The sequence below is a fragment of the Bradyrhizobium sp. SOJA106 genome (assembly GCF_059448745.1).
In genome coordinates, this window is record NZ_CM182549.1 from 5,376,230 (window position 1) to 5,430,965 (window position 54,736).

Genomic DNA, 54,736 nt, shown 5'->3' on the forward strand with positions numbered 1-54,736 from the left:
CGACGGCAGCGAGGCAAGCGCCTTCACGCCGTCGACATTCAGGACGGTCTTGCCCATCGATCCGCCGACGATGACGAACTTTTCGTTCGCCTTGGCGAAGTCGATGGCGACCTTCGGCGCCGCTACCGGATCGTTCGAAGTCGCGATCACGGTCGGTCCCTTCAGCATGGGGCCGATGGCAACGACGTCAGTGCCTTCAAGAGCAATTTTGGCGAGACGGTTCTTCGAGACCTTCACCGATGCGCCAGCCTGCCGCATCTGCTTGCGCAGAGTCTGCATCTGGGCGACGGTGAGGCCGGAATATTGAGCAACGATCGCGACGCCCGTGGTCTTGAAGACCTCATGGAGCTGTTCGACCGCTTCCTTTTTTGCCGCTCGTTCCACAGCAAGCTCTCTCCGGTTGGCGGTCATCGCGACAGCGGGACCGCCGGGTTGCACCCATCGTCCCGCCCAAACCTGAACCTCGGGGCCAAATCCCCCAGGACACGCCGGGCAAGACGACAATTCAAAGCCTGCCCTCCGGGAACCCCTTAGAGGTCCACGGCGTGTCGAGGTCCGAACCAGACCCGTTTCGCAAAGCCAGCCCTTAAAGCTGGGTGCGAAGTGAAATCCGGTCTTCACCCGTCTATGCAGGCCATGCGATTAAGCCGTTGAGAAATCGAAATTCCCCGCAGGCGCCTGCAGTCTTGGACAGGACAAGGTCAGCCGGCGAACCGCCCGACCTCTGCCCGCATCCCTACCGGCCGACAGCTTTTCCTTCCTCTTCGGGCAAATCCTGACGGACGTCCTGAAAAGGAATGATCTCCTGCCGTGTCGGGTTTTCGGAATGCATGCACGAACGCGCCAGCCGAGGCCGGCACGTCCGGAGGCGGTTCTTTAACCGCTCTCTGCCGGCTTGCCAAGGCCAAATTCACACCAGTTGCGATCCGATGCCGGCGAGGCTTGATCCGGGCCGACAAGGGCCGATTCAGGCCGATTTGACCGCATAAGGCAGCGGCTTGCCCGCGAAGAATGCGGTGAGGTTCGCGAGCACGCAGTTCTGCATGGCAACGTGCGAGTCCAGGGTGTGGCCGCCGATATGCGGGGCGAGCACCACGTTGGGCAGCGCGGTCAGCGCGTCGGGTGCGTGCGGCTCCTCCTCGAAGACGTCGAGGCCGGCGCCGGCGATGGTCTTGTCGGTGAGCGCCGCGACCAGGGCCTTCTCGTCAATGACAGAGCCGCGGGAGACGTTGACGACATAGCCGTCCGCGCCGAGGCGCTTCAGGATATCCGCGCCCACGACGTGCTGCGTCTCCGCCCCTGCCCGGACTGCGATCATCAGCACGCTGCACCAGTCGGCGAGCGCCTGCAGCGAGGGGAAATAATGATAGGGCAGATCGTATTGGGTCCGGCTGAAATAGCCGATTTCGCTCTCGAAGGCGGCGCAGCGCGCGGCGATCTTGCGGCCGATCTCGCCCATGCCGTAGACGCCGATCCGGCGGCCGGGCATGCCGGCCTGGGGCCGCATCATCGGCGACTGCTTTGACGCCGCCCAGTCGCCGCTACGGACATATTGGTCGGCGACCAGGATCCTGCGCGTCGTCGCCAGCATCAGGGTCATCGCGATGTCGGCAACCGAGGCGGCGTTGGCGCCCGGGCTGTGGCCGACCGCGATGTTGCGGCTAGCCGCCGCCTTCAGGTCGACGCCATCATAGCCGGTGCCGTAGCAGATGATGGCGCCGAGCTTCGGAAACCGGTCCATCGCCTTCGCGCCGAGCGGCGAGCCGCCAGCGGTCAGCATCGCGCGGACGTCGCCGAGCTCGTCGGCGGGAAACACCTCGTGCGCGGGCCTGCCACCGGTGTCGAGCAGCTCGAACTGTTCAGCGAAGCGCGCCATCATCGTCTTGGGAAAGCGCGAGTAGATCAGGACCTTGTCAGCCATTGTTGTTGTTTCCGGTCAGCGCCGCCACAAACGACGAGGGGCGGAATCGGTCGCCCGATTCCGCCCCTCGCCTCATACAATTTCCAAACCTCAGCCGAGAATGGTGGCCGGCTCGACCTTCACGCCCGGACCCATCGTCGAGGACACCGCAACGCGCTGGATGTAGGTGCCCTTCGAGCCGGCCGGCTTCGCCTTCGAGACGGCATCGGCCAGAGCCTTGATGTTCTCGACCAGCTTCTCCTCGGAGAACGAGGCCTTGCCGACGCCGGCCTGCAGGATGCCGGCCTTCTCGACGCGGAACTCGACCGAGCCGCCCTTGGCACCCTTCACCGCACCGGTGACGTCCATGGTCACGGTACCGATCTTCGGGTTCGGCATCAGGCCGCGCGGGCCCAGCACCTTACCGAGACGGCCGACCAGCGGCATCATGTCGGGGGTGGCGATGCAGCGGTCGAAATCGATCGTGCCGTTCTGCACCTTCTCGACCAGATCCTCGGCGCCGACGACGTCGGCACCGGCGGCTTTGGCTTCATCGGCCTTGGCGCCGCGGGCGAACACGCCGACGCGGAGCGTACGGCCGGTGCCGTTCGGCAGGGTCACGACGCCGCGGACCATCTGGTCGGCGTGACGCGGATCGACGCCGAGATTGATCGCGACCTCGATGGTCTCGTCGAACTTCGCTTTCGCGCGCTCCTTGACCATCTTGATGGCGTCCGCGAGCGGGTAAAGCTTTTCGCGGTCAATGCCTTCGCGGGCTTTGTTCAAACGCTTTCCGATTGCCATGACCGCTTACCCCGCAACTTCCAGACCCATCGAACGGGCGGAGCCCTCGACCATCTTCATGGCCGATTCGATGGTGTCGCAATTCAAGTCCTTCATCTTCTTCTCGGCGATCTCGCGCACCTGCGCCTTGGTCACCTTGCCGGCCTTGTCACGGCCCGGCGCCTTCGAGCCGGACTGGATCTTGGCGGCCTGCTTGAGGAAGTAGGACATCGGCGGCGTCTTCATCTCGAAGGTGAAGGAACGGTCCGCATAGATGGTGATGATCACCGGGATCGGGGTGTTCTTCTCTTCCTTCTGGGTCTGGGCGTTGAACGCCTTGCAGAACTCCATGATGTTGAGACCGCGCTGACCGAGCGCGGGACCGATCGGGGGCGAGGGATTCGCCGCACCGGCCGGGACCTGAAGCTTCAGGTATCCGGTCACTTTCTTTGCCATGTATCACTCCTGTTGTGCCGGCCGTGGCCGGCGGTTTCAGGTTCGTGGTCTGGGTCGGATGCGGCTGGCAACCGCTCTCTCCCTCCCACGGCCTCTCTTCGCGCGAAGCTCTTCAGTCTCGCGCGTTACTCGATCAGACCTTCTCGACCTGACCGAATTCCAGCTCGACGGGCGTTGCGCGGCCGAAGATCGACACTGCGACCTTCACGCGCGAGCGCGCCTCGTCGATTTCCTCGACCACGCCCGAGAACGAGGCGAACGGGCCGTCGGCCACGCGGACGTTCTCGCCGATCTCGAACGACACCGACGCCTTCGGCCGTTCCACGCCCTCCTGCACCTGGTGCAGAATGCGCATCGCCTCGGCTTCCGAAATCGGCATCGGCTTGTTTTCCGCGCCGAGGAAGCCCGTCACCTTCGGCGTGTTCTTGATCAGATGAAACGCCTCGTCGGTCAGCTTCATCTTCACCAGCACGTAGCCCGGGAAGAACTTGCGTTCGGCGTCGATCTTGCGGCCGCGGCGCACTTCCGTGACCTTCTCCGTCGGAACCAGCACCAGCTCGAACAAATCCTCAAGCCCGCGCTGCTTGGCCTGCTCGCGGATCGATTCGGCGACCTTCTTCTCGAAATTCGAATAGGCGTGGACGATGTACCAGCGCTTGTCGGACGATTGGGTTGCGGCTGCTGTTGCCATCAGTGAATGCCCAAGAGGAAGGTGATGAGGTAGCGGATGATCTGGTCGGCGGCGAAGAAGAAGACGGCGGCCACGGCGACCATCACGAACACCATGATGGTGGTGATCGTGGTCTCACGACGGGTCGGCCAGGTGACCTTGGCAGTCTCCGAGCGCACTTCCTGCAAGAACTTGAACGGGCTGACTGCCATCGTTTGAATGTCCAACGTCCGTCGCCAGACGCGCATGAATTTCGGGGACCCGAACAGCCGCCGTTGACCCAGCCCTCTGTCGCGAAGGATGAGCCGGAAACCGGGCTCGATTGTTCGGGGATTTAAAGCCGCGCCGGATATCCGCATCTCAACGGGCCGGCTGCGAGTGCCGGGTAGATACTGCGGATGGGGCCAAAGGTCAAGGTGTGGCCGAACCCGATGACCGCGGCAACCGTGCGCGGACCTGATCGGGATCAATGGGTTACCCGACCTGGCTTTATCCTGATTGGCTGCCTAAGCTGGCAGGAGTGGCAGGGCTCGAACCTGCGACCCGCGGTTTTGGAGACCGAGCGGCATCGCACCATCCGGTGCCGCCCTGTTACTTTGCGTAACAGGCCACCCTGCCCGACCCACAATCCGCCCTGTCCGTCTGGTTCGGTCCTGTACTTTCGGCTTCGGGTCCGGGTTCGGGTCCCCAGAATCTTCCCCTCGCCCTGAGCAGCCTCGGCCCGGTAGTTGCCGGCATCTCGACTAGAGCGGCGCGCTCCAGCGGTAAGGTGCTGTCGTCGGCCAGCGCAAGGCAAAGCCGCTCCATGCGCGCGAGCTCGTCGATGTCGTGCTGGTGCTGCCCCATGGCGCCGATCAGACTCTGACGATGAGTCCGCCGTCAAGGTCATTGAGATGGCCTCATGGGTTACTCCCGGAGTGCATCTCACTTTGCCGCTCCTTCCCTATACAGTGGCTTTGCGCGCGGCGGAGCGCACGGGGACGAACGGCTCCGGCGTGTCCGCCAGCCTCGCGCGCCGGGGCCGTTATCGCGTGCAGTATCGAAGCGGCCTGGCGGCTCAAATGGGGCGGGAGCGTATGATTAACCTGGTGGTCGCAATTTGAGGGCGCCTTTTGAAACCAAGAGGAAACAAAATGCGCGCCGTTTTGGTGGCATTCTTAGCATTGGCTTCGCTATTCCAGGCTCATGCACAAGAGGCAGCTCAAGGCAGAGCCGAGACGTCCGGAAGGGCAGATCCTAGCCTCCGCGAGGTGTGCACCTACACGATACGCGGGTATCCGCAAGAGGTTCCGGCGGGCGTCAATCTCTGTTGGCGCGCACCATACCCGTATTTGTCGGAGTATGGGCTCTTGCACTGTGAACTAAAATACAACCTCCAGGAGATCACTCTGGTGAAGCGCGGCGATCCTCGCTGCGACCGATACGAGATCCGTCAATGACGCATAACTCGTAGCCGTGTCTGTCATCGTAGCCTTAATTGTCATGGCCTCGATTGGCTTCGCCCAAAAGCGCCATGAGTGTTGGAACGGGCACGTGCTCAAAAATTGGCGGCACGGGCACGCGCTCATAACCCCGTGAGCCCTGCGGATCCGTTAGCCCCTCTATATGGACCGCCGCCCTCGGAGCTTTTCCACACCCACGAGGCGCAGTGGCTCGCGCGCGTTCGGAGCCCCAGCCAATTCGGATGCGCAATAGCGACTAAATGCTTGGGTCCATCTTGGGTCCCGTTCAGCCTCTGTTCGAGACAAATAGCCGCTTAAGCCATTGAATTATCTGGCAGGAGTGGCAGGGCTCGAACCTGCGACCCCCGGTTTTGGAGACCGGTGCTCTACCAATTGAGCTACACTCCTACGGACCCTCGCGTCGCCACGCGGATCAGGGGCGCTTTCAAGCACAGGGGGCGGCTGGTTTGCAAGGGTGAAGCGCGCTGGCTTCGCTTGTTTGTGCCGCGCCTTCTGGGTCACAGTCCATTCCCGACAATAATGTGCCCCCGGGAGTGAACATGACCGCGACTGCCGCCGCCCGCCCCTCGACCGCGCCGACAACCCCGCCTCTGCCCGAAGCCAAGCCCGAGACGCTGGGCCTGTCGCGGCCCCGCCTCCAGGCGATGTCGGATGCTTTCAAGCGCGAGATCGACAAGGGAACCGTGCCCGGCGTGACCGTGCTGGTGGCCCGGCGCGGTCAGGTCGGATGGTTCGAGGCGCTCGGCAAGCAGAGCCCGGCGGGGTCCGCGCCGATGGCGCGTGATTCGATCTTCCGGATTTTTTCGATGACAAAGCCGATCGTCTCGGTCGGCATCATGGCGCTGGTCGAGGACGGCCATCTGCTGCTCGGCGATCCCGTGGCAAAATTCATCCCGGAGTTCGCCGACCAGAAGGTCGCCGTGGTCAGCGGCGGTAAATTGGAGCTGGTTCCGCCGAAGCGGGCGATGACCGTACAGGACTTGCTGCGGCACACCTCTGGACTGACCTACGAGCACCAGGGCGATGGCCCCGTGCACAAGCTCTATCAGGAGTCCCGCGTCCGCAGCCGCAAGATCAGCAATGCCGAGCACGCCGCGCTGGTGGCGAGCTTCCCGCTGGTCTGCCATCCCGGCGACGAGTTCAACTACAGCCGCTCCACCGACATTCTCGGCCGCATCATCGAAATCATCAGCGGCAAATCGCTCGGCGCGTACCTCGCCGAGCGCATCCTCGTGCCGCTTCAGATGGCCGAGACCGGCTTCTCGACCGCTGAGAGCAATGCTGGCCGGCTCGCCGAGGCGTTCGCAACCGATCCCTGGACCGGCGACAAGGTCGCGCTGTTCAACATGCTCGAGCAGCCGGTGATGGAATCCGGCGGCGGCGGCCTGGTCTCGACCACGATGGACTATGCCCGCTTCGCGCTGATGCTGCGCAATGGCGGCACGCTCGAGGGCAACAGGATCATCGGCCGCAAAACTCTGGAGCTGATGGCATCGGATCATCTCGGGCCGCACGTCGTCACCAATGGCACGCTGCTGTCGCCCGGCCACGGCTTCGGTCTCGGCTTCGCCGTCCGCCGCGAGGCCGGCATCGCGCCCTTCCCCGGCAGCGTCGGCACTTACTTCTGGAGCGGCATTGCGGGGACGTTCTTCTGGATCGATCCGAAGGAGGATCTGTTCGCGGTGTTCATGAGCCAGGGCCCGGGACAGCGTGATTTCACGCGGACCTTGGTGCGCGATCTGGTTTACGCGGCAGTGGATTGACCCGAAGGGTCATTCCGGGGCGGTCCGGCAGGACCGAGCCCGGAATCTCGAGATCCCGGGTTCGCGCTAAGCGCGCCCCGGGATGACGCTCTATCGCGTCAACTGATCGTCGCGCCGCCATCGATCACCATGGTCTGACCGGTCATGAAGTCGCCGGCCTTGGAGCCGAGGAACACCGCGGCGCCCGCGATCTCGTCGGGGATGCCGATGCGCAAGAGCGGCGAGCGCGAGGTCGAGGCTTTCAGGTTCTCGGGATTGTCCCACAACGCCTTGGCGAAGTCGGTTTTGATCAGGCCCGGTGCGATGCAGTTCACGCGGATGTTGTGCTTGCCGTACTCGCAAGCGAGGTTGCGCGCGAGCTGCATGTCGGCGGCTTTCGAGATCGCGTAAGCGCCGAGGATGGTCGAGCCCTTGAGGCCCCCAATCGAGGACACGATGATCACCGAGCCGTCCTTGCGCTCGATCATCTGCGGCACCACCATCGAGATCAGCCAGTTGTTGGCGACGATGTTGTTGTCGAGAATCTTCCTGAACTGATCGTCGGAGATGCCGGCGAGCGGACCGTAATACGGGTTCGACGCGGCGTTGCAGACCAGCACGTCGATCTTGCCGAATGCGCGGTTGCTCTCATCGACGAGGTTTTGCAGATTTTCCTTTGACGAGATGTTGGCGGCGATCGCGACCGCGGTGCCCTTGCCGAACTTGTCGTTGATGCCTTTGGCAACCTGGTCGCAGACATCGGCCTTGCGCGAGGAGATCACGACCTTGGCGCCGTGCTCGGCCATGCGCTCGGCGATCGCAAGCCCGATGCCGCGCGTCGATCCGGTGATGACGGCGACTTTCCCCTTCATGTCGAACAAGGTCATGTTTCTCTCCCAAGATTGATCTTCGTATCGAACGTCATTCCGGGTCCGGTCCTGTGGACCGTCCCGGAATGACAGCGTACTCACGCGAGCTTCTTGACTTCCGGTCCGGCCGGCTGATGCATCGCCGCATGCGCATCGTCCGCGATCCAGGGCTGCTGGTTCACCATCGGCAAGCGCCAGACGCTTCGCTCGGGGCTGGCGAAATGATCGAGCCGCGTCACCGAGACGTTGTCGATGTCGAACGCGAGCCCCTGCTCCGGCAGATCGCCGAGCGCGAGGCCGACTGCTGCCTTGATGGTGCCGCCATGCGCGACCACGATGATGTCCTGGCCAGCCGCCTCATTGTTGATCCGCTCGATGGTGCGGCGCGTGCGGTTGTAGAGGTCCATGAAGCTTTCGCCGCCAGGCGCCGGCTCGTTGATGTCGGCGAACCAGCTCGCGCCGACCGGGCGGCTGGCGACAAACTCGGCGCGGTTCATGCCCTGCCATTTTCCGAGATTCTGCTCGGCGAGATCCGCCTCCCATTTCATCGACGCCGGCTTCGGGAAGCCCGCCGCCCAGATCGCTTCGGCGGTCTGATGCGTCCGCATCAGATTGCTCGAATACCAGACCGCCTTGCGTGGCAGCACCTTGGCAACAGCGTTGAACACATAGGTGTCGCTGGTGTCGCAGGCGATATCGCTCTGCCCGTAGATGTTGCCGCCGTCATTGCGCACCGGCGCGTGGCGAACCCACCACCAGCGTGTCGTGACCACTTTCGGCTTGTCTGCGGCTGCCATCGAAACCCTTCCATCCCGTGTGATGTCGCTGTACGTGAGTAGCGAACGTGTCTCAAGACACTTTACTGTTTCAAATTCTGTTTGAAATTCCGTCGCGCGGCAAGCGTCGCGCACGAACCAAAAGGAGAAGCGCATGGGCCGCCTGCAAGGCAAATCCGTCATCATCACCGGCGCCGGCAGCGGCATCGGCCGCGCGGCTGCACTCCTCTTCACCAAGGAAGGCGCCAAGCTGATCGCGGTCGATCGTACCGAGGCGGTGAAGGAGACGGTCGACGAGGTGAAGAAGGCCGGCGGCGTCGCTGAAGCCATGGTCGCGGACGCGGGCTCCGAAAAGGACGTCATCGCGGTCATCGACAAGGCGGTGAAGACGCATGGCCGCCTCGACGTGATCTGGGCCAATGCCGGCGTCTCGGGCGGGCTCGTCCCGCTTGCCGAGCAGACGGTGGAACACTGGCAAGAGATCCTGCGCGTCAACCTGATCGGACCGTTCCTCGCGGTGAAATACGCAATGCCGCACATGGTGAAGCAGCAGTCCGGCGCGATCGTGCTGACGGCATCCGTCGCAGGCCTCAAGGCCGGTGCCAGCGGGCATCCGTACGCGGCCAGCAAGGCCGGCGTGATCTCTCTGGTGCAGACCACCGCCTACTCGCTCACCGGCACCGGCGTGCGCATCAACGCGGTGTGCCCCGGCCTGATCGAAACCGGCATGACCAAGCCCATCTTCGACCGCGCCAAGGAGCGCGGCACCCAGGACAAGATCGGCCAGCTCAATCCGCTGAAGCGCGCCGGCCAGCCGCATGAGCTCGCCGCGATGGGGCTGTTTTTGGCGAGCGACGAAGCCTCGTATGTGAATGGACAGGCATTCCCGGTGGACGGCGGCCTCACGGCATCGATGCCGTACACGGGGAAGCCGATTTAGTTCATACGCTCTCGTGTCCCGGACGCGACGCAGCGCGCAAGCGTTGCGGCGCAGAGCCGGGACCAAAGTGCCACAAGCATAGGCCCCGGCTCTGCAGCGCACCGCTGAAGAAGCGCTGCGCTGCGTCCGGGGCACGGGACTGTTGCTGAATTGCAGGCACACTTTCGCATCCCCGCGGCGCATTTCGCCCGAGCTTTGCCTCGTCACTCGACCCTCAATTGAGAAGAGGGCGCAGGGAAGACCGCATAGGCGTTAAGGTAGCGCAAGCATTGATTGATATTGACGTTTTCGGGGAGGCTCGCGCAGGTGCCGCCCAAGCGCTCGCTTACTGCGGCGCAAGCGGCGGATGGTTGGTTGTGGAATGATTGCTTGCAGCAAGGATGCAACGAGTTGTTGCAAGATACGCCAACCGCCAGGTGTCGTCAGGCGGCCTGCTTCCAGTGGGGAGAGTCCTCGAAGTCGCGGACAAGCGGCTCGAGCAGCAGGATAATCAAGAGGTGAGCCAGCAGGTAGGGCTTCGCCGAACGCTGATCAGTTCCAGGCGGTGTCTTGAGACCAATCAGGCTTTTCAGTCGCTTGAAGCCAAGTTCGATCCGCCATCGCAGTCGATAGAGTGCAAGCACATCCTTGGCGGAGAACTCGTCCCGTGCGAGCGACGTGACCAGAATGACCCAATCCGCGGCTTCCAGAGTCCCTTTGGAGATGATGCGGTTTTCGTCTCGTGCGTCTCGCCGAGCTTTACGACGCGAAGCCGCGGCCGCACCGGTGGGCTTCTTGACCGCAACCAGACGCATAGCCAGAGGCGCCCCGTCCTTGCGTTTGATCCAAATCCTCCGATCGATCAGTCCGCGTGCCTTTGCCGCACGCAATTGGGCCATCAGATCGAATGGAAGGCCTTGGGCATCAAGCCAGCGCGCGTTCTTCCAGCCTGCTCGGATCAGAACGTCGGCACCAGCCGCGCGGACAGCCGCGATGCGGTCAGGTTGCAGATAAGCGCGGTCAGCAATGCGGATCTCGTTCTTGACTACTGGTATCCGGTCAAACGTTTCGCCCTCTTGCTGATCCGTTAGCTCGAAGTGACCAAAGCGCTCACTTGGCAGATCAAATGCACTATGAAGCCGCCAAAGCTCACTGCTCCTGCGGGCAGTCGGCCCGGCCTGAGGTACTGTCGTCGCATCGACGATGCGGATCAGGCGGCCTCGGCTCGCCTTCGGCGCTGCCGCATCGAGCAAGCTCTCCACCAGCACTGCAAACCAATCGCCACATTGACGCAGGCGATAGAACAACGCCACGCTGCTGAGGTCCGCAAGGCCAACAGAAGCCGCCCACGCAGCTGTCGATCTCAATCCTCTTTCCCCTAAACAATAGGCCAGCATCAGCCGAAGCAACGCCACCGCGTCTGGAATTTGGCGCCGCCGCGCGAAAGCCTTCGTCTGGCGCGCGCTTATCTCAAGCTGCTCAGCCCCACCCAGCTGCGCAACCACTCTCGTCCAGTCCTCATTTAGAAGCGATTCGTCTGCCATGCCCCTTGGAATCACGTGTGATTCCAACACTCAAGAATAAACTTAACGCCTATGGGGAAGACCGGGTGCCGGCCGGGCACCCACGGTCCACTGTGCGAAAGGTGGCAACAAGAAGCTGCACAGCGGCATACAGGTGGAGCCTAACAACCGGCCTTCCCTGCGCAGTGGTTGGAACGGCGTATGTCGTGCTCTCCCCGGGGAGCGATGCACTATTGCCCCCGTCGCCTTGCGGATGGCTGATGCGCGTGTCCGGTTGGACAGCACACATCACCGCAAGACTTGGCGCACAGACCCCGGGGCGCCAGGACCACACGATTTGGCCGTACGCGAACCACACCTGTCGTTGGCACGAGGCTCTCGCTCACGGCTGCCCGCCCTGCGAAGCTTGTCGCGCCGATGTGGTCCACGCCCACCGCCGCCCGGCCCGCGTTCGTGACGATCGCGATCCGCCCCTCTTCCTTGGGCCGGGTTGCGGCGACACATACGCTATTTCCGAAATTCGGTAAAGCGGAATATTTTGGTGATCGCGGCTTGACCGAACCTTTGGTGTTTCGCTCGCTCGACAGTACAAGATGTGGCAGCTCTCCCTCGTCATTCCGGGCGCGACGAAGGCGCGAACTCAGAATCAATTTCGCCGCACGTGATGCGGCCCGATGGATTCCCGGGCTCGATGCTCCGCATCGCCCCGAAATGGCGGCTGCGATCTTGATTTGCCCGACCGCCCACCACGTTGGTATGGTTCATGCAAGCAATTTCAGCCTCTGCAATCCCCGACACGAAGTAACAATGCCGAACCCGATCTTCCCGAGCTCCAGAGCCGATCGCATCCGCCACCTTCTCGCCGACCTCGTCGGCTTCGACACGATCAGCGATCGCACCAACCTGCCCCTGATCGCGCACATCGAGAGCTATCTCGCCTTCCTCGGCATCAAGGGCGAGCGCATCATCGACGAGACCGGGCAGAAGGCTTCGCTGTGGGTCACGGTCGGGCCCGAGGACCGCCCCGGCTTCGTGCTATCGGGCCACACCGACGTCGTGCCTGTTATCGGCCAGGACTGGAGCCACGATCCGTTCAAGCTGGTCGAACGCGACGGCAAGCTCTTTGGCCGCGGCACCACCGACATGAAGGGCTTTGTCGCGGTGTGCCTGGCCATGGTGCCGGAGATGCTGGAGGCGAAACTGGCGACGCCGATTCATCTTGCGATCTCCTATGACGAGGAGATCGGCTGCGTCGGCGTGCGGCCGATGCTGCGCGAGGTGGCAAGGAAGAAGGTCCGGCCGCTCGGTGCCTTCATCGGCGAGCCGACCCAGATGCAGGTCATCATCGGCCACAAGGGCAAGCACGGCATGCGCGCCACGTTCCATGGCCTCGCCCGCCATTCCTCGATCGCGCCCGACGGCGTCAACGCGATCGAATATGCCGCGGAATTGATCGTCGAGATCCGCCGCCGCGCCGAGAAGCTCGCGGCCGCGCGGTCGACGGACAGCCTCTACGACGTTCCGCATTCGACGCTGCTCACCAGCATCGTGCATGGCGGCGCCGCGCTGAACATCGTACCGGACACCTGCGCGGTGGACTTCGAATGCCGCGGCATCGGCATCACCGAGTCGCGCGAGGTCACGGACGCGATCGTCGCGTGGGCCAAAGCCGAGCTCGAGCCGGCGATGAAGGCGAGACACCCGGAGTGCGGCATCGATTTCGAAGAGATCCTCGATTATCCCGCGCTCGATACCGCCGCCGATGCGGCGATCGTCACGCTCGCCAAGAGCCTTGCGGGGCGCAACGATCACGCCAAGGTCGCCTTCGGCACCGAGGCGAGCCTGTTTGCCAGCATGGCCGGTATCCCCTCGGCGGTGATCGGCCCCGGCTCGATCGCGCAGGCGCACACGCCGGATGAGTTCGTCGAGATGGCAGAGCTGGAGAAATGCGCAGGGTTCGTCGAGAGGCTGATCGCGCATTGTGCGAAGGCGTGACCCGCGGGTGCTTTAGGACTCGAACAGCGCAGCTGGGTCCCAGCTCTGCGGCGCATCACGTTGTGATGCGCCTTGTCCGGGACACGAGAGCATGCACTTGATTGCTCGGGAATCACAGACGTGGAAATCCGGTCTCGTGTCCCGGACGCGGTGCGGCACGAAGTGACGCTCCGCAGAGCCGGGACCCAGAGCGCTCGGCAAAGGCGCCGAAACATGCAACCTTAGATTACGTCACCCCATCGACGCCGGTTGCGCAACGATGTCCCTCTTCGTTTACATCCTGGCCAGCAAACGAAACGGCACGCTCTACATCGGCGTGACGAACAATCTCGTTCGCCGCATGACCGAGCACAAGGCAAAGCTCATTCCTGGCTTCACGCGACAGTATGACGTGACATTGCTGGTCTACTTCGAAACCTTCGAGTCGGTGCTCGAGGCGCGTTCGCGCGAACATTCGCTGAAGCGCTGGCGTCGCGCCTGGAAGCTCGAGCTGATCGAGAAGCTCAATCCGGATTGGCGCGATCTCACTGATGAACTGAATACCTTGGCGGCGTGACAGGGCCCCGGCTCTGCGGCGCAGCACTCCGTGCTGCACCGCGTCCGGGACACAAGAGCGGCAAACAAGCAAAAGGCGCGACCATCGGCCGCGCCTCCGTCGTTCCTAAACCGCGCCCGCCTTCTGCGCATACTCCCATGACGCCTTCGACAGCGGCACGGTGCGCTTGGCGGATTCCAGCGCCTTGGCGTTGGCGGCGGTGCCGTCGCGGATGCGGCCGGCGATACCTTGCGTGATGCCCGCGAGGCGAAAGAGATTGTAGGAAAAATACCAATTGAGATCCGGCACACTCATCCTGGTGACGTTGCAGTAGATCTGTGCCGCCTGTTCCAGGCTCGGGATGTTCAGCGCCTCGAGATCGACGCCCTGCAGGCCAGGCATGATCCACTGCATGAGCAGATAGGTGAAGTCGGCCATGGGATCGCCGAGCGTCGACAGCTCCCAGTCGAGCACGGCCTGCACGCGCGGTTCCGTCGCATGGAAAATCATGTTGTCGAGACGATAGTCGCCGTGAACGATCGAGACGCGCGCCTGCTCCGGCACGGTCTTGGGCAGCCATTCGGCGACCTTCTCGAACTCGGGAATGTGCTGCGTCTCGGACGCGCGATATTGCTTGGTCCAGCGATCGATCTGCCGTGCAAAATAGTTGCCGGGCTTGCCGAAGTCGCCGAGCCCGATCGCGACGGGATCGAACATGTGGAGTTTCGCCAACGTCTCGATCTTGCTGGTAAAGATCTTGCGCCGCGCGTCGGCGTCCTGGCTCGGCAGCGTCGGATCCCAGAACACCCGGCCCTCCTCCATCGACATGATGTAGAAGGCCGCGCCGATCACGCTGTCGTCCTGGCACAGCGCGTAGGCGTGTGCGACCGGAAAGCCCTGCTTTCCAAGGGCCGCAATGACGCGATATTCGCGATCGACCGCGTGCGCCGACGGCAGCAATTTGCCAAACGGCTTTCGGCGCATCACGTAGGAACGGTTCGGCGTGTTGAGGCGATAGGTCGGGTTGGACTGGCCGCCCTTGAACTGGAGCACGACCAGCGGGCCTTGAAAACCTTCGACGTTCTCGCGCATCCAGGCTTCCAGGCGCAGCTCGTCAAAACGATGCCGCTCCTCGACCGGCTTGGTGCCCGAGAACTCTTCGTCTTTCCTGACGCCGTCAGCCACGGTGACGCTCCCTCTTCTCATGTCGTCATTCCGGGGCTCGCGTAGCGAGAACCCGGAACGACGGTGCGGGGAGCACGCAGCTCTCCCAGATTTTTAGTGCGCGGGAGAGTTTGCATACTTCCGAAGTTCAAGTCTGGCAATGGCGCGATTGTGCACCTCGTCCGGACCGTCGGCGAGACGGAGCGTGCGGATGTGGGCGTAGTCCTTGGCAAGGCCGGCTTCATCCGAGACGCCGGCGCCGCCAAAGGCCTGGATCGCCTGATCGATGATCCTCAAGGCCATGTTGGGACCTGCGACCTTGATCATGGCGATCTCGAGCTGCGCGGTCTTGTTGCCGACCTTGTCCATCATGTCGGCGGCCTTGAGGCACAACAGGCGGTTCATCTCGATGTCGGTGCGAGCCTCGCCGATGCGCTGCTCCCACACACTGTGCTCGATGATCTTCTTGCCGAAGGCGGTGCGCGAGGCGAGCCGCTTCACCATCTTCTCCAGCGCCTCCTCGGCCTTGCCGATGGTGCGCATGCAGTGGTGGATGCGGCCGGGGCCGAGGCGGCCCTGTGCGATCTCGAAGCCGCGGCCTTCGCCGAGCAGGATGTTCTCCTTCGGCACCCGCACGTTCTCGAGCAGCACCTGGGCATGACCATGCGGCGCGTCGTCGAAGCCGAACACGGGCAGCATCTTCTCGACCTTGATGCCGGGCGTGTCGAGCGGAACCAAGATCTGCGACTGCTGCTGGTGCTTGGCGGCCGACGGATCGGTCTTGCCCATCAGGATCGCGATCTTGCAGCGGGGATCGCCGACGCCCGACGACCACCATTTGCGGCCGTTGATGACGTAGTGATCGCCGTCCTTCTCGATGCGGGTCTCGATGTTGGTCGCATCCGATGATGCGACCGCAGGTTCCGTCATCAGGAAGGCCGAGCGGATCTCGCCGTCCATCAGCGGGCGCAGCCATTTGCGCTTCTGCTCCTTGGTGCCGTAGCGGATGAACACTTCCATGTTGCCGGTGTCGGGCGCCGAACAGTTGAACACTTCCGAGGCCCAGGTGATGCGGCCCATCTCCTCCGACAGCAGCGCGTATTCGAGATTGGTCAATCCCGCGCCGCGGAATTCGTCGTCCTCATGCTCGCTCGGCGGCATGAACATGTTCCACAGGCCTTCGGCCTTGGCCTTCTTCTTGAGGTCCTCGAGGATCGGGATGACCTTCCAGCGCTCGCCGCTGCGATCCTGCTCGTCATAAATAGGCACCGCCGGGCGCACGTGCTTGGCCATGAAGGACCGCACGCGGTCGAGCCATTCCTTCTGCTTCGGCGACAGATCGAAATCCATGGGACGCTCCTCGTTTCTCTCTCACTGGTCGTTTTGCGCCGGACTGTCCTCCCGCCGCGCACGGCCCGCAAGCGCGACGTGCGGGCGTTTTGCGGAACCGGCCCGCAAATTGCGAACGAGTCCCGATTGCGGATTGACTTTTACCGGCCTTCAAACGATAGTTTCATACAACTGTTTGAATTGCAACTCCCGACGCTTCGTGCCTCGCACGTCATTCCGGGGCGACGCAAAGCGTCGAACCCGGAATCCAGAGATTGCGGCGCGGGATTCCGGGTTCGCGACCGTATCGCGCCCCGGAATGACAAAGGTCCCAAGCCGAGATCCAAGCCATGGCCAGCGATCACACCAGGTCCGCCATTCTCGCCGCCGCCGAGCGGCTCTATGCCGACCGCGGCTTTGGCGATGTCACGTTGCGTGACATCGTGGCGGAGGCGGGCGTCAACCTCGCCGCGGTCAACTATCATTTCGGCTCGAAGGACGAGTTGATCGCGGAACTGTTCGTCACCCGCTCGATCGCGACCAACCGCGAGCGTCTGCGCGAATTGAAGGCGGCCGAAGAGCAAGGCGGCGGCCGCGCGCCGATCGAGGGGATCCTGCATGCGCTGGTCGGCCCGACCTTGCGCGGCTGCCTTGGACCTGAGAACCAGCGCTCCACCGCGGCACGTTTCATGATCCGCGCCTCGATCGAATCCGTGCCGCCGATCCGCCGCATCAAGAACCGCGAGATCGACCATTTGCGCAAATTCGTCGGTGCGATGCGCAGATCCCTGCCCGACCGCAGTGAGGTCGAGATCTATTGGGGCCTGAACTTCGCGCTCGCGATGGCGCACCACACCATCCGCGAGAGCGAACGCCTGACCAAGCTGTCGGAGGGCAAATGCGATCTCGACGATGTCGAGGACGTCATCGCGCGCGTCGTCAGCGTGGCGACGATGGCACTGACGGCCGGACGGGCGGAGACGAAGGTGCCGGCGAAGGTTGCTGCACGTTAAAGCGCGATGAGGTCAGGATGAATCGTCATCGCGCTTTAGCTTGTTGTTTGCTCATGATCTTTTCCGAAAACCGCTGCGCACTTTTCCGGATCATGCTTTGGAACGAGCCTCACCGCGCCGGCGCTACGCTTCCTCGCCCCGTTCTTACGCGGAGAGGGTTCCGCGCGAGCGGAAAGAGGTGAAGTAACCGCTCGCGCGTCACATCATCGCGATGCAGTCGATCTCGACGTCGAAGGGAGCGAACCATTCAGGCGTGCAGACGAAGATCCGCGCCGGCGGATCATGGGGGAAATAGCGCGCATAGACCGCATTGAACGCGGCGAAGTGTTTGGTCGAGGTGCAGTAGACGTTGCACTTCATGACATTGTCGAGGCTGGCGCCGGCCGTCTCGAGGCACAGCTTCATCTGCTCCATGATGATCTCACTCTGCCGTTCGATCGGCGCTTCTGCGATCTCGCCGGTCTCGGGATTGAATGGCGGCAGGCCGGCGACGAAGATCATGTTGCCGGCGCGCGTCACCGGCGAGGTCGGCGCCTTCCAGCGATCGAGAAAGGACGAGATCGGTTCGACGCGGAGCGCTTCGCGTTTCATGGACCACCTTCGGTTCAAGCGAGACTGGGGCCTGACTACACTATTCTGCAGCCGGCATGCTTCGCTAAAGCTCGAAGTGTGGTGCGCGGGCTAAAGCGCGATTGGATCGCGCTTTAGTTTATTGTTTGCATGATCTTTCCGCAAAACCGCTGCGCACTTTTCCGGATCATGCTTTGCCCTGCTGCGGCATCTCCTCGGCCTCTTCCTTGGCGAGCAGCAGCAGCATCTCGATGCCCATCTCGCCTTCCTGCGGCGAGCGGATGAACTTGATTTCGTCGGCGCTCTGCCGCAGCGCGGCGATGATGGCGACGGCCTGATTTGCGGTGGCCGCCTCTGTCGCCAGAATTGCCTTCTGGTCCTTGGCCTGGAACCCGATCGTATAGGACATGCGCTTCCCTCCCGACTTATGGGAGGAGATCAGACTCGGGCGCGAAGCGGAAGCCTGTGCGACTACGGACCGGGTTTATCTGGGGATTGCGCGCAAGCTCCACGCAAGGCCCGGCCAGCGCCACACTGAGGTCACCAATCCGTGCGCAGCAATCCGCGGCCTCCGCCAGCCCCAGCATCGCGCGCGTCCTCCGCGGTCGCAGCGGTGGCGAAGAGCAACCCGAACTGGTCGCGCACGCCGCCGGCATTTTTGAAGAGCCTCGGCGTCCCCTCCAGAGGAGGGGCAAAGGGCACTAGATGATCCCCTGCTGCTTCAGCTCCCCGATCTTGCCGGCATCATAGCCGAGCTTGCCCGCCAGCACCTCCTCGGTATGCTCGCCGAGCAGCGGCGGGGCGCGGTAGGTCTTGATCGGAGTTTCCGAGAGGGTCAGCGCGTTCCGGATCAGCGACAGGTCCGGCTGGAACGGATGATCGACCTTCACGCGCATGCCGCGCGACTGCACGTGCGGATCGGAAAACACCTGCTCGAAATTGTTGATCGGCCCCGACGGCACGCCGGCCTCCTCGAGCTTCTCCAGCCAGTAGGCCACCGGCTTTTTCAGGAACAGGCCGGCGAAGATCGCCATGATCTCCTTGCCGTGCACGACGCGGTCGTTGTTCTTGATGAAGCGCGGATCGCTGGCAAGCCCGGGCTCGCCGAGCACGGCGCAGGTGCGCTGGAACTGGCCGTCATTGCCGACCACCACCATCAGCTCGCCGTCGGTGCAGCGGAACACGCCGGCCGGCATGCCGCCATTGCCCCAGGTGCCGCGGCGCGGGGGGACCTTGCCGTTGACGAGGTAGATCTGCAGCCAGTGGCTGAGCGAGGCGATCACGGTGTCGAACAGGCAGACGTCGATGTGCTGTCCCTGACCGCCATTGGCGTCGCGATTGTAGAGCGCCGAGAGAATCCCGATCGAGGCGTTCATGCCGGTCATGTAATCGACGATCGAGGGACCGACCTTCATCGGGCCCTCGCCCGGCTCGCCGTCGATATGGCCGGTGACGCTCATCAGGCCGCCCATCGCCTGCAGAATGGCGTCATAGCCGGCGCGCGGCGCGTAAGGGCCGGTCTGGCCGAAGCCGGTCACCGAGCAGTAGATGATTTTCGGGTTGATCGCCTTGATGGTCTCATAGTCGAGGCCGTAGCGCTTGAGATCGCCGACCTTGTAGTTCTCCATGAAGACGTCGGCGTCCTTGGCGAGCTCGCGGATGATCGCCTGCCCCTCGGGCTTGGCGATGTTGACGGTGACCGACTTCTTGTTGCGGTTGGCGCAGAGATAGAACGAGTTGTTGTTGTTCGCCTTGCCTTCGGGGTCGGTCAGATAAGGCGGGCCGAAGGCGCGCGCGTCGTCGCCGGTGCCCGGCCGCTCGATCTTGATCACCTCCGCGCCGAGATCGCCCAGCATCTGGGCCGACAGGGGACCGGCAAGCACGCGGGTGAGGTCAAGGATCTTGATGCCTGAGAGCGGCAGGGCCGACATGTAAGTTTCCTCCGGGGAACTGGATATTGGCGCGGCGGGCCGAGCCAGGCCGCGCTTCCTGCGGATACACTATTTTCGTTCTGCGAGCACTGCGCTCCGGGCATATGGCCACCCCGCCACGGCGGCGGCGAATTTCCGCGCTGCGAATATCTCGTCAGGTCACGGCCGCCGCGGCAACATGCGGCCTGCGCCGGCCGAGCAGGACCAGGATCAGCACCGTGGCGCAGGAGAACACGAAGGTGAGACCGAGCGCGCCGCGGCTGCCGAACTCTGTGAGCAGGCCGGCGAGCAACGGCGGGGAGATCGCGGAGGCGAGATTGAGCGGCAGCGCGATCATCGACATCGCCTTGGCGAACTCGGCCTGGTCGTAGAACACCAGCGGGATCGTCGCCCGTGCCACCGCCATCGCGCCGCTGCCGGCGCCATACAGCAGGATGAAAACGGCGACCGCCCAGGTCGCCCCCTCGCTCAGCATCAAGAGCAGCATCGCCACGGGCAGCGCTGTGCCGGCGACGAGCCCGGTCGTGATGCCATCCCAGCGGCCGCCGCCGAGGAAGTCGAGGCCGCGGGCGCTGACCTGGATCACGCCGAGCATGGAGCCGAACGCGATCGCCTGCGCGGGCGCCAGCCCTTCCGCGCGCAGCAGCTCGATGAACACCGCGCTGAGGCCGAAATTGACGAAGGCATTGAGGGTGATCGCGGAGACCACGAGGCCGAACGTGCCCCGGGCAATTCGCGGCGCCTCCGCGCGCTTTGCCGGCGCAGCACTGTCGTCCTTCGCGACGGGCCGGCGCGGTGCTGCGAAGGCATAGAGCGGCAGCGAGACGAGGATCAGCATGGCGGCGTAGACGAGGCAGGTCCCGCGCCAGCCGAGATGGCCGCTGAGGAACGACGTGGCCGGCCAGAAGATGCTGCTGGAGAGGCCCGTCACCAGCATGAGCGCGCCGATCGCGCTCTTGGCCTGGCGCCCCGCGATCTCGTTCAGCATGATGTAGGCGCCGGTCGAGAGCGTGGCGCTGCCGGCGACGCCGAAGATGGTCCAGGCGGCGAAGTAGAGCACCGGCTCGCGCGCGAAGGACAGCAGCACGAAGCCGGGCACGGTGAGGACCGTCCCGACCATCATGACCTTGCGCGCGCCATGCCGCGCGAATGCCTTGGCGAGCCAGGGCGCGCACAGGCCCATGGTGACATAGAGAACGGAGGTCCCGCCGAACACCGCCGGCAGGCTCATGCCGAGGTCAGCCGCGAGATCCCGCCCGACGATGGCGGGAAGCCCGATCGTGCCCCATCCGATGAGCTGGGTGATCGCGAGCACCAGCAGGACGCCGATGCGCCTGCTGTCAGATTTCAAGAACCGCATTCCAACCGTCGCCTGCCCGGCAGGCGCCGATCACGCCTGTGCCGCCCGTCTTAGCCGGAGACTCAGCGCAGGGGAACGCCGGCCGCCGAATGGCAGAATGCAGCCGGGAGCATGTCAGCAGGAGGCAGTAGCCCCTACCCCGCGAGCCCGAGCAGGGATCGCGCCTCGGCCGCGGTCGCGACGCGCCGGCCGTGGCGCGCGACAGCCTCGCAGGCGACGGTCACGAGCTCGGCGTTGCTGGCGGCGAGGCGCGTCTTGTCGATCCGGATATTGTCCTCCAGCCCGGTGCGGACCGCATCAGCGCCCCGCGCGAGAGCCCAGCCCATGACCTCGGCCTGGTGGCGCCCGATCCCGGCGGCGGTCCACGTCGCTTGCGGGATCAGCCGCTTCAACTCTCCCAGCAGGATGTCGAGGACATGCTCGTCGGCCGGCATCGCGTTCTTGACGCCCATGACGAACTGCACGTGCGGACGCGCATCGATCAGCCCCGCCTCGATCAGGCGGCGCGCGCCATGCAGATGCGACAGATCGAAGATCTCGATCTCCGGCCGGATGCCATTCGCCTTCATGCCGGTGGCGAGCGTCTCGACCAGCGCGGCGCTGTTCTCGTAGACGATCGTCGGAAAGTTCACCGAGCCCGTGGACAGCGAGGCCATGTCGGGCTTCAAATAGAGCGACGATCCACGCGCCGAGGGATCGCGGCCTCGCCCGCCGGTCGAGAACTGAACGATCATTCCCGGGCAATGCTTTTTGATGCCCTCCTGCACCAGGGCAAAGCGCTCGGGGTCGGAGGACGGCGTCTCGTCATCGTTGCGAACATGGATGTGGGCCAGCGTGGCGCCGGCCTCGAAAGCCTGCTGCGTCGATTCGATCTGTTCGGACGGCAGGATGGGCACCGCCGGGTTGTCCTTCTTGCGCGGAACGGAGCCGGTGATAGCGACAGCAACGACGACGGGGTTCATCCCTTGACCTCATGATGATCGCGCTCGCGCGCAGAAGGTTCGACCAGGCCATCACGTAACGCGTTAAGCCTGCCGCTGCAAACTCCACCGGCCGCAGCGGCAGGGCTTCCCTGCGCTCTCGTCAGGTCGGAATTGCGGCCGCACCGCTCGCCGCCGCGCGCTGCCGCTCGTAATCGGCCCGCGCCATCGGGACGGCCTTGGGATCACCGAGATCGTCGATGCTGATCCGGTAGGTTTCCCGTGCCGTGACGGCGGCCAGCGCCGCGATGACGGTGATGCCGAAGGCGATCGCCCCGACCGTCAAGGGAATGTTGGGCGAACCGGGAGGCGCCACGGTCGCAAACAGCGCCGGGAGCAACGCGGTGATGGTCGTGCCGATGTTCTGCGAGATCGCCATTGCCGACACACGGGTGCGCGTCGGAAACAGCTCCGGGTAGAAGCTCGGGAAGATCGCGTTGTAGCCCTGGTAGACCACGCCCCACATCAGCAGCGAGAGCAGGATCGCGAGCGGCACGTTCCTGATGCTGATGGCATAGAGGTAGCCGAACGCGAGCAGGCCGGAGAGCAGCGCGCCCACGATGATCGGAGGCTTGCGGCCGACCTTGTCGGAGAGATGGCCGACAAAGGGAATGACGAACACGGCCAGCATGTTTCCGAGCACCGGGATCCACAGATAGACGTCCCTGGCGAAACCGATGCCATAGGCGGGCTGCACCGCATATGCCGCACCGAAGATGGTCGCAACGACGGGAATGACGTTCATCAGGGCCATGCAGATCACCCTGAGCATGTCGCGCCAGCTCAGCTTGATGGCCTGGACGATGGGCGCCCGCGGCGTTTCTCCCCGCTCGCCCTCGCGGGCAAAGGCCGGGGTCTCGTCGACTTCGCGGCGAATGATGTAGCCGGCGACGATGACGAAGAAGCTGAGCAGGAACGGAATCCGCCAGCCCCAGCTGTTGAAAGCTTCGGTCGGCATATAGGCCGCCAGCGGCAGGAACACCGCCGCCGCAAGGATCTGTCCGGCCTGCACGCCTTGAAGCGCGAAGCTTGCATAGAAGCCGCGCCGTCCGAACGGCGCGTGCTCCAGGATCATCGAACTGGCGCCGGAGATCTCACCGGCCACGGCAAAGCCCTGCACGAGGCGAAGGATGACGAGCAGGATCGGCGCCAAAATCCCGACCTGCTGATAGGTCGGCAGCAGACCCACCGCCATGGTCGAGATGCCCATCAGGAACATGCAGACGATGAGCACCGTCTTGCGGCCATGCGTGTCGCCCCAATGTCCGAGCACGAACGCGCCGATCGGCCGGGCCACATAGCCGACGCCGTAGGTCGCCAGCGATGCGACGATGGCGACGGTGGGATTGTCCGACGGGAAGAAGATTTGCGGGAAGATCAGCGAGGCGGCGGTGGCGTAGATGAAGAAGTCATAATATTCGAGAGCCGAACCGATCCAGCCGCTGGCAGCAGCCTTCCTGGACTGACTCGTCTGACGGGTCGCGGTCATCTCAAGATTCCTCCACTCGGTTCTTGACGTCCCGTTGCCGGGCTTCTTGGAGACATTGGGCAGCACTCTCCGCCCGCTCTGCGAAAGCCTCGCGAGCGCTCGTCACTGCCGATGGGTGTCTGATTGGTCGCGACAATAGGCTTTCGCCTGGGTAACACAATTACCCAGTTATGCGATAAACCTAACATGATGTTATTTTACGCGGAGGCCTTAACCTCCAGGCGGCCCCGGCCTAGGCGGTGTGGCCGGGATCGACCTGCTTTGGCGTCTTCTTGTCACGCTGAGGCGTCATCTTCGCCGGGTCGGGTGCGTCGGGCACACCGCGGGGCCCCAACTGCTCACGTTGGATGTCGTCTTCGGACCGGCAAGGTTCGACGCCGTTCGGCTCACGAGGCTTGGTCATCATGAGCTCCTTCTTTTTGCAGGTCTGCTGTCGACGCCTCAAATGCCGAGCGCGTTCTCGCCGGCCTCCCGGCCGGGCACGCTGACATGGACTTCGTGGCCCTCGCGCAGCGCCAGGGACGCTGCCGCGACGGCGGATTCGAACGCGGCTTCCTTGGTAGCGTATGTGTTCTTGACGTCGCCGTCATGCAGCACGCCCCATTCGTCCCGCACCGGTACGATGGCGTATTGAGCAAGGCCCATGATCTCCTCCTCCGTCTCTCTCATCCGTGTCTATCGCTGCGTGAGCTGCGGATGCGCGGCGGTCACGCGCCACACCGTGTTGCCGCTGTCGTCGGCAACCAAGAGCGCGCCAGTCCGGTCGATGGCGACGCCGACCGGGCGGCCGCGCGCGTGGCCGTCGTTGTCGAGGAAGCCGGTGACGACGTCCTGCGCCGGGCCGCTCGGCTTGCCGTCCGCGAACGGCACGTAGACGACCTTATAGCCGTTGAGATTCTGCCTGTTCCAGCTGCCGTGCTCGCCGACGAAGGCACCGCCGCGATAGTCGCTCGGCAGGCTGGTGCCGGTGTAGAAGGCCATGCCGAGCGGGGCGACATGCGAGCTCAGCGCGTAATCAGGCACGATCGCCTTGGCGACCAGATCCGGCCGCTCCGGCTTGACGCGGGGATCGACGTGCTGGCCGTAATAGCTATAGGGCCAGCCATAGAAGCCGCCGTCTTTCACCGACGTCATGTAATCGGGCACGAGGTCGGGACCAAGCTCGTCGCGCTCGTTCACCACCGTCCACAGCGCGCCGGTCTGCGGCTCGAAGGTGAGGCCGTTGGGATTGCGCAGGCCGCTTGCGAAGATGCGCCATCGGCCGCTGGCGCGGTCGACCTCGAGGATGGCGGCACGATTGTGCTCGGCCTCCATGCCGTTCTCGGTGATGTTGCTGTTGGAGCCGACGCCGGCATAGAGCTTCGAGCCATCGGGGCTCGCGACGAGACTCTTGGTCCAGTGGTGATCGATCGGCCCACCCGGCAGCTCAGTCAGCACCGTGCCTGGCGCGGTGATCTTGGTGTCGCCTTCGGTGTAGGGGTATTTCATGATCGCGTCGGTGTTGGCGACATAGAGATCGTTGCCGACCAGTGCGACGCCGAAGGGCGAGTTGAGATGGTCGAGGAAGACGCTCTGCGTATCCGGCACGCCGTCGCCGTTGCTGTCGCGCAACAGCGTGATGCGATTGCTCGGTCCTGTATCGCCGCCCGATGTCGCCCACGACTCGATATAGCCCATCACGATTTCCTTGGGCCGCTTGATCGGAGCGGATTTCGGCGCCTTGGATTCCACCACCAGCACGTCGCCGTTCGGAAGGACGTAGAGGAAGCGCGGATGCTGCAGGCCGGTGGCAAAGGCCTTGGCCTGGAGCCCCTGCGCGACAGTCGGCGTCTCGTCCTTTTTCCAGCCGACGATGCGCGCAATGTGTATCGGCGGCAGCAAATATTGCTGGATGTCAGGCAGCTTCGGGTTGGCGCCGATCTGCGCCTTTGGATCGCCGCTGCCGTCGTTGCAGCCGGCGAGGCACAACAGCGACGAGCATACGAGCGTGCGGGCAATCAAGGATGTCATCGCGCAACTCCCACGCCGTGGCGGTACACCATGGCCCAGCCCAGCCAGCCGGTGACCGGCAGGATCAGCACGGTGAGTGCGGACAGAACGAGCCCGGTCGGCCACACCGAGGTCCAGGCATCACGCGTGTGGATCAGCAGGTTGAAAACCGCCAGGACCAGCGCCACGGCGTTGCCGATCAGATGCGGCCAGGCCGGCGACTGCGCCCGCACCAGACGGTTGCCGAGGAAGTCGGTCAGGCCCGCGATCGCCGCCAGCACGCCGAAGACGACGCCGAACAGCAGAAGCCAGGTGGAGAAATTCGCCCACATCATCTCGGCGCTGACGACATAGGCGATGTCGGTGAGGAGCGCGCCGATGAAGCACACGATCGGGATCGGCACCAGCATCGGATGAATCGGATGGCCGGCGATTTGCGCGCTAGAGCGCACGCGCACAGCTTCTTGCACGGTTGGCCTCGTGTGACTTTCGCCCTGCCCGACCGGCCAACTCGTGCTTGCAGCGAAGGTTCCTACACCTGCGCCGTCATGTCCAGGTCGGCCAGATAGGCCGCGTAGGCGCGCTTCAAACCATCGTGAAGCGATGTCGTCGCGCGCCAGCCGAGCCCATTGAGGCGGCTGACATCGAGCAGCTTCCGCGGCGTGCCGTCTGGCCTTGATGTGTCGAAACTGATCTCGCCGCTGTAGCCGACGATCCCGGCCACGACACGCGCGAATTCGGCGACCGCAATGTCCTCGCCGGTGCCGATGTTGACCAGCTCGGACCCGGAATAGGTCTTCATCAGGTGCACGCAGGCATCCGCCATGTCGTCGACATAGAGGAACTCGCGCCGCGGCGTGCCGGTGCCCCAGACCACGACATTGTTCGCGCCCGACAGTTTCGCTTCATGGAAGCGCCGGATCAGCGCGGCGACGACGTGGCTCAGCTCGGGGTGATAATTATCGCCGGGGCCATAGAGATTGGTCGGCATCACGCTGATGAAGTCGCTGCCATACTGGCTGCGATAGGCCTCCGCCATCTTGATCCCGGCGATCTTGGCAATCGCATAGGGCTCGTTGGTCGGCTCCAGCGGGCCGGTCAGCACGAAATCCTCGCGCAGCGGCTGCGCCGCCAGCTTCGGATAGATGCAGGACGAGCCCAGAAACATCAGCTTCTCGGCGCCGTTCAGGTAGGCGGCGTGGATCACGTTGGCCGCAATCGCGATGTTGTCGTAGATGAACTCGGCCCGCAGCGTGTTGTTGGCGACGATGCCGCCGACCTTGGCGGCAGCAAGGAAGATCACCTGCGGCCGCACGCGGGCGAACCAGTCGAACACGGCGGCCTGGTTGCAGAGATCGACCTCGCGGCGATCCACCGTGACGAGCCTCGCATCCTCCCGTTCGAGCCGGCGCACCAGCGCAGCTCCGACCATGCCGCGATGGCCGGCGACGTAGACGCTCTTGCCTTTCAGCTCAAACGCTGTTCTTGCCACGGCCGGCGTCCCGTTTTGCGTCCGCCAGATCGCTCGCCACCATCTCCTCGACGAGCTCTGCAAACGTCCGCTTCGGCTTCCAGCCGAGCACCTGGCGTGCCTTGCTGGCGTCACCGACCAGGAGATCGACCTCGGTCGGGCGGAAATAGGTTGGATCGATTCTCACCAATGTCTTGCCGCTCTTGGCATCGATGCCGGTCTCGTCGACGCCTTGCCCGCGCCATTCAATGCGGCGGCCGACCTGTGCGAAGGACAGCTCGACCATCTCGCGCACCGAACGGGTCTCGCCGGTGGCGAGCACGAAATCATCAGGCTTGTCGGCCTGCAGGATCATGTGCATGCCCTCGACATAATCCCTGGCGTGGCCCCAGTCGCGCTTGGCCTCGAGATTACCGAGATACAGCGTCTGCTCGAGCCCGACCTCGATCCGCGCCACGCCGCGGGTGATCTTGCGGGTGACGAAGGTCTCGCCGCGGATCGGGCTCTCATGGTTGAACAGGATGCCGTTCGAGGCAAACATGCCGTAGGCTTCGCGGTAGTTCACCGTGATCCAGTAGCCGTAGAGCTTAGCGACGCCATAGGGCGAGCGCGGATAGAACGGCGTCGTCTCCTTCTGCGGGACCTCCTGCACGAGGCCGTAGAGCTCGGAGGTCGAGGCCTGATAGAACCGCGTCTCCTTCTCCATGCCGAGGATGCGGATCGCCTCCAGGAGGCGCAGCACGCCGAGGGCGTCGGCGTTGGCGGTATATTCCGGGCTCTCGAAGCTGACGGCGACGTGGCTCTGGGCGGCCAGATTGTAGATCTCTGTGGGGCGGATCTGCTGCATCAGGCGGATCAGATTGGTCGAATCCGTCATGTCGCCGTAATGCATCAGGAACGGCACATTGCCGACATGCGGGTCCTGGTAGAGATGGTCAACGCGCGCGGTGTTGAACGACGACGAGCGGCGCTTGATGCCGTGCACGATATAGCCGAGCGACAGCAGATATTCGGCGAGATAGGCGCCGTCCTGGCCGGTCACACCGGTGATGAGAGCGATCCGCTCGGTCATATGGCCCTTAAGCTCCCGGCGGCCACCCGACACGGGCGGTCCGCGCGTACGTGGCATCCGTCGATTTGACGCCCTTCTTGGACAGAACGGCCGTCAGCGTCAACTTCGTATGGGACCAAAGGGGATTTGGAGCGGGTGAAGGAGAATCGAACGGCCGTCCTCAGCTTGGAAGTCACAAAATTCGCAATCCGCGCGAGGCCGGTTCCGACATTTTGCAGCCCTCCGGACCCTTGAGATCACAAGGGAATTTCCCGTTGTCGGAATGGTCGTGCGAGTTTCCCGAACGGTCTCCTAGTCTATGGAAATCCATGAAGTACGGGTGGCAACGTGTCTCGCGAATTGAGCACAGCTCATCCGGCTCAGCCGGTCGCAGCGGAACGATTGTTTGGCAGGCAAGCTGTTAGCCCTCGGACCAGACCAGGCGACGCCACGAGGCCTTCCGACTATCAAATGGAGGCCGTTGTGGCCTACCTGGAAGAGTCGCGAGCCGGCCAGTCTCGCTGAGCGAGTATGAGGTCCACCCTCAGTTTCCAAATGAATCGAAGGCCACGAAGCGGAGGTATTTGTCCTCATGATGCACCACGTTGCATCTAGCTGGAGATGGATCGAGCCTCCGATTGGCGGAATCGAAATCTTTTTACCTCATATTCTCCGCATCCGGCCCAAACCGCTCCCATTTTTCCCCGTCGAACCGGATGAGTTGCTCCTGTTTGATCGGCGCAAAGTCCGTCGGTGACGTGTTGATCGTTATTCCCGGGAGAAGCATGTCGAGCTTCAGATCCTTCAGGCTGGCCGCTTGCTTCATCACGTTCTCTCGCGTGAGATTGTCCCCGCACATCTTGAGCACCTCCGCCAGGGTCTGCGCGACCGAATACCCATAGGTCGTGTTGGAATCGGCTTTGTCAGTTCCGGGCATGTATTCGTTCATGAAGGCAAGCCAGTGCCGGTAGCCCTCGTCGCCGCTCCAGGCCGGGTCGAGCGGGTCCTTCAAATATGCAGTCGAGATCACGCCCTTGGCGTTGTCGAGCCCGGCAGGTTTCAAGACAGCAGCCACCGACGTGGAGATGTTGTTCAGGATATGCAGCGGTCGCCATTGCAACTCACCCGTCTTGCGAATGGCCTGCGCGGCAAATTTCGGCGACGTCACGTCGAAAAAAACGTTCGCGCCGGATGCCTTCAATTGCGACATCTGGGGATCGATGGTCGGGTCCGTGATCTCATAGGACAATCTGGTTGTGGGCTCGAATTTGCCGGCTAGCCCCGCGACGAAACCCTTGACGTAGTCCCGTCCGGAATCGTCGTTCTGCAAAAGTATCCCTATTTTTGCATCGGAAAGCGTTTGAGCGACATACCGACCATAAATCCGTCCTTCGGCTTGGTAGCTTGGCTGCCAGCCCATCGTCCAGGGAAAGTGCGCCGGGTCGTTCCATCGCTCCGCACCACTGGCCACGAACAATTGCGGCACCTTCTTGCCGTTGAGGTACTTCTGCACAGCGGCATTGTGTGCCGTGCCGAGGATGTTGAAGGTCAGCAGAACCTCATCGCTCTCCACCAGCTTGCGGACTTGCTCGACGGCTTTCGGCGGACTGTAGGCATGATCGTAGGAGATGAAGTTGATCTTTCGACCGTTGATGCCTCCGTTCTTGTTGATCATCTCGAAGTACGCGGCCTCGACTTTCCCAATCACGGAATAAGCCGATCCCGGCCCGCTATAGGGCATCAAGTTACCGACCTTGATTTCGGTATCGCTGGCGCCCGGATCATATTGCTTCTGCGCGGAGGCGGCCGACGAAAGGAAGGCGACGCTCAAGGCGACGAACGTCAAGGAGCAGGCGTATCTCATTGTCAAATCCTCTTCGCGGAGCCGATCAGACGAGTCCGAGTTCTTGCAGGAGAGCGTTGCGATCGGCATCGAGCTCTGGCGCAGGCCGATAGTTTGCGAATTGCTCGCCGGCGAACCGGATGGGACAGGCCGCGGTTTTCAACACCATGCCCCCGGGAGCCTCCAACGGGACGAACATGTCGCGCGCATTGAGCTGCGGATCACGCAGTACGGCGGCGATGTCGTTCATCGGTCCACAGGGGATCCCGGCTTGCGTCAGGATGGGAAGCCATTCCTCGGCGGTTCTGGCGGCCAGCGCCTCTTCGATCCGCTCGGCGAGAGCACGATGATGTTCGCATCGCGATGAATTGGAGACGAATCGCGGATCGGCTTTGACGTCCTGCATCTGCAGCACATCGCAAAGATCTCTGAACTTCCGGTCGTTGCCGGCGGCGATGATGAGATGCCCGACCTTGCTCTTGAAGACGCCAAAGGGCGTGATAGAGGGGTGCCTGGAGCCGATAGGCCCCGGAACGACTTGCTCGACTTGATAACGAACAAGGGCATTCTCGAGCAGAGAGATCTGCGTATCGAGCATGGAAATATCGACGTGCTTACCGCGACCGGTGCGGGCGCGCTCGATCAACGCCGCCTGAACTCCGATCACCGCATGAGTGCCCGCGGCGATGTCGCCGATCGATACTCCGACGCGCGTCGGCGGGCCTCCCTCCTCGCCCGTCAAGCTCATGACACCGCCCATGGCCTGCACGACCATGTCGTAAGCCGGCAGTTCGCGGTAGGGTCCCGTCTGACCAAAGCCAGATATCGACGCCAGAACCAGCCGGGGAAAGCGCGAGCTGAGCGCCTCCCAGCCGTAGCCGAAACGGTCCATGGTACCGGGCGTAAAATTTTCCGCGAGGACATCGGCGTCCAGCAATAGTCGCTCGAATATCGCGCGGTCGGCAGCATCCTTGAGGTTCAGTGCGATCGATTCCTTGCTTCGATTGATCGAGAAGAAATAGCCTGAACTCGGCAAGCCATCGGCGTTCGAGATGAACGGGCCGATGTGCCGCGCGTCGTCACCGATGCCCGGCATCTCGACCTTTATGACCCGCGCGCCGAGATCCGCGAGCATCATGGTGCAATAAGGTCCCGCCAACACGCGGGTGAGATCGATCACGATCAGTCCAGCGAGTGGCCCCTTTGACCGCGGCTTCAGCGCGGACGCCGGTGGTGAGTGAGGTCCGGTCATCGGCCGTCCAGGTCGGCGCCGAAGCGCGGGGGACGCTTTTCGGCGAAAGCCGCGCTGCCCTCGCGCAGCTCGGCGCCCACGAGGCTCTCACGGTAACGCTGATCGGCAGCAGCACGATCGAACGAGTTTCTGGCGATCTCGTTGATGGCGCGTTTCATGCCACGCATGGCGGTCGGCGCATTGACAGCGAGAACAGAGGCGAGCTCCTTCACGCGCGCATCGAGGCTACCCGCAGGAACGGCTTCATCGAGATAGCCGATGCGCAGCATCTCGGCCGCGTCCAGTTTCAGGCCCGTGAGGAACAGCTTCTTTGTCGCCGCTACGCCGAGGCGCGACGCAAAGCGCATGAGACCGCTGCTGTAATAGTGAAGCCCGAGGCGCGCGGCCGGCATGAACATCTCGCAATCATCCACGCCGATCCTGAAATCGCAGGCGAGCGCAAGATCGGTCGCGCCGCCAGACTCCGCCGTTCAGTCTGCAGATGGTCGGTATCGCCAGAGTTTCGAGCTGATCGACGACGTTCGCAAAACCGGAAGCATGAACATCTTCCTTAGACGAGTTTCGCGCAGCGATGTCTCCGAGGTCGTATCCAGCGCTGAACGCGCGTCCTTCGCCGGTCAGGATGAGAACTCTCGCACCTGCCTTCTCAATGCTGGCGAAGTGCCCCGACAGCACGGCGAGATCGGCTGCGGTGATCTTGTTCATCTGCCGCGCGCGATTGAGCTTGATCGTCGCGATAGGCCCATCCGTCTTCAGCAAAGGGGCGCCGCTCAAATCCACGGAAGTCATCGGCGTTTCCTGTTGTCTTCGTTCTGTGCCCGGATTATATGTATTTTTTTAAATGGTCTACGTATACATAAAGGCATGAACGTATACATAAGGGCAGCCAATGCGGGTTCGCGTCTCCGATGAGCTTTGTCGACGGATCGAAAGCGATATCGCCGAGGGACGGCTGCTCCCCGGCGACAAGCTGGACGAGCAGAGCCTCGCCAGACGCTTTTCGGTCTCGCGCACGCCAGCGCGGGAAGCGCTGCTTCGCTTGGCCAATGAGGGTCTCGTCAAGTTCAGGTCGCGCCAAGGCGCAACCGTCGCGAGCATGACACCTCAGCGAGCGATCGGCATGGTGGAAATTCTCACTGCGCTCGAAGCGGAGGCTGCCGGTCTGGCGGCGCGCCGAATGACTGTCGCCGAACGAACCGACCTGCGTGAGATCCACGAGCAGTGCGCATCAGCCGTGCACACCGGCAACACGGCGCGCTACGTCGAACTCAACAACGCATTTCACCAAGCCATCTACGCTGGCGCGCGCAACACGCCCTTGGCCGATCTCGTGGCTGAAACCCGCCTTCGGATGCGGTTCTTCCGGCATCAGAGCTTGTCGCGACCGGCCCGCCTGGCGGCATCATTCGGCGAGCACGCTCTGATCGTCAGGGCGATTGAAACAGGGAGCGAAAGTGACGCACGGCAATCGATGCGCGCTCACATCATCGTCGGGGGCAACCTCTTTGCCGACATGGTCGCTTCCATCAAGCCCGAGTGACGGTTCCGCGCCCCGCGCCGTGAAAAGGTCATCGATAAGCGATGGTGCATCTTCATCACGATGATGAGGAGAAGCAGGACGCAAAAATGAAGCGGATCAAGCAGGCGGCCCAAAAGTGAACCCTTGTCGGAATGAAAACCAACAAGCTCACTAAGTAACTGAAATCATTGGAGCGGGTGAAGGGAATCGAACCCTCGTATTCAGCTTGGAAGGCTGCTGCTCTACCATTGAGCTACACCCGCGTTGGCGATCCCCTAACACGGCCCGGCGGCGGTCTCAACTGGCCCTGACCGGCCATTCCGCCCCGCAAACGCCCTTGTTCCCGGCCACTTCGCCCCACCTCTTAACCGCGGGGCGGTTTCTCCCTATATTGAGGCTCCCGAAACCAACGAAAGGAGGTGATCCAGTGTCTTATCTCAAGCGCTGTCACCTCGCTGGGATCGCCCGCTAAGCTCCAAGGCTTGGCATCGGGGCGCTCTCAGCCCTGGACCAGCGAGCAAGAAATCGGGCGCGACGGGGCCTCCCCGCCGCGCCTTTTCTTTTGGGATTTTGCTCGGAAGTGCCGGCTCGTCGCCGAGCAGCCCGGTAAAGACGCTGGCGAGCAGGCACGGGGCGATCACCTTGCTGGTCGGGCTCGCGAGCGAGAGCAGGAACGGCATTGCGGCGGTCGATATCTGTAGGGCGCTCATTGGCTCGCGCCGATCGCGGCGTGGGGCTTAGAAGCCGCAGAGGTTCTGGGCGCGGGGCCGCTTGCCGCGGCGGCTTTCGACGGGGAGCGGCAATCGGGTTTCCGGACGGTTTCGTCGCCGCGCCCGGCGATGCAATACTTTCCACGCCGCCATTGTCGGCGCAGGCTGTGGTGATACGTCCTTTGGACGCGCCCAGCAGAATCAACGAGGTGACGATGCTTTACGCCATCCTGGCCTACCATGTGGAAGACGAGGTCCTGTCCTGGACGCCGGAGCAGGACGCTGCGGTCGTGGCCAAGGTCATCGCGGTCCAGGCGCCGCTGCGGGCCAGCGGACAGTTCGGACCGGCCGCACGGCTGGATGAGACCCGAAAGGCCCGCACCCTGCGCGGCCCCGGCGCAGGGATGGTGCTGGACGGCCCCTTTGCCGAGACCAAGGAGCAGCTTCTGGGCTTTCACCTCATGGAATGCGAGACCGAGGATGAGGCGATCGCGGCCGCGCGGAAGCTGCGCGCCGTCAATCCGACCGCGGTCTACGAGATCCGTCCGGTGAAGCTTTACGTGCCGGCCGACGGGTTCGGCGCGACAGCGGGGTGACGGGCGCGCGCTTTAGGAACCCTGGTCCGCCGGCGCGGCATAGAAGCGCCGAATCAAAATCCCGCCGAAAGCGATGAACCACAGGAAGGGCGCGATGTGCGGCGCGAATGCCGCGACGATCGTGCCCGGAATGAACACCAGCAGCGGAAACAACGAGGCCATCGTCTCACGCCGCCAGCCGCCCAGAATCGTCCACCACAGCCACGCATTGAGGCCGGCGATCGCGGTCAGATGCAGGCCGTAGAGCACCGCCACCGCGCTGCTCATGGCGTAATTGGTGTAGAGGCCGTTGGTCACCGGCAGCAGCACGATCGAGAGCAGGAAGAACAGATTGAGGATCACCGCGCCGCGGGTGCCGACCGCCTGGCGTGCCAGCCGGCGGTGATGGCTGATCCAGAACAGGCCGGCGATGATGAAGCTGAGCGCAAAACCCGCGAGCTTGCCGGAATAGGCCTGGGCGAGATCGCCCCAGCCGGGCGCGCTGGTGAACACCGCGGCCCTGGGCAGGTCGTAGGCGAGCAGCGTCATGGCGACGCCGAAGATGGTGTTGCTGAGCGATTCCAGCCGCCGCATCTCGAACTGGTCGGGCTTGAGCTCGGTCATGCCGGTTGCGCGCTTTTCGAGCCTGGAACTTCGGGCTGTGTTGTCCCTAGGTCTTAACACCGGTTCCGTCCAGCCGCATTGCGATTCGCGTTGGGATCGCCGACCCTGTCGCCTTTCACCGGGGCGATTCGTGGCGACATATCTGGACACGCTCAATGCGGAGCAGCGCCGCGCCGTCGAGCATGGCGTGGCCGATGGTGCGACCGTGGGCGCCCCCCTACTCGTCATCGCCGGCGCGGGCTCCGGCAAGACCAACACGCTGGCCCATCGCGTCGCGCATCTCATCGTCGCCGGCGCCGACCCGCGTCGCATCCTGTTGATGACGTTCTCACGCCGCGCCGCGGCCGAGATGGCGGGCCGCGTCGAGCGCATCGCGCGCAAGGTGCTGGGTGAGAACAACGCCGCGATCATGCGCGATGCGCTGACCTGGGCCGGCACGTTTCACGGTATCGGCGCGCGGCTCCTGCGCGAATATGCCGAGCGGATCGGCGTCGATCCCGCCTTCACCATCCACGACCGCGAAGATTCCGCCGACCTGATGAATCTGGTGCGGCACGAGCGCGGCCTGTCGAAGACGGAGAGCCGCTTTCCGGCCAAGGGCACCTGCCTGTCGATCTACTCGCGCTGCGTCAATGCCGAGATGGAGATCGAGAAGGTGCTCGGGGCGCACTATCCCTGGTGCGCCGGCTGGGCCGCCGAGCTGAAGGGCTTGTTCGCCGCTTACGTCGAGGCCAAGCAGGCCCAGCATGTGCTCGATTACGACGATCTCCTGCTCTACTGGTCGCAGATGATGAGCGATGCGCTGATTGCCGAGGAGATCGGCGGCCGCTTCGATCACGTGCTGGTCGACGAGTATCAGGACACCAACCGCCTGCAATCCTCGATCCTGCTGGCGCTCAAGCCCGACGGGCGCGGGCTCACCGTGGTCGGCGACGACGCGCAATCGATCTATTCGTTCCGCGCCGCGACCGTGCGCAACATCCTGGAGTTCCCGCAAAGCTTCTCGCCGCGCGCGGAGATGATCACGCTCGACCGCAATTACCGCTCGACGCAAGCGGTGCTCGCGGCAGCCAACGGCGTCATTGGTCTGGCGCGCGAACGCTTCACCAAGAACCTCTGGACCGATCGCGGCGCCGGGCAGAAGCCGCAGCTCGTCACTGTGCACGACGAGGCCGACCAGGCCCGCTACATCGTCGAACAGGTGCTGGCCAACCGCGAGCAAGGCGCGCTGCTCAAGCACCAGGCGGTCCTGTTCCGAACGGCCTCGCATTCGGGCCCGCTGGAAATCGAGCTCACCCGGCGCAACATTCCGTTCGTGAAGTTCGGCGGGCTGAAATTCCTCGACGCCGCCCACGTCAAGGACGTGCTGGCCTTGCTGCGCTTTGCCGAGAACCCGCGCGACCGCGTCGCCGGCTTCCGCATCTTGCACCTGTTGCCTGGCATCGGACCTGCGACCGCGCAGCGCGTGCTCGACCAGATGGCCGAAAGCACCGACCCGCTGCACACGCTCTCGCAGCTCCCGGTCCCGCCGCGCACGGGCGCGGACTGGACCGACTTCGTCCGCACGACCCAGAATCTGCGCTATTCGGAATGGCCTGTCGATCTCGAGCGCGTGCGGCTGTGGTACGAGCCGCATCTCGACCGCATCCACGAGGATTCGGAGACGCGGCGCGCCGACCTGATGCAGCTCGAGCAGATCGCGAGCGGCTATGCCTCGCGCGAGAAGTTCTTGACCGAGCTCACGCTCGATCCGCCGGACGCGACCAGCGACAAGTCCGGTCCGCCCTTGCGCGACGAGGACTATCTGATCCTCTCCACCATCCACTCTGCCAAGGGCCAGGAGTGGAAATCGGTCTACGTGCTCAACGTCATCGACGGCTGCATGCCGTCAGATCTCGGTGCCGGCACCAGCGCCGAGCTCGAGGAGGAGCGCCGCCTGCTCTATGTCGCGATGACACGTGCCAAGGACGATCTGCACCTGGTCGTGCCACAGCGCTTCTTCACCCACGGCCAGCAAGCCAAGGGCGACCGCCACGTCTACGCCTCGCGCACCCGCTTCATCCCGGAGCAGCTGGTCTATCTGTTCGAGCGCACCGCCTGGCCGAAGGCCACGGCGGGCGCAGCCCGCAGCGCGGCACAGGGCCCGAAGATCGACATCGGGGCAAAGATGCGCGGGATGTGGCGGTAAAACGGAAACCGAGCATTTCCGAATGCCGCCTTGTTGCGTGACTGCGGTCCATTAAGTCTGGCCGATCATCCCATAGAGACCCGCATCGATGACCGCACTCGAATTCGGACTGGATACCTTTGGCGACGTCACCCGGGACGCCTCCGGCGCCTTGCTTGCGCATGCGCAGGTGATCCGGAATGTCGTCGACGAAGCGGTGCTGGCCGACGAGCTCGGCCTCGATTTCATCGGGCTCGGCGAGCATCACCGCGCCGATTTCGCGATCTCCTCGCCCGAGACCGTGCTGGCTGCGATCGCATCGCGCACGAAGCACATCCATCTCGGCTCAGCCGTGACGGTGCTGAGCTCGGACGATCCGATCCGCGTGTTCCAGCGCTTTGCGACGTTGGATGCGCTCTCGAACGGGCGCGCCGAGGTGATCCTCGGCCGCGGCTCGTTCACCGAATCCTTCCCGCTGTTCGGCTTCGACTTACGCAAATACGAGGAGCTGTTCGAGGAGAAGCTCGACCTGTTCGCCGCGCTCTTGTCGCAGCAGCCGGTGAGCTGGCAGGGCAAGCTGCGTCCGCCGCTGAAGGATCAGCTGGTCTATCCGCCGGTCGAGAACGGCCGGCTCAAGACCTGGATCGGCGTCGGGGGCAGCCCGCAATCGGTGGTGCGCGCCGCCCATTACGACCTGCCCTTGATGCTCGCGATCATCGGCGGCGATCCCGCGCGCTTTGCGCCTTACGTCGATCTCTATCACCGCGCCTTCAAGGAGTTCGGCCGCCCGGCACAGCCGATCGGGGTGCACTCGCCCGGCTACGTTGCCGCGACGGATGAAGAGGCGCGCGAGGCGCTGTGGCCCGACTACAAGACCATGCGCGATCGCATCGGCAAGGAGCGCGGTTGGCCGCCAATGGGCCGCGACGAGTTCGTCAGCGAGGCCGAGCGCGGCTCGCTCTATGTCGGCTCGCCGGAAACGGTGGCGCGCAAGATCGCAAAGACCGCGAAGGCGCTCGGCATTTCGCGGTTTCAGTTGAAGTATTCTGCGGGACCATTGCCGCACGAGAAGCTGATGAAGAGCATCGAGCTCTATGGGCGCGAGGTGGTGCCGATGGTGCGGGAGATGATGGGGTAGCGCTCGAGGCAGCCACTACTTCATCAGCCCGAGCCGGCTTGCGCCGACATAGAGCGAGAGCACCGCGGCATTCGAGACGTTGAGGCTCTTGATTTCGCCAGGCATATCGAGCCGCGCCACGACGCTGCAGGTCTCGCGGGTCAATTGCCTGAGGCCTTTGCCTTCAGCCCCCAACACCAGCGCAAGCGGCTCGCGCAGTGCGACGTCCGACAGGTTCTCGGTGCCCTCGCTGTCGAGGCCCACGGTCTGGAAGCCGCGTTCATTGAGCGCAGTCAGCGCGCGGGCGAGGTTCTGCACGGTCACCATGGGCACCAGCTCCAGTGCACCGGAGGCGGCTTTCGCGAGCACGCCGGTGGCTTCCGGACTGTGACGCGCGGTGGTGACAATTGCCCTCACCGCGAAGGCCGCGGCCGAGCGCAGGATGGCGCCGACATTGTGCGGATCGGTGATCTGGTCGAGCACCAGCACCATGCCTTCCTGCTTCAGGGTTTCGATGTCAGGCGAAGGCAGCGGATCGGCTTCGGCGAGAAGGCCCTGATGCACGGCGTCGGGCGACAGCAGGCGGTCGATTTCCTGGGGCCGGACGATCTCGGGCGTAACACGGGTCTCGATGTTGTCTTCCGCGAGCCGGCGGGCGGCGTTCTCGGTCAGCGTCAGCTTGCGGATCCGCCGTGCCGGATTGGCCAGCGCCATGGTGACGGTGTGCCAGCCATATAGGATGACGGGCCCGTCGGCGTGCGAATCGCGGTCGCGCCAGGACGGGCGGCCGACCGGTTTTCCGGGCCGGTTGAAGGGCTTAGCGCCGCCGCGCGGGCCCTTCGGTGCAAATTTTCGATCCTTCATGGGCTCGCTTGTGTCACGGGTCCCGGAATATGGCAATTTGGGTGCGAATGGGGGCGATTTTAGCTGTTCGCCTCGGTTGACTTTGCCCCACCGCTTCGCCCATAAACGCGCCCGGTCGCGCCCCCATCCGGGCTGTCGCGGCCTTCACGTTCCATGGCCGTCTTCGGTCCGCCGGCAAGGTCCGGCCCGATTGTGCTGCCGTCGAGCGGGGGAGTGTCCCGAGTGGCAAAGGGAGCTGACTGTAAATCAGCCGCCTCATGGCTTCGCAGGTTCGAGTCCTGCCTCCCCCACCAGCCTTTCACTGCACCAAGCAATCGTAGCTTTAACGTCTCTCCTTGAGCGACTGTTCGCGATCGCTGCTACGCAACGCCCGCGCAAAACAAAACGCCTGCCCGCATCGCGCGGACAGGCGCCTCGTCAACTCAACCGATCGAACGATCAGTAATAGCGGCGCAGCACGCGATGGCCGCCGTAGTAGTACGGCGCGTGGCGATGAGCGTAGCCATAGCGCGGAGCATAGCCGTAATGCGTGCGCGGCAGGTAGCCGTAGCGCGGGCCATAGCCGTAGCGATACGGACGGTAGTACGGGCGGTGATAAGGATAGGCAGCGGCGCGATAGCCATAGCCGTAGCCGTAATTGGCGGGCGCAACGACCGCGTCCTCACGATAGGTCGGATACGGCGCGAAGGCGCCCGGACCGGTATATGTCGGGCCCTGGTTGACGTAATAGTACTGCGTGGTCGGCTCGGCGAGACGCTCATAGGCGCCATAGCCATAGCTGTAGGCATAACCACCGCAGCCGGTGTTGCAGCCGGAATAGACCGGTGCGACGGACGCGCAAGTGGTGAAGCCGCAGGCCGCGGCGGGCGCGGTCGCGACGAACATCACGGCAGCCGCCGCAACCAGTCCCGAAATCATTTGACGCATTACTCTCTCCTGTTGATTTTCGTCTTTTGGATTTTGACGTTTCTTAACCCGGCGGCCTGCCGGGAATGTTTGCACGCGGTCGCGGCGGATGAGGCCGCGGCTGGTCGTTGAACTCGGGCGCGTAGATCACCGGCGGCGGATCGACCGGCACGTCCATCTGCGGCGGCAGCGGCGCCGATTGCGCGCCCCAGCTCTGGTGATAGCTCTCGGCGGGCTTGGGCAATTTGCGGTTCGCGGGCGGCTCGACCTCGAGCCGGCCATAGGCAGGCCGCAGGCCCAGCGTCGGGTAGTAATGGCCGACATCGTCGGGCTGCCGCTCGGCGATGTAACGCCCGCCATAGATCGTCGGCTGCACCTGGACGTTCTTGCCGAGGCCCCAGACACCTTCGACGACGCTGTAGGACGCGTCGATATTGTTGATGATGATCGGCACTCCGGGACGGCCGGGCACGACGATGTCGAAGCCGCCGCCGGCCAACGCCGTTGCGGGCAGTCCGATCAGAAAGGCGGCAAGCGCCGTGGCACGCATGAGGAGGTCCCGGTTATCAGGAGCACAACCTATCCGATAGCGGCGCAGAGAGGGTTAAGGCCCGCTCGCCAAATTCCGGTAAGCCTAATGTGTAAGGATTGCGCGCCGGTCAAATGCTGCAAAGCGCGCTAGCGAAGCGTTAACGCGGCGCAAACTCGCCACACGTGCCCAAGCGGCGCAGGGTTGCGTCGTACAAATTACACATCCTCGGCGGGCTCACGTCGATGTGACCCTGCCGGCGAGAAACCGCGGAACCAGCGCCGGAGGTCGCACTTAGCACAGGTCTCAACAACATGGAGCAAATGCCATGACGAGCCTGAAGCTTCTTGGCTTGGCCGCAATCGTCGCGTCCACGCTGGCAACACCGGCCTTCGCGCAAAGCACGGTCGACAATTCGGGCCGCTGCACCGGACCCTTCCAGGATCCCAACTGCCAGAATCTCCGCGCCGGCAATCCCGCAACAGATCGCGCCTATCGGCGCCGGCACATGGCCCGGCAGCAAGCGAACCCGAATGACGGGACGCGATCAGGCTTCTGGCCGCTGGACACTGCGGGCGCAGTTGCTGGTGCCGCGGTCGGCACCGCGGCAGCCGTTGCGTCGGCACCGTTCCGCGGATGGGACAATTCCTACGCCTATGACAATTCCGGCCGATATAACGGCAGCTACGACCGCAGCGAAATGGGCTGGTACGGCAATTGGGATACCTATGCGGCCCGTAACGGCATCGTTTGCCGGCCCGGCACCTGGGTGAAGGGCGAGGACGGCCGCCGGCACATGTGCCAATAAGGCGGCACAAGTCGGATCAAACGGAACAGGCGGCCCGCGAGCCGCCTGTTTCGTATTCGCGACAGGTCGCGGGTTCTGGCACTTTCCAGCCAAGTCTGATATTGCGGCGCGCACGGGCCGACGGCTCCGGCGCAGGCCGGGCCCTGCCCGCTTTCCAGCGTCGCCGGCTTAGCTCAGCGGTAGAGCAGCGGTTTTGTAAACCGAAGGTCGGGGGTTCAATCCCCTCAGCCGGCACCATTCGTTTAGCCGACATCCAGTCGTGGCCTGACGCAAGAACCAAATCATCAGTTCGGCGTTATCGTCGCAGCAGAGAGCCGTCTTGCGGAGGTCTAGCGATGGACCCGAATGATCGGGTAGCCTTGGCCCTATCCGCTGTCGCTTTGGCGATCGCCCTTGTGGTTGCATCGACAGTCACGCTGGAGCGCGTCAATACCCGTACTGCCAGCAACGACGCACCTCCTGGCACGGTTGGACTCGCTCGGCCTCACCCGCCGCTGGACCGTGCTCCCGGTGAGCCGATACCGACGACGGGAGCGCCGTCTAACGCAAATAGTCGGCAGCGTCCCTGAGCGAGCCTCGGCCTCAGCCTGAGCTCTTGCGCGCGCTGCTCTGTTCGAAGTGCTCGACACCTCGGCCAGCGATCTCGACCCAGGCATGTTTCGATTGCTCGAACACCGATCGGACAGGCGCCGGAAAATCCGGGTTTGCCATGGCGCCGACGGCAACGCCGATCGTGTCGGGCAGACGGCCATGCTGTTCGTGATCGCGCTTGCGTTGCTGCTGCCGCAAAAGGCGCGATCGGCGCGGCGGACGAGAGCCGCCGCGCGCCCTTACGCCGCGCGCACGGTCCGGAGGAATTTTCCGACTTCGTCTTTGAGGCGGTTGCTGTCGGTCGCCAACATCTTTGCGGTCGAGAGCACCCGCGAGGAAGCCGAGCCGGTCTCGGCCGCGCCGCGCTGCACGTCGGTGATGTTCGAGGAGACCTGCTGGGTGCCGTGGGCGGCCTGCTGGACGTTGCGGGAGATTTCCTGGGTCGCGGCGCCCTGCTCCTCGACGGCGGCTGCGATGGTCGAGGACACTTCCGACAGCCGCTCGATCGTCGCGGAGATGTCGCGGATCGCGTTCACCGATTCCTGTGTCGCAGTCTGGATGCCGGAAATCTGCTGGCTGATCTCGCCGGTCGCCTTCGCGGTTTGCTCGGCCAGCGTCTTGACCTCGGAGGCGACGACCGCGAAACCGCGGCCTGCCTCGCCGGCGCGCGCCGCCTCGATGGTGGCGTTCAGCGCCAAGAGGTTGGTCTGGCCGGCGATGGTGTTGATCAGCTCGACGACGTCGCCGATGCGCGTGGCCGCGACCGAGAGCTCGCTGACGCGCTCGGTCGTGGTGCGCGCCTGGGTGACGGCTTCGCCTGCCATCCGCGCGGATTCCTGCACCTGACGGCTGATCTCGTTGACCGAGGACGACAGCTCTTCCGTCGCGGTCGCAACCGATTGCACATTGCCGGTGGCTTCGCCCGACGCGGCGACGACGACCGAGGTCAGCTCCTGCGCGCGATGCGCGGTGGTGGCCAGCGTCGAGGACGACGCCTCGAGCTCGGTGGACGCCGATCCGACGGTCTCGATGATCTCGCCGACCGCGCGCTCGAAGCCGTCGGCGAGGTTGATCATGTCGCGGCGGCGCTGCTCGGCGGCCTGCTTCTCGGCTTCGGCCTGCGCCGTCTTGAGGCGCTCGACCTCGAGCGCGTTGGTCTTGAACACTTCGACGGTCTTGGCCATTTCGCCGATCTCGTCGTGGCGGTCCTTCTCGGGCACTTCGGTCTTGAGATCGTTGCGGGCGAGGCCTTCCATCGCGAGCTTGAGGCGCGCGATCGGCCGCGACATCGCGTTGAAGCCGATGAACAGCGCGATCGCGATGCCGAGGACCAGGCCGCCGGCGCTGACACCGATCACGGTCCAGGTCGCGGACCTCGCGTCGCGCGCGATAGCTTCCTTGCGCTTGCTCGTGGCCTGTGCGGTCTCGCTCACGAAGGTGACGATGCGCGCGAGGGCCGCGTCCAGCACCGGGTCGCACTCCTTGTGTGCGCGGTCGGCGGCCTTGGCATTGTCCTCCATGCTACTCGCCTGTGCACCGGCCTGGAGCACCGGATCGCAGCTGGTGAACGCGGCCTTCAACTGGTCGCCGATGCTCTTGACCTGGCTCGCGCGAGCGGGGTCGTCCTGCACGGCGGCATCGAGGTACTGGCCGACTTCGTTACGGTTCTGATTTGCGGTCTTGAGGCGAGCGGCGTTGCCCGCTTCGGTCGCCTCGGTGAAGACCGCATAGAGCGCGGCATGGTAGGTTTCGGCGCGGCGCTGGGCCCGGGTCAGATTGAGCGCCGAGGATTGTGCGGCGGAAAGCTCGGCGAACCCGTCAACGGTCGCCGAGAGTTCGCGTACGCCGAAGCCAGCGACCGCGACCATCGCGCAGCCCATCACGGCCACGATCAGCGCGACCTTCCACACGATCTTCAGGTTGTTCAAAAAGCTCATCTCAGCCGTCCAATGATTTCCGGTCAGGGCGTAATCCCAGCACCGGCATTGGAACCGCGCATCGTTAAAAATTAATGCCAAATAACCCGAGTAGTCTTACGTAAAAATAACCTTCTGCTGCTGATCCGTAAGCTCCGCGTAAGCTTCACTGCATGCGTTGCCACCTGGCGCGGCCCAGGCCCGGAACGAATTGCGCGCGTCGATTGTTTTCGGCCCATGCGGATCCGGGAAGAAAATCGAAATATGTTTCTGTTGGGGGCCGTGACGCTTTGTTGCGCTATCGTGGCCGGCACGCTTGCGCTGCTCGAGCCCGTCTTCGGACAGCGGCCGGAGCGACAACCGCCGGAGAGGCAGGTCGCCGACAGAGGGCCGATCGATAGCCCAGCCCCGGTCCGGGTGATTGGTGCGCCCTTCGTGCCCAACGTCAACCCGCGCGAGCGATAGCACTCACCTCGCTGGCGCGCCCTCGCCTTCTCCGGCCTGGGCGTGAAGGCGGGCCAGCTCCTCGACAAACGCGATCACCTCCGCCCGCTTGTGGGGCGGCAGCGAGAGGAAGGCGCGGACCAGCCTCAAGCCCTCCACCTCGTCCAGCTGTTCTTGTCCGTCTTTTCCGGCATCCATTCGCCCACTGTCGGGCGGGCGGGAAAAATATGCAATCCCTTGCGGGACACCTTCTTGATTCGTCCCGCGAGCTTTGGTGAAATAGCAGCAGCAAGGGTGGGGTGACCCATGAAGTGGATCAGGGAGCGCGACGCACTGATCGCGCAGACACTGGCCTTCGTCCAATCCGTAACCGGCAAGAAGGATGAATTCCATCCGCCGGAGCGTGCGCCTACTGCTTTCGAGGTAACTCCAGAGATCACGACCATCCAGACGGTCGCGGTCGACCCCGAGCCGCCAGCCGCATCTCCTCTGCCGTCCCCCCTTCCAAGTCTGCAGGTCCCGCCACCTCGCATAGGCGGCGATTTCCGCACCGAGATGCAGGCCCGGATCGCGAATTTCCGCAAACATCAAGAGCGGTTCGAGCGCGAGCGTGAAGAATATTGTGCGGCGACCCTGACCAAATTGCGCGCCGCCATCCGCGACGGCTCTACCCGTCCGCCGGCCGAAAGGTAACCGCCGGCCCGTCCGCCGGGACCTACAGCCAAGACCATACCAACCAGAGATTGGCTGCGCAGGCGCCGAACAGTGCCAGCGTCAACGGCAGCAGCATGTGCCCGCAGCAGGTTTTCAGGTCGCTCGTCATGACCGAAACATCCGCTGATTCCGGCCGGAGAGTCCCAGGGATTCTTTTTTCCGGGATTCAGGACTCGTTTACGACTCAAGATTTGGCCGCCCCGATCACGGCGCCGTGATCGTCCGTCGGCCGGAACTCCGCCCGCGGCGCAATCGTTAACGGGCTTTCCCGGAGCGGAAAGAATGCCCTACGCCCTGTTCTGCAACGACGCCCAGATCAGCAAAGCCTATCCAGACGAGTCCGACGTCTGGAAGATCGCGCAGCGGAGCGGCCTGGTCGTCGATGTCAGCACCGACGACGAGCGACCCGGACCGCGTCGGGTGCTCGACAATGACTACGAGATCAAGCCCTGCCGGGCAGCGCAAGGCGAGGACCCCGCCAGGAACAAGGCTGAGGCCGAGCGGGACTCCCGCATGGAGCTTGAACTGAATTCCTAAAGCGCGATGACGTCAGGAAAGATCGTCATTGCGCTTTAGCTTGTTGTTTGCGCATGATCTTTTCGGAAAACCGCTACGCACTTTTCCGGATCATGCTTTGGGATCCGGCCGGAAGCCCAAAGGATCCCAAGAAGAGATCAGGGAGTCGCGGTCGCCAGCGATGCCTGCTCACCCGCCAGGGCGACGCAGGCCTTGCGCCGATGCAGCCCGCGGATCGCGCCTGTCACCTTCAGCACCTTGCCCGACGGGCAGGCCGCGGCCTTGACGAAGGCCACCTCGTAGGGTGCCAACATAAGAGGCTCGGATTTGAGGATTGTCTGTGCAGAGCACGGCAGGCAGGTGAAGCACGAGAGCACCACTGCCGACACAAAGATACGCATGTCCGTCGTCCCACCAGCCCGGTAATCCCAGATAACGCGCCCCGGAGCGCGAGTTCCGTAAGCGGCAAAAATTATTTTTGCTTTACCTCAGTCCCATGACGCACGTGAGAAGGCGCGCGCCCGAATGTTTGCCTGCAAATGACGCGCCAGATGGTTCACGCAATGCAAACAACGGCGGCTGGCAAACGAAAGGCCGGCGCGAGGCCGGCCTTTGTCAAATCCTGGATGGCGGCGGCTGGGATCAGTAGCGCGAGCCCGCCGGGCCGCCCCAGCCGAAGCGGTAATTCACACCAACCTTGACGGTATGCTCGTCCTCCCGGCCGCGAACACCGACAAGGTCGGCCGGGCCGGAGGTGAAGGTGGTGCTGCCGAAATTGTAGTACTGGTACTCGGCCTTGGCCGACCAGTTCGGGGCGAACATGTATTCGAGGCCGGCACCGACGGTGTAACCGTCCTTGTTGTTGCCGGTCGCGGTGAAGGCCTGCGGCACGCCGGCGATGTTGACGCCGAGACCGCCATTGCGCCAGGCATAACCGCCCTTGGCATAGAGCAGCGCCGGGCCCCAAGTGTAGCCCACGCGGCCGGTCACCGAGCCGAGTTGGTCGGTGTTGGAGGTCACCTGCGTGCCCAGCGGGAACGTCACGCCGTTGTTGTTGGTCGGCAGCCAGGAGTACTGGGCCTCGACACCCACCACCCAATTGGACGCGAACTGGTAGTCGAAGCCGCCCTGCACGCCGCCCAGGAAACGGCCATCGCTGGACTGGAAGCTGCTGTCGCCGGCGAACGCGCCGCCGACATGGCCGCCGATGTAGAAACCGGTCCAGTTGTAGATCACCTGCGGCGGCGTATAGGCGGGCGCCTTGGTGTAGGTGCGCGGCTGCATGTCGGCTGCTGCGGCCGGCGCGGCCAGCGCAAGCAGGGCAACTGCACCCAGCAAGATCGTCTTCATGGTCATCCCCGTTCTTTCATACGACACTCTGGAAACAACGTGGCGTGAATTGGGTTGCTTCGCGGTGATGCCGGAACGTTGATCGTTGGCGGCTGTGACGGGTGACAACAACGCGATTATGTTCCGTCACGTCTGCCGGCGCCGACAAATCTTGTCGTCGGCGCGAGACCCGCCGTAACGATCTGTCGCAAGGCCACCCACCCCGTTCAAAGCTCGCCAAAATGTGATCCGGCTGCTCCGGCAACCATTGCTCTAGCACGCCCGCGATGAAGGCCGGCTTTGCGCTACCGCGTCATCTTTTCCAGTTCCGGAAAGGGAGCGTAAACCGCACCAGTGCAGAGCTCGCTGGTCCGGTCGACGACGCGGTCGGCGCGGCCATTGACGAAGATCACGGCGCGCTCGCGCATGGCCTTGTAGCTGCCGTCGCTCTCGCGCGGGGTGAAATGCAGGCAGCTGATATAGAACTGCCGGCCGCCAACCTCACGCTGCACAGGCTCGGCCATGCTGGCCTCGCGCACACCGACCGGATTGTTGAGATAGGTGCGCATCAAGGCGAGCGTGTCGTTGCGGAAATTGTCGGGAAACGGCTGCGGCCCTCCGGCCTGGGCTCCGTCCATCAGGGTCGGACGGTCACCCTCGCTGCCGAAACAGCCCGCGAGCGCCAGCGGCAGCACCACAATCGCCGCACGTTTCGTCAATCGCCCCAAGTTACCACATTCTCCGGCCAGACAGACTCGGACAATGTTCTAGAGCATTTTCGGTTCTGATAGAACCGAAGCTCCAGATTCTTGTTTTGGCGCGTTTTCTTCACGCGAACCGGCGCCTACTTCGCTCCAAAACGTTCTGGCTCCGAGGTTGCGCAAAGGGAATTCGCTTCGCAATCCGGCCAATACGCGCACCGGCCCGCCGCCAGCACCCCGTCTGCTTGCGCGAGGGGGCATGACGAACGGGTCGGGCCTGAATTCCGCGCGCGGCGACAGGGCAATGCCAGGGATGCCGCCGCGCGGGATCAGTCGTTAGCTGCGCTTGTCGGTCGTCATCGGCTTGGTGACGTCCGGCTGCGTCTTCAGCGACTTCTTCGACGACAGGTGCTTGTGGTGATGGCGATGGGTGCGCACGGTCTTGTGCTCGTCGGGCGTCACGGCCGCGTTGGCATTCATCGCCTTCTTGGTGTCGACCTTGGCATCCGACTTGACGTCGGCGGCCTTGGTATTGGCCTTGACGTTGGCGTCCGGTTTCGCGGCTGTGGTCGACTTGGTCTGGCTCGGGTCCGCCTTGATCACCGGGGCGGTCGTGGTGGTCTTGCCGGCCTCAGCCGCGAAGGCCGGGGCTGCGATCACGGAAGCTGCGAGCAAGGCTGCGGAAATGGTCTTCAGCATGGTGGTCTCCTCTTGGAAGGATCTTGAGGCGGCGCCCTCTCGCCGACCCTTCGATCGTAGGTGGGAGCCTAGGCGCCACGCACTGAACCCAGTCTGAAGCCGGTTGCAGGCTTCCGTTCATCTCGATGACAAGTTTGTCATCTGCCTCGAGGGGAATGGCTCGTGCGAAGCGGGAATGTTTTCGCCCAATGGGTGTTCCGGTCTTCGGGCAATCGTGTAGGATCGCCACGTTCCATACGGGAGAACTTAGATGCGCAAACTCTCAATGCTTCTTGTGCCGGGACTGCTCGCCATGACGCTGGCGGCCGCGCCGGTGCTGTCCAGCGCCTATGCCGCGGGCAGTGACGAGCCCTCCTCGCCGCCGAAGTCGGACTCCTCGTCCAAGAAGGGCAAGAAGAAGAGCTCCTCCGTCAGCGATCCCAAATTCCTCGCGGCCTATCGCACCGCCTATACCGCCATCTACGACAACCACGACTACACCGGCGCGATCAGCCAGCTGAAATCGCTCAAGCGCGACGACGTCGCCGACGTTGCGAACCTGATCGGCTACTCCTATCGCAAGCTCGGCGACTACCAGTCGTCGAAGGTCTATTACGAGATCGCGCTGAAGGACGATCCGAACCACGTCCGCACCTGGCAGTATTACGGCCTCTGGCAGCTCGAGCAAGGCAACCGCGAGCAGGCGCAATATCACCTCAACAAGATCGCCTCGCTCGCCGGCACCGACAGCTCCGAATATCGCTCGCTGGCCGCGGCGCTCGACAAGCCGACCGGCGCGACGCTCGTCTATTGAAAAGTCGCATCTTTGCATCAGGCGAACGGGCGTAACCTTGCGGTTGTGCCCGTTCTGCTTTCTCGGCTACTCCCTGATCAGCGCCTCGACCTCGCTGCGGAACGCCTGCCGTGAGCCGTCGCGCGAATAGAACATGTGGCCGCCGGGATAGACCACGAACTTGACGCGCTGGGTCGCGAAGGCCGGGAGCTGGTCGAGCACCCGCTTGGTTCCGAAATAGGGTGTGGCGAGATCGAACAGGCCGTGTCCGACCAGCACGTTGAGCCTCGCATCGGTGGCGAGGATCTGGCGCAGCTCCGACACCGATTGCGGCGGGTTGATGCCGCGGCCGAAGTCCCAATGGCCCTCGACGGCGCCATTCAGGACCTCGTAGGAGCCATCGGGCCGCCAGTTCAGCTTGCGCGTCAGCACGTCGACCGCCGCGCTCGTCAGCGGCGCCTGGAGGGAGTCACCCGAGGGATCGCCGAACCGCGAGCTGCTCGAATCCGGATAGGGATCGAGGCCGCGCACCGAGCCGTCATAGCGCCCGGTCACCTTGCCGTTCTTGCGGTCCAGCTCGCGGCGGAATTCGCCGACGTCGAAGCGGCCGGCAAGCCTGCGGCTGACCGCCTGGTCAATGCCGGTGAGCTCGGCGAGCTTGTCGGCGAGCCGGTTGGTAGCCTCCCGGTCCGCCTCGCCCTTGACGAGGTCGGTCAGAAATTCGCCGCGCGCATAAGCCTCGACGTCGGCGAGATCGGTGCGCGTGACCGGTCCTTTCGCCTCGCGCGCGACCGCCACGTAGCTCGGCAGGGTCGCGACATATTGCAGGAGGCTGGTGCCGGTGAACTCGCGGAAGTCGAGGAGCGGGGATACCAGGATCAATCCCCTGACGCCGACGCCGTGCTGGAGCTGCAACTGGCGCACGACCTTCGGCCCGCGGATGCCGCCATAGCTCTCGCCCGCGACGTATTTCGGCGAGGTCAGCCGGTCGTGCTTCTCCAGCCAGCGGCGGATCACCAGCGCGATCGCGTTGACGTCGCCATCGACCGAGTAGAACGATTTTCGCGCGTCTTCGCCGCTGGCGACGAAGCGGCTGTAGCCTGTGCTGACGGGGTCGATGAAGACGAGATCGGTGAAGTCGAGCCAGGTGTCCGCGTTCGGCCTCACCTCGGGCGAGGCCGACGGTGAGAGAGCTTCGCCGTGCAGCGGCAGCCGCCACGGCCCGGCCGCGCCGAACTGGAGCCAGGCCGAGGATGCACCCGGTCCGCCGTTGAACAGGAACGTCACGGGGCGCGTCGCGCGATCGGCGCCATCGAGCTCATAGGAGGTGTAAGCGATGTCGGCCAGCGGCTCGCCCTTGCCGTCGAACACGCGGATCGAACCAGCGGTCGCAGCGAAGTTGAGGGTGCGGCCGGGCAGATCGAGCGTCTGCTGCGTGGTGGAGTCCGCCGGGAGACGGTGCAGTTCGGCAGGCGACGACGAATTCTGTGACGCGGTTTGCGGACCGCTGCCGCGTCCGCCCTTCTGACCGGCTGGCGCGGCCGTCTCCGCGCGCGGCTGCGGTGGATCGTCCGCGTGCGCAACGCCTGCGACCGCGAAGATCGACAGCGCCAGCACCAGGATCGCGCAGCGCGCGGCCGGCAAGCTCGTGTCCATGATCGTCCTCCCTGCCCGGCTATGAGGAGCCGGTGCACATCCAAAGGCTAGCGAGCAAATGCGACGGTTTGGGGGATCGCCGGTCCAGCGGCGCCCGAGGAGGCCGGCCGGGCTCAGATCGAGCGGATTTTGACCGGAAATCGAGATGGACAATCGTCCGTTTGCCTTGCCGAGCGGTCCTCCTCGACAATGCGGGCCCAGGTCGTATAGACGAGCCCGGCGGAACTTTCTCTAGCCAGCGGCCTTGCCGGAAGCCATGACCAAGCCCATGCGATACGACCGGATCGCCTTCGTCGCGAGCCCAAGCAACGAGGCGCAGACCGCCTTCAACCAGCTCACCAAGGACTATGGCAATTGCGATCCTGGTGATGCCGACGTCGTGGTGGCGCTCGGCGGCGACGGGCTGATGCTCCAGACGCTGCACCGGAACATGCGCACGGGAAAACCGATCTACGGCATGCACCGCGGCACCGTCGGCTTCCTGATGAACGAGTATTCGACGCACGATCTGCGCGCGCGACTCGCGGCGGCACACGAGTCCGAGATCAACCCGCTTCTGATGCGCGCCACGGACTCCAACGACCGCGTGCACCTGCATCACGCCATCAACGAGGTCTATCTGTTCCGGCAGACCTACCAGGCCGCACGCCTGCGCATCCTGATCGACGAGCGCGAGCGCATGTCCGAGCTGATCGCCGATGGCATCATCGTGGCAACGCCGGCAGGTTCGACTGCCTACAACCTGTCGGCGCAGGGCCCGATCCTGCCGATCAACGCGGCGCTCCTTGCCCTGACACCGATCAGCGCCTTCCGGCCACGGCGCTGGCGCGGCGCCCTGTTGCCCAACAGCGCCTATGTCGTGATCGAGGTGCTGGAAGACGACAAGCGCCCGGTCGCGGCCGTCGCCGACCATGAGGAGGTGCGCAGGGTCCGCCGCGTCGAGGTGCTCTCAGACAAGTCCATCTCCATGCGCATGCTGTTCGATCCCGGCCACAGCCTGGAAGAGCGCATCCTGCGCGAGCAGTTCGGCTACTGAGCCCCGGCTCACTGGCCGCAGGGCTGAATCGCTTCCAAGCCTCCCGCCATGGCGGGATCGCTCAGCAAGTCAAAATCCCTGACCACCGGAACGAAACTTTTCGTCTCCGATGTCATCAGATAGATCGTCACTAGCAGCGAGTCCGACGGGCCTGCGCTCGCGCGACAGAATTCCCTGGCGGCCACGCCAAGTCCCATCGATCCGCGCTTGCCGTTCTTCCCCTGCTCGACCATCGAGGCGCGCAACGCCTCGAAGCGCGCGGCATCTTCTGGCGACAAGCGATAGGCGTAGATGGAGGAGTTCTGTGGCGGGGCCGGCAGGCCGCTCCGCTCGCGCGCGCTCAGCTCCATCATGGCGAAGCTCATCTTGGCCTCCGCCTCCCCCGACAGCTTGGTGACGACGTCGAGCTTGACCCCGCCCGAACGAGGCCGCAGCGCGTCGGGCAATTGCACGGCGACGCGCAGCATCGACAGATCCGTCGTCCTCGCATCGATGCGGGCGAGCGGCCGGATCGACGTCAGCGGCATCGAGCCGCATCCGGCGAGCATGAGCGCTGCCGCGCTCGAAAGAACGCGCAACCGGCGGTTCATCGCAGGCTTCTCCAGACTAACCTTGAAACGGGATCCGGCTAGGCCGATTTCCGGCCGGCCACGCGAGGCTCTCGCGCGCCGTCGCATTTTCGGGGACGTATTCCAGGATGTCGCCGGGCTGGCAGTCGAGCACGGCGCAGATCCGCTCCAGCGTGTCGAAGCGGATGCCGCGCACCTTGCCCGACTTCAGCAGGGAGACATTCGCTTCCGTGAGCTCGATGCGGGCCGCGAGCTCACGCGACCTGATCTTGCGCCTGGCGAGCATCACGTCGAGATTGACGACGATCGGCATGGTCAGATGATCTCGCTGTTCTCGTGCCAGAGGCGAACGGCATCGCCCATCACGGTCGCGAAGGCGATGAGCGCGAGGCCGCTCAGCACCGACAGCACGTGCGACTGGTCGATGCCGAACATGACCACGATTTGACCCGGCTGGTTGGCCCGCGTCAGATTGATCGCCGTGAGCATCTGCACCAGCGGCGAGATCAGCGCATTGGCGATCAAAGCAAGGCCCATCCGCCGGATGCGCCAGGTGTTGTCGGCCACGAACACGTCGCCGCGCGCGAAACACGAAAACAGCATCGAGAGTTGCAACAAGGCGTAGATCACCGGCGCAAGCCCGATCAGGCTGATCAGCGCGCCGGCGAAGCGCGTGCCGGGATTGAGCGTGAAGGGCCGCGCCCCCAGCGGGGATTGAGTGGCGATCCAGTGCCGAAGCACCTCGTCGCTCGACCAGAGCAACGGCACCGCAATCACAGCGCCCGCGACGCAGACGAGCGCGCCGACGGCGACGATCCGTCCGATCCGCCGCAATCGCGGCTCGGCCGGCACGGGGCAAGGAAACACGATGACGCTCATTGGACGACGCTCCGTTCAAGCGGAATATTTTATTGTTTTGCGATAAAAAATGGCAGAATTACGATATCCAGACGCCCGCCCGCCCGATACGCCGCAAGATACAACCGCAACCCTTCATTAACCCCCGGCGCGATATGGTTAACGAAGGTTGACCGCTTTGGCCCGGGCGTCATGTTCCGCATCGATTTCAACAAGCTGCGCTTCCTCGTCTGCGACGACAATCCGCACATGCGCCGCATCCTGCGGACGCTGCTGCATTCGTTCGGCGCGCGCGAAGTCTACGAGGCCGAAGACGGCGCCACCGCGCTGGAAATGTACAGCCATTACGTCCCCGACATCGTCATCACCGACTGGGCGATGCCGATCTTCGACGGACTCGAGCTCGCGCAGATGATCCGGCAGCCGGAATCCAAGGGCAATCCTTACGCGCCGATCATCATGCTGACCGGCCATTCCGAGAAGCGCCGCGTCACCGTCGCGCGCGATGCCGGCGTCACCGAATTCCTGGCCAAGCCGATCTCCGCGAAAGGCCTGTACCAGCGCATCCTCAACGTCGTCGCCAATCCCCGGCCCTTCATCAAGACCAAGACCTATTTCGGTCCGGACCGGCGCCGCAACACCAACTCCGCCTATATGGGTCCCGAGCGCCGCGTCGGCGAAAAGCACGAGGTGCTGCAGCAGCCCTCGCTGCTCGACAAGGCCCGCTCCTCCATCTAGCGCAACGTCTCACACGAGGCCGGCATCATGGCGAAGAACAGCGCAAAGGACATCGAGGTCACGGCCTTCGCCACGCACCAAGTGATCACGCAGCCCAACCCGCTGCGCAAGGTTCTGCGCCGGGTCGAAGACAAGGACATTGACGATCCGATCGGCCGCGCCGAACAGGCGCTCGCAGGTCTCTCCGGCGAGTTCGAGGATTGGATGACGACCGAGGTGAACCGGCTGTCGGCCGCCTACGTCGCCATCCGCCATGACGGCTTCACCAAGGAGCGGCGCGACGAATTGTTCCGCGCCGCGCACGACATCAAGGGTGACGCCGCGACGTTCGGCTATCCCGCCGCGGCCGGAATCGCCGAGAGCCTGTGCCGGGTCATCGAGCACGCGCCCGATTTGGAGAAGGTGCCGGCCGAGCTGTTCACGCACCACATTAACGCGATCCTCGCCATCGTGCACGAGAACACCCAGCTCAACAGGATCAGCGTCTCCGCCGAGCTCAGCCGCCGCCTGCGCAAGGTCGCCGACGATTATCTCGCCCAGGTCAACCGCGACCGGCCCGAGCATCTTGAGGCGATCCTCGCGCCGAGCATCGTGCCGGTGGAGTAGCCCTCTCCTCGTCATTGCGAGCGCAGCGAAGCAATCTAGAATCCCGCCACGGGGACAGTCTTGATTGCTTCGCTGCGCTCGCAATGACGGAGAGCTCCATCCGTACGATAAGTATCGTAGGGTGGGCAAAGCGGAGCGTGCCGACATCTGTCGCTATCATTGACGGATGGTGGGCACGGCGCTGCGCGCCTTTGCCCACCCTACGGAATCTCGCTAGGCCGCGATCAAATCGTCGTAGACCGGATCGATCGCATCATCCGCGACGATCTCGTCGCAGAACAGCCGCGCCTCTTCACGCGCCGATTCCGTCGCGAAGCGGCGAAGCAGGACCATCAGCGGCTCGGTGGCGCCGCGGTCGGTTTCGCAATGGGTCAGCACGCGCTCGACCATGCGGCGGCGCAGCCGCGCGGCACCGTCGGCGCTGTCGACAAAGCCCTGCTCGTGGCAGGCATCGAGCGCCGCCTGAAACGCGGCGAACGTCGCCTCGGGCAGGCCGGCGCGGCGCAGCAGCGCATGCAGGCTGTTGCCGCGGCGGTCGTGCAGCAGCGCGGAGACGCGCGCCAGCGGCAGATCGGCGAGCTCAGCCAGCGCCGCGTCGAACAAATCGAGATTGCTCGACAGCAGCGCGCGCAAAATGAGACCGGCAGTCAGCTGGCCGGTGACGCGGAGGTGATGCACCAGCCCCTGCATATCGTCGCC

56 protein-coding genes, 4 tRNA genes and 2 pseudogenes (2 of these 62 cut by a window edge) are annotated in these 54,736 nt (G+C 63.9%); 18 read left to right on the top strand and 44 right to left on the bottom strand.

Annotated elements, in window-relative coordinates:
* The 7 genes from rplJ to AC5V87_RS25270 all read right to left on the bottom strand — a co-directional run.
* Positions 1–384: the 5' portion of a 50S ribosomal protein L10 gene (rplJ, locus tag AC5V87_RS25240; RefSeq protein ID WP_456837867.1), read on the bottom strand. It extends 135 nt beyond the left edge of the window; 384 of the gene's 519 nt are visible here — the first part of the coding sequence; it begins with the start codon at positions 382–384; its stop codon lies beyond the left edge, outside the window.
* A 583-nt stretch (positions 385–967) separates the two neighbouring features.
* Positions 968–1,921 (bottom strand): 2-hydroxyacid dehydrogenase, encoded by a 954-nt coding sequence (locus tag AC5V87_RS25245; protein WP_456837866.1) that lies wholly within the window; start codon positions 1,919–1,921, stop codon positions 968–970.
* Positions 1,922–2,011: 90 nt separating this feature from the next.
* The gene (gene rplA / locus AC5V87_RS25250; RefSeq protein ID WP_456837865.1) at positions 2,012–2,704 is read right to left on the bottom strand and encodes a 50S ribosomal protein L1; all 693 of its coding nucleotides are present in this window, start codon (positions 2,702–2,704) and stop codon (positions 2,012–2,014) included.
* Positions 2,705–2,710: 6 nt separating this feature from the next.
* A complete protein-coding gene (gene rplK / locus AC5V87_RS25255) occupies positions 2,711–3,139 on the bottom strand; it encodes a 50S ribosomal protein L11 (protein ID WP_011088164.1) in 429 nt (142 codons plus the stop codon).
* 133 nt (positions 3,140–3,272) lie between these two features.
* Positions 3,273–3,830, bottom strand: coding sequence for a transcription termination/antitermination protein NusG (nusG, locus tag AC5V87_RS25260; protein WP_456837864.1), 558 nt, complete (start codon positions 3,828–3,830; stop codon positions 3,273–3,275).
* A complete protein-coding gene (gene secE / locus AC5V87_RS25265) occupies positions 3,830–4,021 on the bottom strand; it encodes a preprotein translocase subunit SecE (protein WP_456837863.1) in 192 nt (63 codons plus the stop codon). The genes nusG and secE overlap by 1 nt, the downstream gene beginning before the upstream one ends.
* Before the next feature lie 1,562 nt (positions 4,022–5,583).
* Positions 5,584–5,659, bottom strand: a tRNA-Trp gene (locus AC5V87_RS25270).
* 152 nt (positions 5,660–5,811) lie between these two features.
* Here AC5V87_RS25270 and AC5V87_RS25275 point away from each other — a divergent pair.
* The gene (locus tag AC5V87_RS25275) at positions 5,812–7,035 is read left to right on the top strand and encodes a serine hydrolase domain-containing protein (RefSeq protein ID WP_456837862.1); all 1,224 of its coding nucleotides are present in this window, start codon (positions 5,812–5,814) and stop codon (positions 7,033–7,035) included.
* Between the two features lie 98 nt (positions 7,036–7,133).
* On the opposite strand, the gene AC5V87_RS25280 is transcribed toward AC5V87_RS25275, so the two are convergent.
* On the bottom strand, positions 7,134–7,901 hold the full coding sequence (locus AC5V87_RS25280) for an SDR family NAD(P)-dependent oxidoreductase (protein WP_212308609.1): 768 nt from the start codon (positions 7,899–7,901) through the stop codon (positions 7,134–7,136).
* Positions 7,902–7,981: 80 nt separating this feature from the next.
* Entirely contained in the window at positions 7,982–8,680 is a 699-nt protein-coding gene (locus AC5V87_RS25285; protein WP_456837861.1) for a histidine phosphatase family protein, read from the bottom strand.
* 133 nt (positions 8,681–8,813) lie between these two features.
* On the opposite strand from AC5V87_RS25285, the gene AC5V87_RS25290 reads away from it, so the two are divergent.
* Entirely contained in the window at positions 8,814–9,599 is a 786-nt protein-coding gene (locus tag AC5V87_RS25290) for an SDR family NAD(P)-dependent oxidoreductase (RefSeq protein WP_456837860.1), read from the top strand.
* A 422-nt stretch (positions 9,600–10,021) separates the two neighbouring features.
* On the opposite strand, the gene AC5V87_RS25295 is transcribed toward AC5V87_RS25290, so the two are convergent.
* Positions 10,022–11,122: an IS4 family transposase gene (locus tag AC5V87_RS25295; RefSeq protein ID WP_456836948.1), complete on the bottom strand. Its 1,101-nt coding sequence runs from the start codon at positions 11,120–11,122 to the stop codon at positions 10,022–10,024.
* Positions 11,123–11,908: 786 nt separating this feature from the next.
* Here AC5V87_RS25295 and argE point away from each other — a divergent pair.
* A complete protein-coding gene (argE, locus tag AC5V87_RS25300) occupies positions 11,909–13,096 on the top strand; it encodes an acetylornithine deacetylase (protein WP_495368049.1) in 1,188 nt (395 codons plus the stop codon).
* Positions 13,097–13,355: 259 nt separating this feature from the next.
* Entirely contained in the window at positions 13,356–13,652 is a 297-nt protein-coding gene (locus tag AC5V87_RS25305) for a GIY-YIG nuclease family protein (RefSeq protein WP_456837857.1), read from the top strand.
* A 105-nt stretch (positions 13,653–13,757) separates the two neighbouring features.
* On the opposite strand, the gene AC5V87_RS25310 is transcribed toward AC5V87_RS25305, so the two are convergent.
* Entirely contained in the window at positions 13,758–14,816 is a 1,059-nt protein-coding gene (locus tag AC5V87_RS25310; RefSeq protein ID WP_456843310.1) for a phosphotransferase family protein, read from the bottom strand.
* A gap of 93 nt (positions 14,817–14,909) precedes the next feature.
* Positions 14,910–16,145: an acyl-CoA dehydrogenase family protein gene (locus tag AC5V87_RS25315; protein ID WP_456837856.1), complete on the bottom strand. Its 1,236-nt coding sequence runs from the start codon at positions 16,143–16,145 to the stop codon at positions 14,910–14,912.
* A gap of 329 nt (positions 16,146–16,474) precedes the next feature.
* Here AC5V87_RS25315 and AC5V87_RS25320 point away from each other — a divergent pair, with 329 nt between their 5' ends.
* On the top strand, positions 16,475–17,137 hold the full coding sequence (locus AC5V87_RS25320) for a TetR/AcrR family transcriptional regulator (protein ID WP_456837855.1): 663 nt from the start codon (positions 16,475–16,477) through the stop codon (positions 17,135–17,137).
* A 198-nt stretch (positions 17,138–17,335) separates the two neighbouring features.
* Here the strand turns inward: AC5V87_RS25320 and AC5V87_RS25325 are convergent, their stop codons facing one another.
* From AC5V87_RS25325 to AC5V87_RS25395, 15 genes and pseudogenes are all read right to left on the bottom strand, one after another.
* Positions 17,336–17,728: a RidA family protein gene (locus tag AC5V87_RS25325; RefSeq protein ID WP_456837854.1), complete on the bottom strand. Its 393-nt coding sequence runs from the start codon at positions 17,726–17,728 to the stop codon at positions 17,336–17,338.
* Between the two features lie 166 nt (positions 17,729–17,894).
* Positions 17,895–18,116, bottom strand: coding sequence for a hypothetical protein (locus tag AC5V87_RS25330; RefSeq protein ID WP_456837853.1), 222 nt, complete (start codon positions 18,114–18,116; stop codon positions 17,895–17,897).
* 292 nt (positions 18,117–18,408) lie between these two features.
* Complete coding sequence (locus AC5V87_RS25335; RefSeq protein WP_495368050.1) at positions 18,409–19,638, bottom strand: CaiB/BaiF CoA transferase family protein; 1,230 nt, start codon at positions 19,636–19,638, stop codon at positions 18,409–18,411.
* A gap of 154 nt (positions 19,639–19,792) precedes the next feature.
* The gene (locus AC5V87_RS25340) at positions 19,793–20,998 is read right to left on the bottom strand and encodes an MFS transporter (protein WP_495368051.1); all 1,206 of its coding nucleotides are present in this window, start codon (positions 20,996–20,998) and stop codon (positions 19,793–19,795) included.
* A 134-nt stretch (positions 20,999–21,132) separates the two neighbouring features.
* Positions 21,133–21,960 carry a 3-oxoadipate:acetyl-CoA acetyltransferase gene (locus AC5V87_RS25345; RefSeq protein WP_495368052.1) on the bottom strand — a complete coding sequence of 276 codons (828 nt, stop codon included), beginning with the start codon at positions 21,958–21,960 and terminating at the stop codon, positions 21,133–21,135.
* 121 nt (positions 21,961–22,081) lie between these two features.
* Positions 22,082–23,467 (bottom strand): MFS transporter, encoded by a 1,386-nt coding sequence (locus tag AC5V87_RS25350; protein WP_495368053.1) that lies wholly within the window; start codon positions 23,465–23,467, stop codon positions 22,082–22,084.
* A 232-nt stretch (positions 23,468–23,699) separates the two neighbouring features.
* On the bottom strand, positions 23,700–23,873 hold the full coding sequence (locus AC5V87_RS25355; protein WP_495372039.1) for a hypothetical protein: 174 nt from the start codon (positions 23,871–23,873) through the stop codon (positions 23,700–23,702).
* 35 nt (positions 23,874–23,908) lie between these two features.
* A complete protein-coding gene (locus tag AC5V87_RS25360) occupies positions 23,909–24,112 on the bottom strand; it encodes a hypothetical protein (RefSeq protein ID WP_456837848.1) in 204 nt (67 codons plus the stop codon).
* 30 nt (positions 24,113–24,142) lie between these two features.
* Positions 24,143–25,477, bottom strand: a complete 1,335-nt coding sequence (locus AC5V87_RS25365; RefSeq protein WP_456837847.1) for a PQQ-dependent sugar dehydrogenase — start codon at positions 25,475–25,477, stop codon at positions 24,143–24,145.
* Entirely contained in the window at positions 25,474–25,926 is a 453-nt protein-coding gene (locus AC5V87_RS25370) for a DUF2231 domain-containing protein (RefSeq protein WP_456837846.1), read from the bottom strand. Before AC5V87_RS25370 ends, AC5V87_RS25365 begins: the two co-directional genes overlap by 4 nt.
* Before the next feature lie 62 nt (positions 25,927–25,988).
* Positions 25,989–26,948: a GDP-L-fucose synthase gene (gene fcl / locus AC5V87_RS25375; RefSeq protein WP_495368054.1), complete on the bottom strand. Its 960-nt coding sequence runs from the start codon at positions 26,946–26,948 to the stop codon at positions 25,989–25,991.
* Positions 26,929–27,999: a GDP-mannose 4,6-dehydratase gene (gene gmd / locus AC5V87_RS25380; protein WP_495368055.1), complete on the bottom strand. Its 1,071-nt coding sequence runs from the start codon at positions 27,997–27,999 to the stop codon at positions 26,929–26,931. The genes fcl and gmd overlap by 20 nt, the downstream gene beginning before the upstream one ends.
* 637 nt (positions 28,000–28,636) lie before the next feature.
* A complete protein-coding gene (locus AC5V87_RS25385) occupies positions 28,637–29,842 on the bottom strand; it encodes an ABC transporter substrate-binding protein (protein ID WP_495368056.1) in 1,206 nt (401 codons plus the stop codon).
* Between the two features lie 25 nt (positions 29,843–29,867).
* On the bottom strand, positions 29,868–31,001 hold the full coding sequence (locus AC5V87_RS25390) for a CaiB/BaiF CoA transferase family protein (RefSeq protein WP_495368057.1): 1,134 nt from the start codon (positions 30,999–31,001) through the stop codon (positions 29,868–29,870).
* Positions 31,002–31,069: 68 nt separating this feature from the next.
* Positions 31,070–31,862: pseudogene (locus tag AC5V87_RS25395) on the bottom strand (enoyl-CoA hydratase/isomerase family protein).
* A gap of 100 nt (positions 31,863–31,962) precedes the next feature.
* Between AC5V87_RS25395 and AC5V87_RS25400 the strand changes: the two are divergent.
* Positions 31,963–32,613 (top strand): GntR family transcriptional regulator, encoded by a 651-nt coding sequence (locus AC5V87_RS25400; RefSeq protein WP_495368058.1) that lies wholly within the window; start codon positions 31,963–31,965, stop codon positions 32,611–32,613.
* A gap of 168 nt (positions 32,614–32,781) precedes the next feature.
* On the opposite strand, the gene AC5V87_RS25405 is transcribed toward AC5V87_RS25400, so the two are convergent.
* Positions 32,782–32,855, bottom strand: a tRNA-Gly gene (locus tag AC5V87_RS25405).
* A 662-nt stretch (positions 32,856–33,517) separates the two neighbouring features.
* Here AC5V87_RS25405 and AC5V87_RS25410 point away from each other — a divergent pair.
* On the top strand, positions 33,518–33,898 hold the full coding sequence (locus AC5V87_RS25410) for a YciI family protein (protein ID WP_495368059.1): 381 nt from the start codon (positions 33,518–33,520) through the stop codon (positions 33,896–33,898).
* 12 nt (positions 33,899–33,910) lie between these two features.
* Here the strand turns inward: AC5V87_RS25410 and AC5V87_RS25415 are convergent, their stop codons facing one another.
* Complete coding sequence (locus AC5V87_RS25415; RefSeq protein WP_456837839.1) at positions 33,911–34,501, bottom strand: TMEM175 family protein; 591 nt, start codon at positions 34,499–34,501, stop codon at positions 33,911–33,913.
* Positions 34,502–34,631: 130 nt separating this feature from the next.
* Between AC5V87_RS25415 and AC5V87_RS25420 the strand changes: the two genes are divergently transcribed.
* A complete protein-coding gene (locus AC5V87_RS25420) occupies positions 34,632–36,689 on the top strand; it encodes an ATP-dependent helicase (RefSeq protein WP_495368060.1) in 2,058 nt (685 codons plus the stop codon).
* A gap of 88 nt (positions 36,690–36,777) precedes the next feature.
* Positions 36,778–37,806: an LLM class flavin-dependent oxidoreductase gene (locus AC5V87_RS25425; protein ID WP_495368061.1), complete on the top strand. Its 1,029-nt coding sequence runs from the start codon at positions 36,778–36,780 to the stop codon at positions 37,804–37,806.
* 15 nt (positions 37,807–37,821) lie between these two features.
* Here AC5V87_RS25425 and rlmB read toward each other — a convergent pair whose 3' ends face one another.
* On the bottom strand, positions 37,822–38,649 hold the full coding sequence (rlmB, locus tag AC5V87_RS25430) for a 23S rRNA (guanosine(2251)-2'-O)-methyltransferase RlmB (RefSeq protein ID WP_456837836.1): 828 nt from the start codon (positions 38,647–38,649) through the stop codon (positions 37,822–37,824).
* Positions 38,650–38,856: 207 nt separating this feature from the next.
* Here rlmB and AC5V87_RS25435 point away from each other — a divergent pair.
* Positions 38,857–38,942, top strand: a tRNA-Tyr gene (locus AC5V87_RS25435).
* A gap of 145 nt (positions 38,943–39,087) precedes the next feature.
* Here AC5V87_RS25435 and AC5V87_RS25440 read toward each other — a convergent pair.
* Together AC5V87_RS25440 and AC5V87_RS25445 are read right to left on the bottom strand one after the other, a co-directional pair.
* Positions 39,088–39,576, bottom strand: coding sequence for a hypothetical protein (locus tag AC5V87_RS25440; protein WP_495368062.1), 489 nt, complete (start codon positions 39,574–39,576; stop codon positions 39,088–39,090).
* A 43-nt stretch (positions 39,577–39,619) separates the two neighbouring features.
* Positions 39,620–40,105: a hypothetical protein gene (locus tag AC5V87_RS25445; protein ID WP_495368063.1), complete on the bottom strand. Its 486-nt coding sequence runs from the start codon at positions 40,103–40,105 to the stop codon at positions 39,620–39,622.
* 307 nt (positions 40,106–40,412) lie between these two features.
* On the opposite strand from AC5V87_RS25445, the gene AC5V87_RS25450 reads away from it, so the two are divergent.
* Both AC5V87_RS25450 and AC5V87_RS25455 read left to right on the top strand, forming a co-directional pair.
* Positions 40,413–40,892 (top strand): hypothetical protein, encoded by a 480-nt coding sequence (locus AC5V87_RS25450; RefSeq protein ID WP_495368064.1) that lies wholly within the window; start codon positions 40,413–40,415, stop codon positions 40,890–40,892.
* A 162-nt stretch (positions 40,893–41,054) separates the two neighbouring features.
* Positions 41,055–41,129: transfer RNA gene (locus AC5V87_RS25455), tRNA-Thr, on the top strand.
* Between the two features lie 345 nt (positions 41,130–41,474).
* On the opposite strand, the pseudogene AC5V87_RS25460 reads toward AC5V87_RS25455, so the two are convergent.
* From AC5V87_RS25460 to AC5V87_RS25470, 3 genes and pseudogenes are all read right to left on the bottom strand, one after another.
* Positions 41,475–41,636: pseudogene (locus AC5V87_RS25460) on the bottom strand (GFA family protein); the annotation flags it as partial.
* 86 nt (positions 41,637–41,722) lie between these two features.
* Positions 41,723–43,420, bottom strand: coding sequence for a methyl-accepting chemotaxis protein (locus AC5V87_RS25465; protein WP_495368065.1), 1,698 nt, complete (start codon positions 43,418–43,420; stop codon positions 41,723–41,725).
* A gap of 447 nt (positions 43,421–43,867) precedes the next feature.
* A complete protein-coding gene (locus AC5V87_RS25470) occupies positions 43,868–44,041 on the bottom strand; it encodes a hypothetical protein (RefSeq protein ID WP_495368066.1) in 174 nt (57 codons plus the stop codon).
* A 108-nt stretch (positions 44,042–44,149) separates the two neighbouring features.
* On the opposite strand from AC5V87_RS25470, the gene AC5V87_RS25475 reads away from it, so the two are divergent.
* On the top strand, positions 44,150–44,536 hold the full coding sequence (locus AC5V87_RS25475) for a hypothetical protein (protein WP_495368067.1): 387 nt from the start codon (positions 44,150–44,152) through the stop codon (positions 44,534–44,536).
* Between the two features lie 303 nt (positions 44,537–44,839).
* Positions 44,840–45,094 (top strand): hypothetical protein, encoded by a 255-nt coding sequence (locus AC5V87_RS25480; RefSeq protein ID WP_456837830.1) that lies wholly within the window; start codon positions 44,840–44,842, stop codon positions 45,092–45,094.
* Positions 45,095–45,231: 137 nt separating this feature from the next.
* Here the strand turns inward: AC5V87_RS25480 and AC5V87_RS25485 are convergent, their stop codons facing one another.
* From AC5V87_RS25485 to AC5V87_RS25500, 4 genes are all read right to left on the bottom strand, one after another.
* Complete coding sequence (locus tag AC5V87_RS25485; protein WP_495368068.1) at positions 45,232–45,474, bottom strand: hypothetical protein; 243 nt, start codon at positions 45,472–45,474, stop codon at positions 45,232–45,234.
* A 241-nt stretch (positions 45,475–45,715) separates the two neighbouring features.
* Positions 45,716–46,423, bottom strand: a complete 708-nt coding sequence (locus AC5V87_RS25490) for an outer membrane protein (protein WP_456837829.1) — start codon at positions 46,421–46,423, stop codon at positions 45,716–45,718.
* 284 nt (positions 46,424–46,707) lie between these two features.
* Positions 46,708–47,130 (bottom strand): hypothetical protein, encoded by a 423-nt coding sequence (locus AC5V87_RS25495; RefSeq protein ID WP_495368069.1) that lies wholly within the window; start codon positions 47,128–47,130, stop codon positions 46,708–46,710.
* 309 nt (positions 47,131–47,439) lie between these two features.
* The gene (locus AC5V87_RS25500) at positions 47,440–47,802 is read right to left on the bottom strand and encodes a His-rich protein BRANT (protein ID WP_495368070.1); all 363 of its coding nucleotides are present in this window, start codon (positions 47,800–47,802) and stop codon (positions 47,440–47,442) included.
* A gap of 250 nt (positions 47,803–48,052) precedes the next feature.
* On the opposite strand from AC5V87_RS25500, the gene AC5V87_RS25505 reads away from it, so the two are divergent.
* Entirely contained in the window at positions 48,053–48,595 is a 543-nt protein-coding gene (locus AC5V87_RS25505) for a tetratricopeptide repeat protein (RefSeq protein WP_456837826.1), read from the top strand.
* A gap of 66 nt (positions 48,596–48,661) precedes the next feature.
* Here AC5V87_RS25505 and AC5V87_RS25510 read toward each other — a convergent pair whose 3' ends face one another.
* Entirely contained in the window at positions 48,662–50,230 is a 1,569-nt protein-coding gene (locus AC5V87_RS25510; RefSeq protein WP_495368071.1) for a S10 family peptidase, read from the bottom strand.
* A gap of 256 nt (positions 50,231–50,486) precedes the next feature.
* On the opposite strand from AC5V87_RS25510, the gene AC5V87_RS25515 reads away from it, so the two are divergent.
* A complete protein-coding gene (locus AC5V87_RS25515) occupies positions 50,487–51,266 on the top strand; it encodes an NAD kinase (protein WP_456837824.1) in 780 nt (259 codons plus the stop codon).
* Positions 51,267–51,274: 8 nt separating this feature from the next.
* Here AC5V87_RS25515 and AC5V87_RS25520 read toward each other — a convergent pair whose 3' ends face one another.
* From AC5V87_RS25520 to AC5V87_RS25530, 3 genes are all read right to left on the bottom strand, one after another.
* Entirely contained in the window at positions 51,275–51,733 is a 459-nt protein-coding gene (locus tag AC5V87_RS25520) for a hypothetical protein (RefSeq protein ID WP_456837823.1), read from the bottom strand.
* 139 nt (positions 51,734–51,872) lie between these two features.
* Positions 51,873–52,148 (bottom strand): helix-turn-helix domain-containing protein, encoded by a 276-nt coding sequence (locus AC5V87_RS25525; protein WP_495368072.1) that lies wholly within the window; start codon positions 52,146–52,148, stop codon positions 51,873–51,875.
* Positions 52,149–52,150: 2 nt separating this feature from the next.
* The gene (locus tag AC5V87_RS25530; RefSeq protein WP_456837821.1) at positions 52,151–52,714 is read right to left on the bottom strand and encodes a DUF2975 domain-containing protein; all 564 of its coding nucleotides are present in this window, start codon (positions 52,712–52,714) and stop codon (positions 52,151–52,153) included.
* Positions 52,715–52,885: 171 nt separating this feature from the next.
* Between AC5V87_RS25530 and AC5V87_RS25535 the strand changes: the two genes are divergently transcribed.
* Positions 52,886–53,431: a response regulator gene (locus AC5V87_RS25535; RefSeq protein WP_008549760.1), complete on the top strand. Its 546-nt coding sequence runs from the start codon at positions 52,886–52,888 to the stop codon at positions 53,429–53,431.
* Positions 53,432–53,458: 27 nt separating this feature from the next.
* Positions 53,459–54,037: an Hpt domain-containing protein gene (locus AC5V87_RS25540; RefSeq protein ID WP_495368073.1), complete on the top strand. Its 579-nt coding sequence runs from the start codon at positions 53,459–53,461 to the stop codon at positions 54,035–54,037.
* Between the two features lie 213 nt (positions 54,038–54,250).
* On the opposite strand, the gene AC5V87_RS25545 is transcribed toward AC5V87_RS25540, so the two are convergent.
* Positions 54,251–54,736: the end of a DUF2336 domain-containing protein gene (locus AC5V87_RS25545; RefSeq protein ID WP_495368074.1), read on the bottom strand. The gene runs 690 nt beyond the window's last position; 486 of the gene's 1,176 nt are visible here — the last part of the coding sequence; its start codon lies beyond the right edge, outside the window — the gene reads right to left on this strand; the stop codon is at positions 54,251–54,253.

What these genes read in the sequence shown, in the direction of transcription:
- AC5V87_RS25245 (WP_456837866.1), bottom strand. Translation starts at nt 1,921, where the DNA reads ATGGCTGACAAGGTCCTGATCTACTCGCGCTTTCCCAAGACGATGATG.
- rplA (WP_456837865.1), bottom strand. Translation starts at nt 2,704, where the DNA reads ATGGCAATCGGAAAGCGTTTGAACAAAGCCCGCGAAGGCATTGACCGC.
- rplK (WP_011088164.1), bottom strand. Translation starts at nt 3,139, where the DNA reads ATGGCAAAGAAAGTGACCGGATACCTGAAGCTTCAGGTCCCGGCCGGT.
- nusG (WP_456837864.1), bottom strand. Translation starts at nt 3,830, where the DNA reads ATGGCAACAGCAGCCGCAACCCAATCGTCCGACAAGCGCTGGTACATC.
- secE (WP_456837863.1), bottom strand. Translation starts at nt 4,021, where the DNA reads ATGGCAGTCAGCCCGTTCAAGTTCTTGCAGGAAGTGCGCTCGGAGACT.
- AC5V87_RS25275 (WP_456837862.1), top strand. Translation starts at nt 5,812, where the DNA reads ATGACCGCGACTGCCGCCGCCCGCCCCTCGACCGCGCCGACAACCCCG.
- AC5V87_RS25280 (WP_212308609.1), bottom strand. Translation starts at nt 7,901, where the DNA reads ATGACCTTGTTCGACATGAAGGGGAAAGTCGCCGTCATCACCGGATCG.
- AC5V87_RS25285 (WP_456837861.1), bottom strand. Translation starts at nt 8,680, where the DNA reads ATGGCAGCCGCAGACAAGCCGAAAGTGGTCACGACACGCTGGTGGTGG.
- AC5V87_RS25290 (WP_456837860.1), top strand. Translation starts at nt 8,814, where the DNA reads ATGGGCCGCCTGCAAGGCAAATCCGTCATCATCACCGGCGCCGGCAGC.
- AC5V87_RS25295 (WP_456836948.1), bottom strand. Translation starts at nt 11,122, where the DNA reads ATGGCAGACGAATCGCTTCTAAATGAGGACTGGACGAGAGTGGTTGCG.
- argE (WP_495368049.1), top strand. Translation starts at nt 11,909, where the DNA reads ATGCCGAACCCGATCTTCCCGAGCTCCAGAGCCGATCGCATCCGCCAC.
- AC5V87_RS25305 (WP_456837857.1), top strand. Translation starts at nt 13,356, where the DNA reads ATGTCCCTCTTCGTTTACATCCTGGCCAGCAAACGAAACGGCACGCTC.
- AC5V87_RS25315 (WP_456837856.1), bottom strand. Translation starts at nt 16,145, where the DNA reads ATGGATTTCGATCTGTCGCCGAAGCAGAAGGAATGGCTCGACCGCGTG.
- AC5V87_RS25320 (WP_456837855.1), top strand. Translation starts at nt 16,475, where the DNA reads ATGGCCAGCGATCACACCAGGTCCGCCATTCTCGCCGCCGCCGAGCGG.
- AC5V87_RS25325 (WP_456837854.1), bottom strand. Translation starts at nt 17,728, where the DNA reads ATGAAACGCGAAGCGCTCCGCGTCGAACCGATCTCGTCCTTTCTCGAT.
- AC5V87_RS25330 (WP_456837853.1), bottom strand. Translation starts at nt 18,116, where the DNA reads ATGTCCTATACGATCGGGTTCCAGGCCAAGGACCAGAAGGCAATTCTG.
- AC5V87_RS25335 (WP_495368050.1), bottom strand. Translation starts at nt 19,638, where the DNA reads ATGTCGGCCCTGCCGCTCTCAGGCATCAAGATCCTTGACCTCACCCGC.
- AC5V87_RS25340 (WP_495368051.1), bottom strand. Translation starts at nt 20,998, where the DNA reads ATGCGGTTCTTGAAATCTGACAGCAGGCGCATCGGCGTCCTGCTGGTG.
- AC5V87_RS25345 (WP_495368052.1), bottom strand. Translation starts at nt 21,960, where the DNA reads ATGAACCCCGTCGTCGTTGCTGTCGCTATCACCGGCTCCGTTCCGCGC.
- AC5V87_RS25350 (WP_495368053.1), bottom strand. Translation starts at nt 23,467, where the DNA reads ATGACCGCGACCCGTCAGACGAGTCAGTCCAGGAAGGCTGCTGCCAGC.
- AC5V87_RS25355 (WP_495372039.1), bottom strand. Translation starts at nt 23,873, where the DNA reads ATGATGACCAAGCCTCGTGAGCCGAACGGCGTCGAACCTTGCCGGTCC.
- AC5V87_RS25360 (WP_456837848.1), bottom strand. Translation starts at nt 24,112, where the DNA reads ATGGGCCTTGCTCAATACGCCATCGTACCGGTGCGGGACGAATGGGGC.
- AC5V87_RS25365 (WP_456837847.1), bottom strand. Translation starts at nt 25,477, where the DNA reads ATGACATCCTTGATTGCCCGCACGCTCGTATGCTCGTCGCTGTTGTGC.
- gmd (WP_495368055.1), bottom strand. Translation starts at nt 27,999, where the DNA reads ATGACCGAGCGGATCGCTCTCATCACCGGTGTGACCGGCCAGGACGGC.
- AC5V87_RS25385 (WP_495368056.1), bottom strand. Translation starts at nt 29,842, where the DNA reads ATGAGATACGCCTGCTCCTTGACGTTCGTCGCCTTGAGCGTCGCCTTC.
- AC5V87_RS25400 (WP_495368058.1), top strand. Translation starts at nt 31,963, where the DNA reads ATGCGGGTTCGCGTCTCCGATGAGCTTTGTCGACGGATCGAAAGCGAT.
- AC5V87_RS25410 (WP_495368059.1), top strand. Translation starts at nt 33,518, where the DNA reads ATGCTTTACGCCATCCTGGCCTACCATGTGGAAGACGAGGTCCTGTCC.
- AC5V87_RS25415 (WP_456837839.1), bottom strand. Translation starts at nt 34,501, where the DNA reads ATGACCGAGCTCAAGCCCGACCAGTTCGAGATGCGGCGGCTGGAATCG.
- AC5V87_RS25425 (WP_495368061.1), top strand. Translation starts at nt 36,778, where the DNA reads ATGACCGCACTCGAATTCGGACTGGATACCTTTGGCGACGTCACCCGG.
- rlmB (WP_456837836.1), bottom strand. Translation starts at nt 38,649, where the DNA reads ATGAAGGATCGAAAATTTGCACCGAAGGGCCCGCGCGGCGGCGCTAAG.
- AC5V87_RS25440 (WP_495368062.1), bottom strand. Translation starts at nt 39,576, where the DNA reads ATGCGTCAAATGATTTCGGGACTGGTTGCGGCGGCTGCCGTGATGTTC.
- AC5V87_RS25445 (WP_495368063.1), bottom strand. Translation starts at nt 40,105, where the DNA reads ATGCGTGCCACGGCGCTTGCCGCCTTTCTGATCGGACTGCCCGCAACG.
- AC5V87_RS25450 (WP_495368064.1), top strand. Translation starts at nt 40,413, where the DNA reads ATGACGAGCCTGAAGCTTCTTGGCTTGGCCGCAATCGTCGCGTCCACG.
- AC5V87_RS25465 (WP_495368065.1), bottom strand. Translation starts at nt 43,420, where the DNA reads ATGAGCTTTTTGAACAACCTGAAGATCGTGTGGAAGGTCGCGCTGATC.
- AC5V87_RS25470 (WP_495368066.1), bottom strand. Translation starts at nt 44,041, where the DNA reads ATGGATGCCGGAAAAGACGGACAAGAACAGCTGGACGAGGTGGAGGGC.
- AC5V87_RS25475 (WP_495368067.1), top strand. Translation starts at nt 44,150, where the DNA reads ATGAAGTGGATCAGGGAGCGCGACGCACTGATCGCGCAGACACTGGCC.
- AC5V87_RS25480 (WP_456837830.1), top strand. Translation starts at nt 44,840, where the DNA reads ATGCCCTACGCCCTGTTCTGCAACGACGCCCAGATCAGCAAAGCCTAT.
- AC5V87_RS25485 (WP_495368068.1), bottom strand. Translation starts at nt 45,474, where the DNA reads ATGCGTATCTTTGTGTCGGCAGTGGTGCTCTCGTGCTTCACCTGCCTG.
- AC5V87_RS25490 (WP_456837829.1), bottom strand. Translation starts at nt 46,423, where the DNA reads ATGAAGACGATCTTGCTGGGTGCAGTTGCCCTGCTTGCGCTGGCCGCG.
- AC5V87_RS25500 (WP_495368070.1), bottom strand. Translation starts at nt 47,802, where the DNA reads ATGCTGAAGACCATTTCCGCAGCCTTGCTCGCAGCTTCCGTGATCGCA.
- AC5V87_RS25505 (WP_456837826.1), top strand. Translation starts at nt 48,053, where the DNA reads ATGCGCAAACTCTCAATGCTTCTTGTGCCGGGACTGCTCGCCATGACG.
- AC5V87_RS25510 (WP_495368071.1), bottom strand. Translation starts at nt 50,230, where the DNA reads ATGGACACGAGCTTGCCGGCCGCGCGCTGCGCGATCCTGGTGCTGGCG.
- AC5V87_RS25515 (WP_456837824.1), top strand. Translation starts at nt 50,487, where the DNA reads ATGACCAAGCCCATGCGATACGACCGGATCGCCTTCGTCGCGAGCCCA.
- AC5V87_RS25520 (WP_456837823.1), bottom strand. Translation starts at nt 51,733, where the DNA reads ATGCTGCGCGTCGCCGTGCAATTGCCCGACGCGCTGCGGCCTCGTTCG.
- AC5V87_RS25525 (WP_495368072.1), bottom strand. Translation starts at nt 52,148, where the DNA reads ATGCCGATCGTCGTCAATCTCGACGTGATGCTCGCCAGGCGCAAGATC.
- AC5V87_RS25530 (WP_456837821.1), bottom strand. Translation starts at nt 52,714, where the DNA reads ATGAGCGTCATCGTGTTTCCTTGCCCCGTGCCGGCCGAGCCGCGATTG.
- AC5V87_RS25535 (WP_008549760.1), top strand. Translation starts at nt 52,886, where the DNA reads ATGTTCCGCATCGATTTCAACAAGCTGCGCTTCCTCGTCTGCGACGAC.
- AC5V87_RS25540 (WP_495368073.1), top strand. Translation starts at nt 53,459, where the DNA reads ATGGCGAAGAACAGCGCAAAGGACATCGAGGTCACGGCCTTCGCCACG.